Origin of the sequence: Vibrio salinus (assembly GCF_021272385.1) — a bacterium.
Classification (GTDB): Bacteria; Pseudomonadota; Gammaproteobacteria; order Enterobacterales; family Vibrionaceae; genus Vibrio; species Vibrio salinus.
In genome coordinates this window covers 230,686-288,356 of sequence record NZ_JAJSDZ010000005.1, presented here as the reverse complement: position 1 = coordinate 288,356, position 57,671 = coordinate 230,686, and the positions used below count along the sequence as shown (strand labels likewise).

General features: G+C 40.7%; 47 protein-coding genes and 1 pseudogene (2 of these 48 only partly in view). 26 read left to right on the top strand and 22 right to left on the bottom strand.

Translation table 11 applies throughout. The features are described 5' to 3' along the window. The 3 genes from LRQ06_RS01425 to LRQ06_RS01415 form a co-directional block, all read left to right on the top strand. Positions 1–652: the final stretch of a sodium-dependent transporter gene (locus tag LRQ06_RS01425; RefSeq protein WP_232764661.1), read on the top strand. Its footprint begins 692 nt before the window's first position; the window shows 652 of its 1,344 coding nt (coding positions 693–1,344); its start codon lies off the left edge, out of view; the stop codon is at positions 650–652. A 97-nt stretch (positions 653–749) separates the two neighbouring features. Beyond that, positions 750–1,436 (top strand): TIGR01621 family pseudouridine synthase, encoded by a 687-nt coding sequence (locus tag LRQ06_RS01420; protein WP_232764660.1) that lies wholly within the window; start codon positions 750–752, stop codon positions 1,434–1,436. Positions 1,437–1,461: 25 nt separating this feature from the next. Further along, positions 1,462–2,394, top strand: a complete 933-nt coding sequence (locus LRQ06_RS01415; RefSeq protein WP_232764659.1) for a class I SAM-dependent methyltransferase — start codon at positions 1,462–1,464, stop codon at positions 2,392–2,394. Positions 2,395–2,444: 50 nt separating this feature from the next. On the opposite strand, the gene LRQ06_RS01410 is transcribed toward LRQ06_RS01415, so the two are convergent. Continuing rightward, a complete protein-coding gene (locus LRQ06_RS01410) occupies positions 2,445–2,882 on the bottom strand; it encodes an META domain-containing protein (protein WP_232764658.1) in 438 nt (145 codons plus the stop codon). A 108-nt stretch (positions 2,883–2,990) separates the two neighbouring features. On the opposite strand from LRQ06_RS01410, the gene LRQ06_RS01405 reads away from it, so the two are divergent. After that, on the top strand, positions 2,991–3,260 hold the full coding sequence (locus LRQ06_RS01405; RefSeq protein WP_232764657.1) for a DUF1289 domain-containing protein: 270 nt from the start codon (positions 2,991–2,993) through the stop codon (positions 3,258–3,260). Between the two features lie 5 nt (positions 3,261–3,265). On the opposite strand, the gene LRQ06_RS01400 is transcribed toward LRQ06_RS01405, so the two are convergent. Both LRQ06_RS01400 and LRQ06_RS01395 read right to left on the bottom strand, forming a co-directional pair. Continuing rightward, a complete protein-coding gene (locus LRQ06_RS01400) occupies positions 3,266–3,490 on the bottom strand; it encodes a hypothetical protein (protein ID WP_232764656.1) in 225 nt (74 codons plus the stop codon). Positions 3,491–3,691: 201 nt separating this feature from the next. Further along, positions 3,692–5,659, bottom strand: coding sequence for an LTA synthase family protein (locus LRQ06_RS01395; protein ID WP_232764655.1), 1,968 nt, complete (start codon positions 5,657–5,659; stop codon positions 3,692–3,694). A 447-nt stretch (positions 5,660–6,106) separates the two neighbouring features. Here LRQ06_RS01395 and LRQ06_RS01390 point away from each other — a divergent pair, with 447 nt between their 5' ends. Next, positions 6,107–8,269 carry a methyl-accepting chemotaxis protein gene (locus LRQ06_RS01390; protein WP_232764654.1) on the top strand — a complete coding sequence of 721 codons (2,163 nt, stop codon included), beginning with the start codon at positions 6,107–6,109 and terminating at the stop codon, positions 8,267–8,269. An 83-nt stretch (positions 8,270–8,352) separates the two neighbouring features. Here LRQ06_RS01390 and LRQ06_RS01385 read toward each other — a convergent pair whose 3' ends face one another. Beyond that, complete coding sequence (locus tag LRQ06_RS01385) at positions 8,353–9,033, bottom strand: hypothetical protein (RefSeq protein ID WP_232764653.1); 681 nt, start codon at positions 9,031–9,033, stop codon at positions 8,353–8,355. 787 nt (positions 9,034–9,820) lie between these two features. Between LRQ06_RS01385 and LRQ06_RS01380 the strand changes: the two genes are divergently transcribed. Further along, positions 9,821–10,864, top strand: coding sequence for a GGDEF domain-containing protein (locus LRQ06_RS01380; protein WP_232764652.1), 1,044 nt, complete (start codon positions 9,821–9,823; stop codon positions 10,862–10,864). A 28-nt stretch (positions 10,865–10,892) separates the two neighbouring features. Here LRQ06_RS01380 and LRQ06_RS01375 read toward each other — a convergent pair whose 3' ends face one another. Then, positions 10,893–11,132 carry a GNAT family N-acetyltransferase gene (locus tag LRQ06_RS01375; protein ID WP_257794082.1) on the bottom strand — a complete coding sequence of 80 codons (240 nt, stop codon included), beginning with the start codon at positions 11,130–11,132 and terminating at the stop codon, positions 10,893–10,895. Positions 11,133–11,467: 335 nt separating this feature from the next. Between LRQ06_RS01375 and yghU the strand changes: the two genes are divergently transcribed. The 3 genes from yghU (at position 11,468) to LRQ06_RS01360 (ending at position 14,853) form a co-directional block, all read left to right on the top strand. After that, positions 11,468–12,322 (top strand): glutathione-dependent disulfide-bond oxidoreductase, encoded by an 855-nt coding sequence (yghU, locus tag LRQ06_RS01370; RefSeq protein ID WP_232764650.1) that lies wholly within the window; start codon positions 11,468–11,470, stop codon positions 12,320–12,322. A 249-nt stretch (positions 12,323–12,571) separates the two neighbouring features. After that, on the top strand, positions 12,572–12,844 hold the full coding sequence (locus tag LRQ06_RS01365; protein ID WP_232764649.1) for a hypothetical protein: 273 nt from the start codon (positions 12,572–12,574) through the stop codon (positions 12,842–12,844). A gap of 380 nt (positions 12,845–13,224) precedes the next feature. Next, positions 13,225–14,853 carry a methyl-accepting chemotaxis protein gene (locus LRQ06_RS01360; RefSeq protein WP_232764648.1) on the top strand — a complete coding sequence of 543 codons (1,629 nt, stop codon included), beginning with the start codon at positions 13,225–13,227 and terminating at the stop codon, positions 14,851–14,853. 105 nt (positions 14,854–14,958) lie between these two features. Here LRQ06_RS01360 and LRQ06_RS01355 read toward each other — a convergent pair whose 3' ends face one another. Continuing rightward, positions 14,959–15,279: a hypothetical protein gene (locus LRQ06_RS01355; protein ID WP_232764647.1), complete on the bottom strand. Its 321-nt coding sequence runs from the start codon at positions 15,277–15,279 to the stop codon at positions 14,959–14,961. 212 nt (positions 15,280–15,491) lie between these two features. Between LRQ06_RS01355 and LRQ06_RS01350 the strand changes: the two genes are divergently transcribed. Beyond that, positions 15,492–16,493: a substrate-binding domain-containing protein gene (locus LRQ06_RS01350; RefSeq protein WP_232764646.1), complete on the top strand. Its 1,002-nt coding sequence runs from the start codon at positions 15,492–15,494 to the stop codon at positions 16,491–16,493. A 140-nt stretch (positions 16,494–16,633) separates the two neighbouring features. On the opposite strand, the gene LRQ06_RS01345 is transcribed toward LRQ06_RS01350, so the two are convergent. The 3 genes from LRQ06_RS01345 to radD form a co-directional block, all read right to left on the bottom strand. Continuing rightward, a complete protein-coding gene (locus tag LRQ06_RS01345; protein ID WP_232764645.1) occupies positions 16,634–16,984 on the bottom strand; it encodes a hypothetical protein in 351 nt (116 codons plus the stop codon). A gap of 457 nt (positions 16,985–17,441) precedes the next feature. After that, entirely contained in the window at positions 17,442–17,720 is a 279-nt protein-coding gene (gene rplY / locus LRQ06_RS01340; protein ID WP_232764644.1) for a 50S ribosomal protein L25, read from the bottom strand. Between the two features lie 185 nt (positions 17,721–17,905). Next, the gene (radD, locus tag LRQ06_RS01335; protein WP_232764643.1) at positions 17,906–19,645 is read right to left on the bottom strand and encodes a DNA repair helicase RadD; all 1,740 of its coding nucleotides are present in this window, start codon (positions 19,643–19,645) and stop codon (positions 17,906–17,908) included. A gap of 80 nt (positions 19,646–19,725) precedes the next feature. Between radD and rsuA the strand changes: the two genes are divergently transcribed. After that, on the top strand, positions 19,726–20,442 hold the full coding sequence (gene rsuA / locus LRQ06_RS01330; protein WP_232764642.1) for a 16S rRNA pseudouridine(516) synthase RsuA: 717 nt from the start codon (positions 19,726–19,728) through the stop codon (positions 20,440–20,442). Between the two features lie 128 nt (positions 20,443–20,570). Further along, positions 20,571–21,227, top strand: a complete 657-nt coding sequence (locus LRQ06_RS01325) for a DUF2913 family protein (RefSeq protein ID WP_232765448.1) — start codon at positions 20,571–20,573, stop codon at positions 21,225–21,227. 31 nt (positions 21,228–21,258) lie between these two features. Here the strand turns inward: LRQ06_RS01325 and LRQ06_RS01320 are convergent, their stop codons facing one another. Continuing rightward, positions 21,259–22,698, bottom strand: coding sequence for a DUF2867 domain-containing protein (locus LRQ06_RS01320; protein WP_232764641.1), 1,440 nt, complete (start codon positions 22,696–22,698; stop codon positions 21,259–21,261). 232 nt (positions 22,699–22,930) lie between these two features. On the opposite strand from LRQ06_RS01320, the gene LRQ06_RS01315 reads away from it, so the two are divergent. The 6 genes and pseudogenes from LRQ06_RS01315 to nspC all read left to right on the top strand — a co-directional run bounded on the left by LRQ06_RS01315 (position 22,931) and on the right by nspC (position 33,253). Next, positions 22,931–23,602, top strand: a complete 672-nt coding sequence (locus LRQ06_RS01315) for an ABC transporter ATP-binding protein (RefSeq protein WP_232764640.1) — start codon at positions 22,931–22,933, stop codon at positions 23,600–23,602. Further along, a complete protein-coding gene (locus LRQ06_RS01310) occupies positions 23,583–26,039 on the top strand; it encodes an ABC transporter permease (RefSeq protein WP_232764639.1) in 2,457 nt (818 codons plus the stop codon). The genes LRQ06_RS01315 and LRQ06_RS01310 overlap by 20 nt, the downstream gene beginning before the upstream one ends. Positions 26,040–26,180: 141 nt before the next feature. Next, on the top strand, positions 26,181–27,335 hold the full coding sequence (nhaA, locus tag LRQ06_RS01305) for a Na+/H+ antiporter NhaA (RefSeq protein ID WP_232764638.1): 1,155 nt from the start codon (positions 26,181–26,183) through the stop codon (positions 27,333–27,335). Positions 27,336–27,886: 551 nt separating this feature from the next. Next, a pseudogene (locus tag LRQ06_RS01300) lies at positions 27,887–30,752 on the top strand (pyridoxal phosphate-dependent class III aminotransferase). Positions 30,753–30,770: 18 nt separating this feature from the next. After that, on the top strand, positions 30,771–32,015 hold the full coding sequence (locus LRQ06_RS01295; protein ID WP_232764637.1) for a carboxynorspermidine synthase: 1,245 nt from the start codon (positions 30,771–30,773) through the stop codon (positions 32,013–32,015). Between the two features lie 104 nt (positions 32,016–32,119). Then, entirely contained in the window at positions 32,120–33,253 is a 1,134-nt protein-coding gene (gene nspC / locus LRQ06_RS01290; protein ID WP_232764636.1) for a carboxynorspermidine decarboxylase, read from the top strand. Positions 33,254–33,350: 97 nt separating this feature from the next. Here nspC and LRQ06_RS01285 read toward each other — a convergent pair whose 3' ends face one another. Continuing rightward, positions 33,351–34,961 (bottom strand): methyl-accepting chemotaxis protein, encoded by a 1,611-nt coding sequence (locus LRQ06_RS01285; RefSeq protein ID WP_232764635.1) that lies wholly within the window; start codon positions 34,959–34,961, stop codon positions 33,351–33,353. 197 nt (positions 34,962–35,158) lie between these two features. After that, positions 35,159–35,674 carry a glycine cleavage system transcriptional repressor gene (locus LRQ06_RS01280; RefSeq protein ID WP_232764634.1) on the bottom strand — a complete coding sequence of 172 codons (516 nt, stop codon included), beginning with the start codon at positions 35,672–35,674 and terminating at the stop codon, positions 35,159–35,161. A gap of 221 nt (positions 35,675–35,895) precedes the next feature. On the opposite strand from LRQ06_RS01280, the gene LRQ06_RS01275 reads away from it, so the two are divergent. Beyond that, complete coding sequence (locus tag LRQ06_RS01275; RefSeq protein WP_232764633.1) at positions 35,896–37,134, top strand: CinA family nicotinamide mononucleotide deamidase-related protein; 1,239 nt, start codon at positions 35,896–35,898, stop codon at positions 37,132–37,134. A 186-nt stretch (positions 37,135–37,320) separates the two neighbouring features. Continuing rightward, on the top strand, positions 37,321–37,584 hold the full coding sequence (locus LRQ06_RS01270) for a hypothetical protein (RefSeq protein ID WP_232764632.1): 264 nt from the start codon (positions 37,321–37,323) through the stop codon (positions 37,582–37,584). Between the two features lie 17 nt (positions 37,585–37,601). Here the strand turns inward: LRQ06_RS01270 and yfaE are convergent, their stop codons facing one another. From yfaE to ubiG, 4 genes are all read right to left on the bottom strand, one after another. Then, positions 37,602–37,880 carry a class I ribonucleotide reductase maintenance protein YfaE gene (gene yfaE, locus LRQ06_RS01265; RefSeq protein ID WP_232764631.1) on the bottom strand — a complete coding sequence of 93 codons (279 nt, stop codon included), beginning with the start codon at positions 37,878–37,880 and terminating at the stop codon, positions 37,602–37,604. Further along, positions 37,880–39,013 carry a class Ia ribonucleoside-diphosphate reductase subunit beta gene (gene nrdB, locus LRQ06_RS01260; RefSeq protein ID WP_232764630.1) on the bottom strand — a complete coding sequence of 378 codons (1,134 nt, stop codon included), beginning with the start codon at positions 39,011–39,013 and terminating at the stop codon, positions 37,880–37,882. Before nrdB ends, yfaE begins: the two co-directional genes overlap by 1 nt. 88 nt (positions 39,014–39,101) lie before the next feature. Next, complete coding sequence (gene nrdA / locus LRQ06_RS01255; protein ID WP_232764629.1) at positions 39,102–41,384, bottom strand: class 1a ribonucleoside-diphosphate reductase subunit alpha; 2,283 nt, start codon at positions 41,382–41,384, stop codon at positions 39,102–39,104. A gap of 432 nt (positions 41,385–41,816) precedes the next feature. After that, positions 41,817–42,530, bottom strand: a complete 714-nt coding sequence (gene ubiG / locus LRQ06_RS01250; protein ID WP_232764628.1) for a bifunctional 2-polyprenyl-6-hydroxyphenol methylase/3-demethylubiquinol 3-O-methyltransferase UbiG — start codon at positions 42,528–42,530, stop codon at positions 41,817–41,819. A gap of 565 nt (positions 42,531–43,095) precedes the next feature. On the opposite strand from ubiG, the gene gyrA reads away from it, so the two are divergent. The 3 genes from gyrA (at position 43,096) to LRQ06_RS01235 (ending at position 47,530) form a co-directional block, all read left to right on the top strand. Beyond that, positions 43,096–45,726, top strand: coding sequence for a DNA topoisomerase (ATP-hydrolyzing) subunit A (gyrA, locus tag LRQ06_RS01245; protein ID WP_232764627.1), 2,631 nt, complete (start codon positions 43,096–43,098; stop codon positions 45,724–45,726). Positions 45,727–46,039: 313 nt separating this feature from the next. Next, positions 46,040–46,636 carry a GTP cyclohydrolase II gene (locus LRQ06_RS01240; RefSeq protein WP_232764626.1) on the top strand — a complete coding sequence of 199 codons (597 nt, stop codon included), beginning with the start codon at positions 46,040–46,042 and terminating at the stop codon, positions 46,634–46,636. 237 nt (positions 46,637–46,873) lie between these two features. Beyond that, on the top strand, positions 46,874–47,530 hold the full coding sequence (locus LRQ06_RS01235; RefSeq protein WP_232764625.1) for an MBL fold metallo-hydrolase: 657 nt from the start codon (positions 46,874–46,876) through the stop codon (positions 47,528–47,530). Positions 47,531–47,547: 17 nt separating this feature from the next. Here LRQ06_RS01235 and LRQ06_RS01230 read toward each other — a convergent pair whose 3' ends face one another. After that, entirely contained in the window at positions 47,548–48,213 is a 666-nt protein-coding gene (locus tag LRQ06_RS01230) for a DUF2982 domain-containing protein (RefSeq protein ID WP_232764624.1), read from the bottom strand. A 212-nt stretch (positions 48,214–48,425) separates the two neighbouring features. Between LRQ06_RS01230 and LRQ06_RS01225 the strand changes: the two genes are divergently transcribed. Next, positions 48,426–48,800, top strand: coding sequence for a MarR family transcriptional regulator (locus LRQ06_RS01225; protein ID WP_232764623.1), 375 nt, complete (start codon positions 48,426–48,428; stop codon positions 48,798–48,800). Positions 48,801–48,875: 75 nt separating this feature from the next. Here the strand turns inward: LRQ06_RS01225 and LRQ06_RS01220 are convergent, their stop codons facing one another. Continuing rightward, complete coding sequence (locus LRQ06_RS01220) at positions 48,876–49,352, bottom strand: MarR family winged helix-turn-helix transcriptional regulator (RefSeq protein WP_232765447.1); 477 nt, start codon at positions 49,350–49,352, stop codon at positions 48,876–48,878. Positions 49,353–49,727: 375 nt separating this feature from the next. On the opposite strand from LRQ06_RS01220, the gene LRQ06_RS01215 reads away from it, so the two are divergent. Both LRQ06_RS01215 and LRQ06_RS01210 read left to right on the top strand, forming a co-directional pair. Beyond that, entirely contained in the window at positions 49,728–51,302 is a 1,575-nt protein-coding gene (locus LRQ06_RS01215) for a BCCT family transporter (protein ID WP_232764622.1), read from the top strand. A 229-nt stretch (positions 51,303–51,531) separates the two neighbouring features. After that, positions 51,532–53,415 carry a methyl-accepting chemotaxis protein gene (locus LRQ06_RS01210; RefSeq protein ID WP_232764621.1) on the top strand — a complete coding sequence of 628 codons (1,884 nt, stop codon included), beginning with the start codon at positions 51,532–51,534 and terminating at the stop codon, positions 53,413–53,415. Between the two features lie 46 nt (positions 53,416–53,461). On the opposite strand, the gene LRQ06_RS01205 is transcribed toward LRQ06_RS01210, so the two are convergent. The 4 genes from LRQ06_RS01205 to LRQ06_RS01190 all read right to left on the bottom strand — a co-directional run. Further along, the gene (locus LRQ06_RS01205; protein WP_232764620.1) at positions 53,462–54,184 is read right to left on the bottom strand and encodes a 3'-5' exonuclease; all 723 of its coding nucleotides are present in this window, start codon (positions 54,182–54,184) and stop codon (positions 53,462–53,464) included. Beyond that, entirely contained in the window at positions 54,184–56,073 is a 1,890-nt protein-coding gene (locus LRQ06_RS01200) for a DUF294 nucleotidyltransferase-like domain-containing protein (protein WP_232764619.1), read from the bottom strand. The genes LRQ06_RS01205 and LRQ06_RS01200 overlap by 1 nt, the downstream gene beginning before the upstream one ends. 115 nt (positions 56,074–56,188) lie before the next feature. After that, entirely contained in the window at positions 56,189–56,674 is a 486-nt protein-coding gene (locus LRQ06_RS01195; RefSeq protein WP_232764618.1) for a GNAT family N-acetyltransferase, read from the bottom strand. Between the two features lie 232 nt (positions 56,675–56,906). Beyond that, positions 56,907–57,671 carry the 3' portion of an MFS transporter gene (locus tag LRQ06_RS01190; protein ID WP_232764617.1) on the bottom strand. The gene runs 453 nt beyond the window's last position, so only the last 765 of its 1,218 coding nucleotides appear in the window; its start codon lies beyond the right edge, outside the window — the gene reads right to left on this strand; it ends in the stop codon at positions 56,907–56,909.

Genomic DNA, 57,671 nt, shown 5'->3' with positions numbered 1-57,671 from the left:
GATGATGGTTTACGGCTCATATCTTAAAAAAGATGTGAACCTGCCAAAAACGGCAGCGCAGGTTGCAACGATTGATACGGGTGTTGCTTTTTGTGCGGGACTTTTGATTTTGCCGGCAATGTTTGTTGCTAAAAATCACGGTGTTGAGATTTTTACGAAAACCGGTGAATTAAAAAGTTCAGCTGATCTTGTGTTTACCGTATTGCCATCCATGTTTGAAACGATGGGCGGGATTGGCATAGCACTTAGTTTCTGTTTCTTTGTTTTGATGGTTATTGCTGCTTTAACTTCTTCAATTTCAATGTTGGAAGTTCCGGTTGCAGCAGCTCAGGATGAATTAAAATGGGAGCGCCATGTTGCAACCTGGGTTATAGGCGGTTTGATTCTGATTGCCAGTGTTATTATCTCCTTACATTTTGGCACATTATTCGGCATTGTTGTGGATGCAACAACGGTTTATATGCAGCCATTACTTGGTGCGGTTTGGGCTGTCGTTGTTGGCTGGATATGGAAACGGAATAAATTACTCGAAGAGCTGAAGCAGGGCAATCCAGAAATTGAATCATCATTGTTTTGGCGAATCTGGCCATGGTATGTGAAGTTTATCTGTCCGGTTGCCATTCTCATGGTATTCGCTTATCCACATTTTTAATTCTTCAATTATTCAATGGCCCGTTCGGGCCATTCTTATTTTCATAGCCATTCATTATAAGAACAATTATAATCGCGCTCCGTTTTAAGGAGTGAGCATGTTTGAGATTGTATATACTCATCAGGATTTTATTATTATTAATAAGTTTTCTGGCGTTTCTGTTCATAAAGACGATAGTGATATTGCTCTTGTAAGCGAAGTGAGTAAACGTGTTGATGGGAAACCGCTTTTTCTGGTTCACCGGCTGGATAAAATGACGTCCGGTTTGTTAATTCTGGCCAGAAGTTCTGAAGCTGCCGCGAAATTTGGTTCTTTGTTTGAGAATCACTTAGTTCAGAAATTCTATTTAGCACTTAGCGATAAAAAGCCAAGAAAAAAACAGGGGCTTATTTCCGGTGATATGGCCCGCTCCAGACGCTCCGCCTGGAAGCTATTGCCTTCAGATAAAAATCCGGCGTTTACTCAGTTCTTTTCCCGGTCAGCCTCTCCCGGAGAACGTTTGTTTTTGTGTAAACCCCTTACCGGTAAAACGCATCAAATTCGAGTGTCGTTAAAGTCAATTGGTGCCCCAATTATAGGTGATCCGATTTACAACTCTCAGTCACAGTCTGACAGAGGTTATTTGCATGCGTACTGTCTATCTTTTGAATTTGAGGGCGAAAACTTTTCTTTTCGCTACATACCCCAAGATGGACGTTGGCAGTCAGTTGAAATATTAAAAATACTGGAAGGTGAGTGGGTTAATCCTGAGGCACTTAACTGGCCTGTCGTTTTTGTAAAATAAAACCAAATTGTATATAGAGATGAATATGAATAAGGATGCGTTGGGCGATTTTATTTCTGAGATTGTTAATCAGTTACCGCATGCATCAGGTGAAGTTCGCCGTTTGTTTCATGGCCGGGGACGTTGGTGGCCAGGGTTAGAGCAGTTAACGGCAGACTGGATTGATAACCAACTTGTTGTTGCTATTTTCAAAGAACAGGATGATAGCTTTCTTCACCGCTTAAAGCAGGCTCTGAATGAGCTGGCGGGTTCAGTAAGTTGGGGAAAAGCATCCGGTAAAGCCATCATTATTCAATACCGGTATCAGAGTAGTTCTCAAACAGAGGTTATAACCGGTGATGTTGAATGGGCTCCGATCGTGACTGAAAACGGTCTTAAATATCAGATGAGTCTGGGTAAGAACCAGAACAGTGGGCTATTTCTTGATATGAGATTAGGACGGGATTGGGTTCAGAAACAGAGCCATCATTGTCGTGTTTTGAATCTATTTTCTTATACCTGTGGATTTTCTGTAGCAGCAATTGAAGGAGGAGCCTCAGTAGTTGTGAATGTCGATATGTCAAAGCCTGCGCTTTCTGTCGGAAGAGAAAACCACCGGCTTAATGGGCATGATTTGTCTAAGGTGAAATTTTTGCCGCATGATATTTTTAAGTCGTGGGGGAAAATAAGGAAAAATGGTCCATATGACCTTATCATTATAGATCCTCCTTCATTCCAAAAAGGCAGCTTCGCGCTAACATCTGATTATAAGAAAATTTTGAAAAGACTTTCTGAATTACTGAGTCGTGACGGTACTGTTTTGGCTTGCGTTAATTCACCGTCTTTAACCAGTCAGTTTCTGATTGAACAAATGGCTGAATACGCTCCTGACGTAAAATTTGTTGCCCGTCTTGATAATCCTGCAGAATTTTCCGATATTGATCCGGAAGCAGCGCTGAAAGTGATGGTTTTCCGTTAATAATACCATTCCCCCTGTTAGCGAAAAGTCACCGACAGGGGGAAATACGCTTAGTTAGTTGCGGTAAATGTCAGGCTTTTTTTGCCAACAGATAAAACCAAGCTATTATCGTTGATATTAATGTAATTCCATTTCTGAATCGCATCAGTAAACGTATTTTCCAGCGCGGTTACATCTTTCTCGCATACTTTGTGGGTTTTATTCAAGTGGTCCAGACGAAATTTGCTTTTTTCTATGTTGGCTTGGGCAAAGAAATGATTGCACCCTGCTGAACCAACAGCCATCATTTTTTTATCAATGACGATATAGGGTATGCTATCACCTTTAGGCAAAGAGACTTTTTCTCCGTTTATCTGAGTCAATGACCATTTCTGGGCTTGCAACTCATTCAGAGAATAACGTGATTTTTGCGATCCTGAAGATGTACATCCAGCGGTAAACAAGGTTACTGCAGAAAGAGACAAAAAGAGTTTTACACCAAACTTCATATAACCAACCTTATACGCTAGAGTGTTATTTGTATTGTTTGAATAATTTGTCGTAAATTTTATATGAGAGAAAAAATAATTCAATTTTAAATCTGAGAATTTATTCTTATGGAACAGTTAGATTTCTTTGATGTGCCGAGTCCTTGTGTTGGAGTTTGTAGTGCTGATGAAAGAGGTTATTGTAAAGGTTGTATGAGAAACCGTCAGGAACGGTTTGGATGGCAACAGTTATCTAATCAGGAAAAATTGAATGTCATAAAATTATGTCGAAGACGTTACCGACGAAGGCAAACAGAAAAAATCAAAAAAACAACGCCGCCTGAAATGAATCCGGCGGCGACTTTGGATTCGGAGGATACTCAACCCGATCTGTTTTAGTGATTTTATTTCCAGCGATTACTTACCCAACCGCCAATTTTTTCATCGAAATGGGTTCCGTTAAAATTTCTTTTCGTCTCTGGTTTTTTATCAGACATAGGTTTTTCAACCAGTAGATGGTGAATATAGTCAGCCATAGGATCGTGTTCACTCGCTTGGGTTGCATTCTGTTGACGGATTGCTGCTTCTTTAATCATTTTCAAACGATATGCTGAACTCGAACGCTTCATATAACCTCCTATTGATAGTAAACGGTATTAAAAATAGGACTGAATATGAACTTGGTCAATATACTTTCGTTAGCACTTTTTTGACGTATTTTTATTATCAATAAGATGGTGCTGAAAAATTACTGGAATAATAAATAAAGCCACATTTGATAACAAATGTGGCTATTTAATTTTATGGGCCGTTTACATCTGACATTGTTTTTAATTTAGATGAGGTTTTTCCTGATAATTTTTAAGTTGTGAATATAAATTATCTTTGTAAACAATGCTTCCCCATAACGAGTATGCCAGAGCTTCATCAACCAGTTTTTTCGGCACTTCTCCTTTACTCAACATTTTTGAGTGCGGATTATAGTTAAATGTCTGAGCCGGTTTCTGTGGCTGGAATACGACGACATGGTGCTTTGCATCCATCCATGCGAACGTTTTATCACGTTGCATAAGCGCTCTTTGTTTTTCTATTGGAATGTCTTTCGTCATATCGTGGCCAATCATCGGAGTATAAGAATCGATTCCAGCCAGAGACAATAATGTTGCCGGCATGTCTAACTGACTTGCAAGACGACTATCCATTCTTGGTTTTATACCGCCTCCGGTAATAATGGCCGGGATATGGAAGTGAGTAACAGGGACAATCTGATCACCATAGGTACGTGCATCATGATCCGCGATAACGAGAAAAACAGTATTATCCCAGTAGTCAGATTGTCTTGCTTTTCTGAAGAATTCGCCCAGTGCATAATCTGAATATTTAACCGCGTTTTCCCTTGTTTCCGCAGGTTCATTGACATGCTTTATCCGGCCTGCCGGGTATTGATATGGCGTATGGTTAGAGGTTGTGAAGACCAGGCTGAAGAAAGGTTTGTTATCTTTCGTGAATTGTGTGAACTGTTTGTCTGCTTTATTAAATAAATCTTCATCACTTGCTCCCCACGAACCGACAAAAATAGGATTTTTAAACGTAGCGGCATCCTGAATATTATTAAAGCCATTGCCTAAGAAGAAACGCTTCATATTATCAAAGTGACTTTCGCCGCCATATATAAATTGAGTGGCGTAACCTTGCTTGGATAGAACATCAGCAATTGTGAAATAATTGGTCTGGCTTTTGCCCAGTTTAACGATAGCCCGGGCCGGTGTCGGTGGAAAACCAGCTGTAACGGCTTCTATCCCGCGGACTGACCGGGTACCTGTAGCGTAAAGATTGGTGAAAGCCCAGCCAGAATGAATTAATTTATCAATGTTTGGTGATAAATCTTTACCGCCCAGAGAGCTAACGAATTGTGCGCCGTGACTTTCTAATAAAAGAATGACGATATTTTTCTTTTTCGTTCCGGATGCGTTATGGAATGCAAGCGTCGGGTATTTATCAGAGATGAATGAGCCGGGTTTAAGCTCACTTTGAGCTCTGATAGTGGAAATGACTTTCTGCTCACTCATCTTTGGATACATGGTCAGCGCACTGCTTTCGCTTTCCATCTGAGTAATGGCAAAAATGACGGAATAAGATGAGTTTAGTGCCAGATCATTAACCAGAGGGTCAGTTGAAAATGCTACCATTGCCGGGTTCATCGGGCGGTGCTCAAGACTGTTCCGAGCTCCCAGTACACCAAGAGCAACCAGCAGAACAGCGATAACCGGCCGGAAGTACCATTTAGGATAATATAGGTTGTTGAACCAGCGGGCGGTTGCTTTCCACAGAAAGACGATGGTGATGACAGAAACAACCAGACCAATAAATAGCTCGAGTTTATAGCCACCCCAAAGCATGGACATGACTTCTTTTGGATAAATTAGGTATTCGACAAAAATACGGTTTGGACGTAAGTCGTATTCCAATATGTATGGAACTGTCGCGACTTCCATATAAACCAGTAACCATCCGCCTAACAAAATCCACATTCTGAAAATATAATGCCAGATTTTCCCAATGATGTGGGGGCCCGATAAAATGGCGTGGAGAAGAGCGGGCAGAACTAGCAGATAGCACAGAGTAGAAATATCAATTCTGAAACCACCAATAAATAATTTAATCCATTCATCTGAACCGTGAAGTCTGCCAGATTGCCAAAGTGCTAAACAGAGCCGGGATGCAGAGAGAAAGATTAAAGAAAGTACTGTGAATTTGATTAAAGGCGTTAAGTAATGATGTCGTTTCATCTTGAACATTTACATTTTCCCAGAGGATTACTTTTTAAGCAGTAGTCGCTAGCTTATATTGAAAAACTTAAGACAGTCTTAAGAATTATGTTACGAACTTTAAACTTGAAGTGACAGATTATACAAGAACTTTTCAGTAACGGAATGTATTAAATTTGTAACATTATTCTGAAGATTTTGAGAGAGCCCGATTCTACATCGCTCAATGTTTTCGGTCTTCCTCCCGCCTGTATTTGTCATAAAAAGCAAAAAGATGTAATCGTTTGCATATAAAATATATCACATGAACATTATTTTTGTTCGTTTACGCTCATATTTGTTGTTGAGAGAATGTATTTAGTGATAACTTGTTAATAAACAACACGTAACATATTTAAGTTTGTTTTATTTGAAGTGTTATACCTGGGTAACAATTTTTATCTGTTAAGTAAGTGAGTAAGTGAGTAAGTGAGTAATATGGGAATAAAATCAATAAGGACGAAAATAGCGCTTGCGGCAGGTGTTTGTCTGGTTGTCACATCAGGCGCTCTTGTTAGTTACAATATCTATTCTTCAACATCATCTATGAAAGTTATTTCTGAACGGGCATCTCAGTTAATTACAGAAGAAACGATAAAAAAACTGGAAGCGACTGCGATTAAATCGGCACAGTCAATAAGTTCAAATATTGATCAGGGTTTAAATGTTGCCAGAACGATAGCAACGAGTACAAAGGCTCTGAAATATTATGATTTATTGAAAGATACTCAAAGCCTGAACAGAGATTCATTTAACAACATTTTAGTTTCGGCATTGAAACAGAACCATGATTTTAACGGTATCTACAGTTGCTGGGAGCCAAATGCGTTTGATGATAATGATGCCAAATTTAAAAATGCAACCGATGGTAGTAATCCCGAAACGGGGCGATTTACACCGTATTGGACCCGAGGTCAGAGTGGGAAAATCAAGGTACAGCCACTTGTTGAATATGAATCGACCGAAAAGAATACAAACGGTATCGTAAAAGGAGCGTGGTATCAGGTTCCCAAACAAACCCGAAAAGAAGCTATCACTGCACCGCTTTCATATGTGGTACAGGGTAAACAGGTTTGGTTAGCAACCGTTTCCGTCCCAATTTTTATCGCAAATCAGTTTTATGGCGTCATCGGTGCAGACTTTAATTTGGATTTTGTTCAGAAACTGGCAGAATCAGTTGCTAACGATATGCATGCCGGACATACCAGAGTGACAATTGTTACTGATCAGGGGCTTATTGTGGCAAATAATAATAAACCGGAGCTGATTGGTCAGTCAATAAACGCAATTTATGGTGATTCAGCATCGAAAGTCACGGATATTATTAGTAAGGGGAAAGTGTATACCCGTGATGATAAAGAGAATAATGTCTACAAAGTTCTTGTACCGATAGACATGGGACAGTCAGGTACAAGGTGGGGAATTACGATTGATGTCAATAAAAATGTTGTATTAGGAAAAGTAAATCAGCTTACCACTGATTTATCCGATGAAAATACAACGAACATTATATATCAGATAATTATTGGCTTGGTTGTTACGGTATTAGCCATTTTGGGGCTGATGTATACTGCCAGCAAAATCTCTAAGCCGATAATGTCTTCCGTTAAGATGGCGCAGACTATTGCAAAAGGTGATTTTAATGATCGTCTTAAGTACCAATCTGAAGATGAAGTCGGTCTTTTATCTGATGCTCTGGACAATATGGCCGATTCGCTGCAGAAAAAAGCGAAAATTGCAGAGCAAATTGCCGAAGGTGATTTGTCTGTTCAGGTAGAGCTGGCTTCTGAGCAGGATCAGTTGGGGGGCTCTTTGGACAAGATGGTGACCGATCTGCACCATTTGGTTTCGCAGATAATGCATCGTTCAGAAGTTATCGGTCAGAATGCGAAGTCTGTTTCTGATTTAAGTCATGATCTTGCCAGTGGGGCCACTCAGTCTGCGTCTTCGGTAACTGAAATCAGTGCTACTATTACGCAAATTGCTGCTCAGGTCCGCCAAAGCTCGGAACATGCTCAGGAGGCAAGTGATTTGTCCGGTGTGAGTCATGAACTGGCACTAAAAGGAAACAATCTCATGTCTGAACTTAATGGTGCAATGTCTGATATTGAAACATCCGGACAGGATATTGGTAATATTATTGGAACTATTGAGAGTATTGCAGAGCAAACAAACTTATTGGCTTTAAATGCGGCAATTGAAGCCGCCCGGGCGGGAGAGCAGGGACGGGGATTCGCTGTTGTTGCAGATGAAGTCAGAAAACTGGCAGCTCGTAGTGCAGAAGCCGTCCAGGAAACGGCGAGGTTAATTGAGACTTCGGCATCCAAAACTCAGCGGGGCATCCTTTTAACCGGCGATACATCGCAGGCGCTTGCTGAGATTGTCGATAATGTCAGTCAGGTTTCATCTCTGATGACTGAGATCGCTCAGGCCGCGACAGAGCAATCAACAGGTACAGATCAGGTTTCAGAAGGAATCAACCAGATTGATGAAGTTACGCATCACAACAGCAGTAATTCAGAGCAGTGTGCAAATGCGGCGGCTGAGTTGACAGAGCATTCGCATGAATTGAGTTCGCTGGTTGGGCGGTTTAAGTTATAGAAAAAAGCGTTACCCCAAAATCAGGGGTAACACTCTATTTGTATCCGTCTTAGTGAGATGAGTGGAGAAATAAAAAAGTGAATTTAATCTTTCTCAGAGCGGTATCGTAAAGCTCCAAGTAATAATAAACCGCACAAGAAAACAGAAATTGAACCCGGTTCAGGCACGGAGGTAACGTCTAACAGCAATGTAGTGCGGTATGATTGTGATCCGGAAAAAATAAATGCAGTACCAGCAGCATCGTAGTAACCGCCAACTGCCCATAATTCCGTTAAAGAGTTCAGTGCCTGATTTAGTGATTCAACAGCAATGTCATTCAATGAAATACTGTATTCAATGTAATTGTCAGTATTACTAAAAATCGTACTGCTGTATTCTATTCCACCTGAGAGGTCGTTGAACGCTTCCAGTCCACCTGTCCCCGATATGAGTTTGGAAATATCTGTTGTGACATTTGTTGTGTGATAAGTTCCAGGGGTGCGTGTTGAGGCTGTATTGATGATAAGTGTGGCAGATGTAATTAAATGGTTATCAGAGATGTCAGACAAATCGAAAGCAAACCAATTACTGTAATCGTCACCACGAAGTGGTCCGGCGATGTAATTAGCATAACTTGATCCTGATGCGCCGTTAGACTCACCTTCAGAGTTGTACCATCCTCTGTTTACTGAAGATAGGCTTATGTATGATGCGTTGGAGAAAAAAGAAGCAAAACTTAAGAATATTCCCAGAGCAATTATCACAAAATTAGATTGTTTTTTCATTGAATTTTCTATATATCTACAGATATCTGTTACTGATAGATATGCAAATATTATTCCCGTTTTAAGCTGTTGAATAAAAAGAATTTATTCTCTCAAAGATCTAATGTGTACAATTTAGGGTTAATTTGTGTAAAAAATTCTGACACCAGCTTATTTTCTAGGGTTTCTTAACTGTTTATATTTTATTTAATTATTTTATATCAATAAGATAGAAAGATTTTTTTGATGTAAAAAAGGTTGACAGTTTAATGGTAAAAGGAAAATTTCGCAGAGAAGGAACTTGGCTGAAAGCATTATTTTCATAAACATTGGTATTTATTTGTGAAAATAATGCTGAAAAATTGATTTTTAGGTTGTATTTTCAGTGTGTTTATCATCGGTAATAAAGTCTGAGTTTAAATTTGTGTAAAATATCCTGACATCTACTCGATATTGGCTTTTAAGCAGCAGATATTGCTTCTTTTATTGCCGATGCTAATCCGTTGGGATTATGGTCTGAGGATTGTGAATTTAGTGAGAATATATTGTTTATGATTTTAGCGAAATATTGTTCTCGATAGTATTGATAATGAGAAATGTATTTGAGTTATTTCTGCCTTATTAGATAAATAACCGTTCCGTTATTCATATTATTCGGTTAATTCTGAATGCTTTTTCATCATGTTTCTTTTGCAGTCTCAGGATTTAGACGGTAGCATATTCGATTAAATTTCATGCATTGGATTTAATCGTTTCATTTGCTATGTCGATAAATACTAGGCCAGAGTCACTTTCCCGAATTCCGCCGATGAAAACAAAGACATTTCTCTGGCTGTTGAGATTCGCATTTGTCTGTTTTGCCTTAATTTGGGGAATTGACTATTACTGCGGGATCATTGTTTCTTTTGATGCGGTATCATATCCACTCTGTATGACGGCCTTTTTTTGTATCTATTTATTGGCCAGACGACAGTGGGTACAGGAGGAATATCTTCACTTGTGTGCTTATATTGTTGTCGCGGGTTTTCTGACGGCATCCAGTATCTGGCATCATATGGTTCCGGTATCTAAGTTTTCTAATTCGGCTCAATGGCTGGGACTGAATTATGTGATGGCATATTTATTTCTGAGCGTAAGAAGAGCAACCGTCATAACAACCATTGTATTACCGATAACGTTAATCGGCCATTTTTTGGCCGTTAAAGAACATAATAACTTAGAGGATAGTCTGGGAATTATTCTGAATATCGGGGTGGCACATATGGTTTATATTGTACTGCTTTGGACGGTTCTTAAAATGCGCATCCGCGATGCTCAGACAGAAGAGCGCTTACGTTTTCTTGAGCATTATTCCTTGATTGATCCTCTGACCCACATTCTAAACCGGCGGGGTATCGAAAATATTTTTCACCGTCTGAAAACTCAGTCTCCCCACCGCTTTGCAATGATTTTAATTGATATCGACCATTTTAAAGCGATTAATGATCAATTTGGTCATACTGCTGGCGATGCTGTATTGAAAGGGATTGTTCAGACAATTCAGAAATATATGTTGGATGAAGATGAAATAGGGAGATGGGGAGGTGAAGAGTTTCTTCTTACTACCGTTGGTCAGACACGCCGACAGGTTTTCGAGTTTTCTGAGAGATTAAGAAATGCAGTTCGGAGCGAACGGTATGTTGATGGTTGTAATGTTACGATTAGTATCGGGATTGGATATTCAGACCAAACCCGAGATATGAATGAGCTTTTTCTTATTGCGGATAAAAATTTGTATGTGGCTAAGCAGAGAGGACGGAATCAGGTCGCAGCTTCTGCATGTTCGTCTGAATGTGAATTAGATAATGCGTAAATATAATCATCCACATACTGATTATTAATCACAGAATTTTGTTTGAGATACCCTTCTCTTTTACAAATCCTTGCTTTTTTAACAGATGATATGAGCTGATGTTTTCTGTTGAACACGTGGCGGCGATGACCTTGTTTAGTGATAATTCATTAAAGGCATATTCTGTTATGGCACATAAAGATTCTGATGCGTACCCTTTACCCTGAGAGTGTTCTGCTAATAAGTAATCAGCTTCAGCTATTTTTTTATCATAATTGATCATTTTCAGACCAATAATGCCTGGCCGTTTTTTCTGAATATGGTCTGCCTATGTACTGCATGATGTTGGAATTTGTATACAGTTCTTTAAATACTGTCCAGTTATATGATTTCATCGGTTTCAAAGTTATTCTTGTACTTTGAATTTCCACTTTTCCTCCTCATTGTTATTTTAAGAGTCATCAAATAGATTAGAACAACTTTTTAAATCTATAACTAATATTTTATAAATATAACCGATTATTCTAAATAAGAGATGTTAACTGAAAAATTTGGCCATAATATTGATAGTGACGTATGGCTCAACAGAACAAAAATATCACCAATAACAAGTAAGGATTCAGCATGGCAAATACATATATTCCACCAAAAGTCTGGACTATGGATGAAGAAAACGGCGGCCAGTGGGCGAGTATAAACCGCCCAGATTCCGGGGCAAGGTATGAACAGGAATTGCAAGTCGGTCAACATCCAATTCAACTCTATTCAATGGGAACGCCGAACGGACAAAAAGTGACTATTATGCTGGAAGAACTGCTGGCAAAAGGCGTTAAGGAAGCAGAGTATGATGCGTTTTTAATTAAAATTTCTGAGAGTGATCAGTTTGGTTCCGGCTTTGTCTCAATTAATCCAAATTCCAAGATCCCTGCTATGGTTGATCGTACCGGTGATGAAGATATCAACGTTTTTGAATCAGGGAATATACTGTTTTACCTTGCAGAAAAATTTGGGTATTTTCTTCCTCAGGATATTGTAGCAAGGACACAGGTAATGAACTGGCTGTTTTGGCTGCAGGGTTCTGCACCTTTTTTGGGTGGTGGTTTTGGTCATTTCTTTGCGTATGCTCCGGAAAAATATGAATATCCGATCAACCGTTTTGCAATGGAAGCAAAACGACAGCTGGACGTGCTGGATAAGCAACTGGCAAAACATACTTATATTGCCGGTGAGGAATACAGTATTGCTGACATTGCAATCTGGCCGTGGTATGGCAGTCTGGCTCTGGATAACTCCTATGAAAATGCTGGTGAGTTTCTCGATGTAAATAGCTATAAGCACCTGCAGCGTTGGGCAAGTAGTATTGCGGAACGTCCGGCTGTCCAGCGTGGGAAAATCGTCAACCGTACGATGGGCGAAGTTTGGGTTGAAGAGCGGCATAGTGCGGCTGATATTGATGCTGTTTTGAATCAAGATTCCTGAATCTTTCTTTAGCATCATTTTGATAGAGCCGGGCTGCTGAAATTGCAATTCTTTGGTATTAAGCCGAAAAATGGTTTGCCCGGTCACTTCTGTTATAGATAACTCATTAATACGATGCGAATTTTAAATGCTCCTTCCACTTTTTTAGACAGATGCCATATTTTAATGAATAAAATTGCCATGAGAATTCTTGTTATTTTTATTCAACTATAATCATAAGGCTGTTTTAATAAACAGAAGGGAGAATATATGGCAAATCAATTTTCTGGTGGCTGGAGTCCTTTTCATGAACTGTCCGATGAAGAAAAGGATGTTTTTATCCATGGAATGGAGGGATTTGTTGGTATAAGTTATCAGCCTTTGGTTGTTGCTACACAGGTTGTCGCAGGCTGTAATTATGCTTTTTTCTGTAATGCTGAGCTTGAATCGCCGGGAGCGGCTCCTTATCCAGCAATGGTTCATATGTTCAGGGATCTGAAAGGTAATGTTGGAATTACGGACATTAAATCACTGGCTTACTAAAGGAACAGTGTTTAGTTACATGAACTATTGAATTCTGGGGCTGTCATGAAATTTTTATGTGATAATTATTGTCAATTTTAGTATCGATATTATTTTTCATTAACATGTCTACAATAATCAATCAAACTTATTATAGTTATATGTAATAAGTATCTTATTATAAAGTATTATGTTACCGGTTTTATTATGTGTTTGACAGTTAATATGAATGAGAATTGTTTAATCTGGAAACATATATATGAGTGGAAATATAATTAAATTTATATAAAATTAGATTTATATTAACATATTGTATATGATGAATTTACTATTCATAGAATAAATATATTTGCTGAAATATACTATCTTTAACTTAACGATGTACAAAAAGGAGCAAAAAAATGCTCTCAGTAGTTAAAAGAAGTATTCGAGCAAAATTGTCATTAGCAATAAGCATTGTGACCGTTTTGGTTTTGATTGTTTATATTGCTTCAAACTCTTTAACGGTAAAGCTGAATCATGGAATTGAATCGTTTGGTCTCCGTTATCTACCGGCAATCTCAGCTATTTTGAATGCAGATAGGGACCTTTATCAGGCGCACGTTGCTCAGCTTAAATATCTGAAGTCGCCATCACCTAACCATCTGAAAGAGTTTGAAGAAAATGCACAGCAAGCTTTCGATCGAATGAATAAATATCGGAACTTGATGAAAGCATTTTCTGACGTTCAGTCAGAGCTTTCTTCTTTTGATCAGCGTTTTATTAACTGGAAAGATGATTCTGAGCATTTTTTTAGCTTAGTCGATCAGGGAAAAACCAATGAAGCGAATTCATTATTATCAAACGGAATAGAAAGTAAATTTTCTTCATTACGAGATCTGTATGATTTAGCTGGCGAATATCTTGATTCTCATTCCGATAAAGTGATGGCTAATACAGATATGCAAATTCAGCGACATGAACTTTGGCTGACGATTTTTATTGTTTGCTCTCTGGCTATCGGTGGGTTGATTACTTTTTTTGTACCGAAGAATTTAGTGGCTGATATTAACGAATTATCAAATAGGATTCAGGAAATAAATAGCGGGGATGGAGATTTGACTCAGCGTATTAATACTAAAAAAACAGATGAACTTGGTAAGCTGGCATCCACATTTGATGATTTTGTTAGTACATTACAATTATTAATAAGAGAGATTAGTGAAAGCACTCAATCACTAACTGATAATTCCAATAACTTAAAATTCAGTTGCGAAAGTAGTCAACAAATTAATTCTAAACAAGGATATAACCTTGAAATGGTCGCCACGGCGGTAAATGAATTTAGTTGCTCAGTTAAAGAAGTTGCACAACATACATCAAGTGCCTCTCAGGTGACCAATGAGACGGTGAATATGACGTCTGAAGGTGTCGAGATCATTCAACAGTCGGTTACCCATATTGGCACATTGTCAGATTCAATACATCATGCAAACCAGTCTATTGAAAGTTTGGCAGAGGATGCGAGTAATATTGTATCGGTACTGGATGTGATACGAAATATTGCTGAACAAACTAATTTACTTGCATTGAATGCTGCTATCGAGGCTGCAAGGGCTGGTGAGCAAGGAAGAGGATTTGCTGTGGTTGCTGATGAAGTTCGTTCATTGGCAAGTAAAACACAAAAATCTACAGAAGAAATCCAGCAAATGATAGATCAGCTTCAAGTCGGTGTGAGAAAAGCAGTAGATTCTATTAAGGACGGTTCTGAAAAAGTTCAGATGAATGTTGCTCTGACAAATCAAACTAAATCAATGTTTGAAAACATTCGAAGCTCGACTGAGCAAATTAATGATATGGCAACGCAGATTGCGGCAGCTACTGAAGAACAGAGTAGCACTTCAGAAGAAATTAATTCTAATTTAGTTGAGTTGAACGATAATAATAGAAAGAATCAGGAGCTTTCAGATAATATATATAAAATTACACAAGATGTTGATTTATCAACATGCAAATTATTTGAAGACGTGAGTAAATTTAAGGTCAAATAACAACTCGTCTTAAGTAAGGCAGTCACATATTTTGTGTGACTGCCTGGAATGAGATATGTTCAGTATAATCAAACAGATCGCAAACATTAAGTTGGCGGTTATTTGCTATGATTTACTACATTCTATATAGCCTTCAACTCTGCAAAAGTAAGGAGCATTACCTTCAGTTTCTACATTATAATCCTGTTTTTTTGCTCCCTGAGCTGTCTTGCCAAAGCCTTTACACCATATTCTTGCATAACTTATCGCATTTTTTACCATGTTCTCTGAGATATTTATCCCCGTGCTGTTGTCACTGCATTTTCCCGCTTCATAATGACTGTAAAATTTACTATATGCAGAAAAAGCAGAAAAAGCAGAAAAAGAATAGCTACCTGATAAAATGGCTATACAAGAGGCGAATATGATTTTTTTGTTTTTCTTCATATAATTGAGATTCCATTAGCTTGACTTTAAATTTATGAGATGGATTGTATACATAAATTCGTGATATTTGTACAAAATATTGGTCTGATCAGTTGGAAATTTTAGATGGTTATAGTTGTTTGTGTTGCGGCCTTGAATACCTGACTTTTTTGATGATAGCTAAAGGATTTTGAATTCTGTTTAAAATTAAAGCGTAAAAAACGATATCGGTAGTGTTAGATTGGTCTGGTTACTTAACAGTTTGTCCCATACTTAACGGAGAAGAGCTGAATTATATTTGCAGCTATACTAAAAACATGAGTTCTAGTGTGAAAATTTTCATGGGTATCAACAAAATTATTATCATCTTTTCTCTCTTAAATTTATTTTTTGTATCTTTTCCTGCAAAAGCAAGGCAGTGTTTAGCATTAGTATTATCTGGTAGCGCTTCAAGACCATTCTGGTCAAAAGTTGTTGATGGTGCGACTCAAGCTGGAAATGAACTGGGTTATGATATACATGTCCGAGGAACCATTAACGACAATGATAGTTCCGGACAAATGCATATCCTCCAGTATTTTATAAGAAAATATCAATGCAATGGTGTCGTTATTGCGCCATCAGGTTCAGCCATTAATAAATACGTCTCTCAATTGAAAAAACAAAATATCCCTACGGTATATATTGATAGGGATACTGGAGGAGAAAGAATAGCCACAGTTAAAACAGATAATTATGCGGCTGGTAAACTAGCTGCGCAAAAAATGTCAGAAGCTTTAGGTGGACATGGTAAAGTCGTTTTATTCCGTTTAAAAGAAGGGGTTGCTTCAACGGATGCAAGAGAGTCTGGCTTTGTCGATGAGGCTAAAAAAAAAGGGATAGATATCGTAGCTGACCCATATATTGGAACACGAGTTGGCGAAGCTAGAAATCGTGTAAAATCTACGCTTTTACAGTTAAATGAAATGGATGGGATTTTCACTCCTAACGACACAACAACTGTAGGAACTATTTTGGTTAAAGATTCAATTAATATACATAAAGGCGTTGTTCATATTGGTTTTGATGATTCTCCTATTATTGTAAAAAGTTTTAAAGAAGAAAAACTGCAGGGATATATCACCCAATCGCCTTATCAAATGGGTTATCAAGGAGTATATGTTGTTCATAAGGCAATTAAAGGGAAATTGACTAAAGAAAAAATTAATACCTCGGTAATTTATATCGGTAAGTAGCGCATGAGCCATTCGAATTGTGGCACTTTTGCCCGTATTAAAACGTCTATAACACGGCTTCTATCCAAGATTTTGCTAGAAAATACGGCTCAAGGTCAGCGTTATTACTATTACTCTAGCACTTAATTCTAGACCCAATATTATTTATCGTATTCAGCCACACAAAGTAAAGCAGCCTGATAACGACACATTTGAATTTCTGCTCCACTGCAATATATAGCAAATTTTTGCTTGCAATGATCGCAAACTATGTATCCAACATCTGAAGAGTGTCCGCATACAGGTTCTTTTTCTACAGAAAAGAAACGGTTCATCTCACTCACTTCTTGCTTGGAAAGATCATTGGTCTGCCTAAGTAATTCAAGAGTTATTTCTTCGACAGAGTTTTGGCATTTAGAGCATGTAAATTTAATTTTACCCATACCCATAGAGGTACCATCATAATAAACATCAGGATTTTCTCTATTATCAACAATTATTTTTCCAAACATGATATTTCCTTAAAAATCAATAATGTTATTAAAATGAGCAAGCACATTTCAAGTAATCTATTTTAATTTCGAAGCTAATACTGGGCTCAAAATCAAACTCCTACAAGCACATATCCAAAATAATAACTAGGTAATATCATTTAATTCCGGCACTATTATCACCAATCCACTGCTTTAATGGTTTTAGGTTAATAAAGAAAATATCCTTATTGGTTTTTACTTTCCCAAATGCCATTCCTGCTAATTCACACGGAAATGACACGACTAAATTAGTCAGGTATTATTTTTTCATTTTAACTTATTGAAATATAAAAACAAAATTGAAAATTTCTTAAAATTAAGGCGCAAAAAAACCGATGTTGGTAGCATCGGTTTTCTATGAATCTTTATCGGTTGGTAAGGCCGAATTTATATGCAAAAGGTTGGATTTAAACCCAACTAATTTCTGGTAAGGAAATTAGATGCGAATGAAGTCCATGTGCACTACTTTTGGTTTGAATGCATGACGTTGAACGTCTTGTGGCTTAACCTTAACTTCTTTGCCGTCAATTACCAGTGTAATTGCTTCGTAGAACTCAGGTTTGTCCATTTGGTTGATGATAGCATCGTGATCCAACGCGATTGATACCGGTGCTTCAGTTCCACCATAAACGATTGCTGGGAATTGACCAGCCAGACGCAGGCGGCGGCTCGCACCTTTACCCAGGTCAGTACGTAATACTGTTTCAAATTTCATAGTATTTACTCTCAAATTAGTAAATGGGATATTACAGCCAACAATGCGACCTTGTTGACTATCTACGCTTATTACCATAAACGAATCATTGGTAAAGCGAGCGCGGATACTACCATCCTATTGGTGTCAGAGCAATATTTTATCGGTGAACTTATCCATTTTGTATTAAAAAGGGCAGATTGAGGTTAAATGTTTAACTCATCGCTGAATATTTTGTCTCTGATTGTCCAGAATCGTCCTTTTCTGGAGGCGATAATGTATTTAGGCAGACGAAATCGGTGCTGGTTATCAACGACTTTTCCCGGGGAAAGGGCACTGAACGGCCGGTGTTTGTCCGCTAAATGAATTTGCACAAAGTACTGCATAAAACGGGCTTTCTGGGTTTTAGTCCGTAGATTCCAGTATTCACTGACCATTGAACCGCTGTTACTTTCGTAACTGACTTTGAGTTGGTTGGCGCCACGTTCTGTTTTTGTGGTTGAAAAATGCATATCAACGCACTCAAAAACCAGTGAATCTTTAAGATTCAGGGCTTCTTTTAATTTTTTATCCGGGTCAACCAGTGTGGCGTCACACAGATGACAAACTCTGGCGGCGATATCATTCTCTGCACCACATTCGCGACAATATTTGGCCCGGAACCGGTAGTTGCAGTGCTCTTTTTCGCCGGTTTCCTCATCGGTAAAAAAGCCCTGGCATTTGCGTCCGAAGTGTTCGAGCAAATAGCCATTGCTATCGACTTTACCCCAAAATGAATTATTAAAGCCGCAGGCCGGGCAGGGGACGGTAATGAGTTCGCAGTCGGAATCCGGCTTTGGCTCGCTCATTTCCGGTTGGAACAAATCGTACTGGTTGCCGGCATAGTCGAGAACCAGACAATCTTTTTTCCCGGGAGACAGGCGAAGTCCGCGGCCGACAATTTGTTGGTATAAACTGACGGAGGCCGTCGGGCGCAATATGGCAATAAGATCCACATGTGGAGCGTCAAATCCGGTCGTAAGAACCGAGACATTCACTAAAAATTTGATGTCTTTATTTTTAAAGGAATCAATGATGAGATCCCTTTCTGTTACCGGAGTGCTGCCGGTAATGATTGCGGACACCTCATCCGGAAGTAACTGATAAATTTCCTCTGCATGGCGCACGGTTGCAGCAAAAATCATCACGCCTTGCCGGTTTGTGGCCGTTTCAGAGATTTGCTTAACAATCTGTGGTGTTGCCCGGTCATTTTTTGAAATGACCAGATTCAGTTCTGACTCTTTATACACACCGGTCCGGGACGGAGAAATCTGGGAAAAGTCATAGCTTAACACCGGCGCATCAATGATGTTTGCCGGGGTTAAAAAATGATCGTCGAGTAAATACTGAATCGGAAGTTCGTATATGCACTCGTAGAAAAAACGGGGGTCTTCTGAGCGAACGATTCCTTTGGAATGATATTGGTAGATCCATCCAATGCCTAAACGGTATGGAGTGGCCGTCAGTCCGAGAATTTTGATCCCCGGATTGATATCAACCAGGTGCTGAATGACTTTTTGATACCGGGTTTCTTTATTTTCAGGGACACGATGGCACTCATCGATGATCAGGAGAGAAAATTGATTCTTGAATTGTTCGAGATTATTGGCAACGGACTGAATGGACGCAAAAATCACTTGTTCTTCCGTTTCTTTTCTTCCTAAACCGGCTGAAAATATACTCGCGCTCAGCCCGTAACCTTCATACTTTGCGTGATTTTGTTCAACCAGCTCTTTAACATGAGCCAACACCAATACCCGGCCTTTGGCCAGTCGGGCAAGTTCGGCAATGACCAGACTTTTCCCGGCCCCCGTCGGCAAGACCACCACGGCGGGTTTAGACGAATGCCGGAAAAAATGGATCACCGCTTTGACGGCATCGGATTGATAAGGTCGTAAAATATACATTGAAAATAAAAAGCGTTAAATAACTCAACTAATCATTGATGGCTGCGTATAATACCCGACTCAACAGCATAGAGGTATCCATGAGACTCGATAAATACATTTGTGACAGCTTAGGCTTAACACGCAAAGAAGCAACTAAAATCATAAAAAGCGGTGATGTGACAGTTGATGGAGACATTCAGAAAAGCGGCGCGTTTAAAGTTCGTGAACAGGCCTGTGTGGAATGGCAGGAAAGGGAATTGGTTAAACCCGGCCCTAACTACATTATGCTGAATAAACCGGAAGGGTTTGTGTGTTCGCAGGAAGATGATTTTAACCATACGGTGTATGTGCTTTTTGATGAACCGAATGCGTACAAATGGCACTTTGCCGGTCGGTTGGATGTTGATACGACCGGACTGGTATTGATGACCGATGATGGCCAGTGGTCTCACCGGATTACGTCGCCAAAGCATAAGTGTGACAAAGTTTACCGGGTTGTGTTAGCGGATCCGATGGGTCACGATTACGTGGAAAAATTTGCTGAAGGGATCCAGTTACGAAACGAAAAAGAGCTGACAAAACCTGCGTATTTAGAGGTGTTGTCAGAAAAAGAAGCGTTACTGACGATTCATGAAGGCAAGTACCATCAGGTTAAGCGCATGTTTGCGGCTTTGGGTAACAAAGTGATTAGTTTGCACCGGGAACGTATTGGTCCGATTGTGTTGGACCCGGAACTGGAGCCGGGTGAGTACCGGTATTTAAGTGACAATGAAATTTCATCGGTTTTTATACCCAAACGACCTGAAGATGCATGATTCAGCGCCAGCCGAAAGGGGCAGTTCAGGAAGGTGAATGAAGGCATGTCAACACCTGTCAAATTCGCATAATGTAAGCCGTTATTATGGACACGGTTTTATTTTTGGATGGCATAAAGGTAACCATATTGACTCAATATTATTGTGAAATTCAGACGTTGGTAAATCAGGCCCTGAATGATATGGCGCAGCAGCACCGTATGGGGAAACTGGTTAATTCTCCGGTATCGAATAATCATTACCTGGTGCGCTGGATAACGAAGTCTTTAAAACAACATACCTTTTCACGTGTTGTGAATGACGATTTAATTCGCTGGCAGAAAGCAGGCCGTTCAAAGGGAACGGCGGCCGCATTGCCCATCTTGTTTCAGCGTATTTCCTCGTTGTATCAGAGCCATTTTGTGTGTGAGAAAGAGATCACCGATAAACAAATCGAGGCGTTTCTGGATCAGCTGGAATCGCTGGACTGGGAAGTGTCCACATCGGAACCGATAACCGGTCAGGGGAAAGTGCAGTTGTTCACGGAACGACCCGATTCGGTTGCGTTGTGTGCCACGCAATGTGAATCCTGTTTTGATGGCGAAGTGCTGGTCGAACCCATGAGCTGGTTTGTCCGGGGAAATCACCGCCAGTTTATTTCTCTGGCATGGAAGGCCGGGTTGCTTGTTCATAAGAAAACCGATTATAAATCGTCGGTTAAATATCATGGCGAGTATTGGATTTTTCCACAAAATAAAGGGGAATTTCTGGCTGAAATTCCCGATGATTTTTCGGTAGACAGCTAAGTCTCGTCTTGTTTTCGGCGAAATCAGAATGTCAGGAACGCGGATGGGTTTCGGCTTCTGCGCAGATTTTTCTGACCATACCTTTAAAAATAAACAGATGTGCGGGCATCATGGCAAACCAGTATAAAAGGCCTTTAAAGCCTTTGGGGTGCCACCATGCTCTGATATCCAGTTTCCGTTGGTTACCTAAATCGGTGATTCGGAACTCTAAGCGGCCTAACCCCGGGGCGGTCAGACCAAATAATAAAGAAAGGAAGGTGTGGTTGTCACAACGAATCACTTTCCATGAATCGATGTAATCGCCAACCTTGAGATCTGGGCCCGGAGGGCTGCATCTGACGGGGCATTTTCGGGTAAACAGCGTGTCTATCCATTCACGAATCCGCCATAAAATATTAGCGAAATAATAGCCTTTCTCAACACTTCCCAGTTGTTTCAGAACCTGCCAGAGTTGTTCTGGTGTCGCTGACGTGAGATACGTTGCCCCTGCATTTTTTGGGTAATAACCGTACCCCGGTTGCCAGCGGGTAAATGCATTCGGATCATATCCCCAGACGTCGCTGAGTAAAAACCGGCCTTCTTTGGCCAGAGTCTTTTCCACCGACTGACGGTAATTCAGCAGGGGTTGCGGAAATATCGCCTCGATTCTGTCCGTGTGGGCAATGTAATCATGCTCCAGACCTGACAATAATGCCTGACCGATATTTTTAGGGACAGAAGTGATCACGGATAACCAGTAAGAGGCCATCTTCGGTGTTAACCAGCGGGTTGGATATAAGTGATGTGGTTTGTTTGCCAACTCGCTGATTATTTTCAGTTGTTTCCGGTAACTGAGAATTTCCGGACCGCCGATTTCATAAATCTGGTGCTCTGACGGCGTATGTTCCGTCAGTTGGATCAGATAGTGATTCAGATTCTCAAGAGCAATGGGGTTGGCTTTTGAGTTCACCCATACCGGGGCGATGAGCAACGGAAGGTTGTAGACCATGTCGCGCATGATTTCAAACGCTGCAGAGCCCGGGCCGATAATCACACCGGCTCTGAGTTCCGTGATGGGAAAATGAAGCTGGCGTAAAATTTCACCGGTTTTTACTCTTGCTTTAATATGCTGAGATGCGCCGCTTATAGGTTGTATGGCACTCAGATAAATTAGGTGTTTTATATTCCTGGCATTTTTCAGTACTTCGACCGTATTTTGAGCAAGCATGACTTCATAATCGATGAATGTTGAATTATGTGCCATGCCATGAACGAGAAAATAGACGAGTTCATGATCATCGATAACTCTATCTAGGGACGATTTATCCTCCAGATTCACGTATTTTATGGTTAAATCAGGATGAGAAGACAGTCTGCTGGTGAGCAGGTCTACGTTGCGCCCTGTCGCGGTGACGTTGTAACCTTTGTTAAGCAGAACGGGAACCAGTTGAGAGCCGATATACCCTGAAGCGCCGAGAACTAATATTTTCATTGTTGTTATACCGGGGTTTAGAGGCTGAAAAATAACAGTAAACGCTTGTTGTTATAAATACAAGCGGCCAAAACAAGTCTTGGATTGCTCTATATCGCTGTGCTTTTTTGTATTCACATTGACTTTACTATCGATTATCATGAAATATCGGTTTTATATTGAGTGAAAATCCTTTCTATAACCGTCTTTTTGGTGTAGATTCCCTGTGCTGTTTGTTGGTTGAGAGAGTTTAATGTTACAGTTGTCGAACCTTTGCAAGGGGTATGTTGATGGTGGTGAATTCCACTCGGTGTTGCAGGGAACTGAACTGACATTAAATCGCGGAGAGCAGCTTGCTTTAATGGGAGAAAGTGGTTCCGGAAAAAGTACTTTACTCAATTTGATTGCCGGACTGGATAAAGCCGATTCCGGCGAAATCTGGTTCCCCAACTTTCCCATGCACAAAGCGTCAGAGCATAACCGAGCTGCTTTTCGCCGACATTATATTGGTCATGTTTTTCAACAATTCAACCTGCTTCCTACCCTGAATTTAGCCGATAACATTCGTTTTTGCCGTCAGTTACGTGGATTACCTGAGGACAGCGGACTATGGCGACAGATTATTTCTGCGCTGGATTTGATGAATCTGTTGGGTCGGTATCCTGAAGAAGTTTCTGGAGGACAGCAGCAAAGAGCGGCGATTGCCCGCGCTCTTTATATGGAGCCCAAATTATTATTGGCTGATGAGCCGACGGGTAGCCTTGATGAACGAAATGCCGCCGCAGTAATGAGGCTGCTAACCACACTGACAAAACAGCTGAATTGTTCACTCCTTCTGGTAACGCACAGTGAAAAGGTCGCCAGTCATATGGAAGGGTGTGTGAAACTTCAGGGAGGGGCTTTACATGTCGTGGCCCGTAGTTAAAGCATTACTGGGTCACTACCGGCGTTATCCTTTCCAGTTTGTTTTAGTCTGGTTAGGTCTGACGTTAGGTGTTTCTCTTCTTACCGGTGTTATCGCCATTAATCACCATATTCTTAAAAGTTATCAACATGGTGAGAAATTATTTGCAAATCCACTTCCCTATCATATTTTGTCAAAGGATCTGAATTCTGAGCTCCCGTATTCAGCTTATGAAAACATAGTAAAGCAAGGCTTTACTCAATGTTTGCCGTTAGAAAGTGCTAATTTACAAGCTAAAGATGGTCAGGAATTTACGTTGATCGGGGTGAAGCCAACCCTTAATCATTCTGGTCTGACGATTTCATCATTATCTCATGAGCAATTAGGGGCAGGACAGTCTGTTCGGAGTGTTTTAATTAGTGTTGATTTTGCCAACCAACTCGGACTTTATGACGGACAGTTTATCCCGTTAGCAACCGGGGGGAAAATTGGACCGATTGTGGTTGATAAATATAACGTTGTCTATGGCAATCGTGTCCTTACATTATTCAGTAATACGCAGCTTATTAAAGATTCGACGGATCTGACGGTGATTACATGTAGTGAGATGCCATTTGAAGACATTCAGCGTTTGAAGGCATCTTTACCAGCAGACATGATGCTAGTTCGTAACCATCGGTCTAATTTTGGTTCATATGCTAAAGCACTTCATATGAATCTTACGGCAATGGGCATGCTGGCCTTTTTAGTAGGGCTGTTTATTTTTTATCAGGCAATGTCTTTGTCTTTTGTCCAGCGTCAGCCTCTTGTTGGAATGCTTAGGCAGGCTGGAGTCTCCGGGGTCGATCTGGCAAAAGCATTAACAATCGAACTTATTGTTTTTATCGCGATATCCTGGCTTTGTGGAAATATATTAGGTTATCTGCTTTCCATGTATTTAGCCCCTCATTTTTACATTAGTTTGGATGATGTAACAGAAGGCAGTGTTTTTGGGTTTGTTGACTGGCACTGGACCTGGTGTTTTTACAGCTTTCTGTTATCCGTTATTGGGGCAGGATGCTCTTGCGTCTGGCCGTTATTCCGATTGTTGAAATCAAGACCAATCCGGTTGACTGCCCGTTTATCTCTGGTTCGGTTTGCTGGTTCTGAATTTTCAATTCAGGCCGTTGTAGCTGTCTTTTTACTCATTATTATCGTGATTCTTTTCCAATATCAGATGACACCAGTTTTTGCGTTGATTATTTTAGGGTTGATTTTGATTTCGGTAGGCTTGATGGCACCTTACATTATATGGAAAGCATTTGATTTTTTCTCTTATCGTTTGAAAAATGTCAAATTACGTTGGTTTTTTGCTGATGCGGCAACGAGTATGAGCTATCGTGGTATTGCCACTATGGCTTTTTTGATTGCCCTTGCGGCAAATGTCGGAGTGGAAACGCTCACAGGTAGCTTTAGGCTCACCACCGGAGATTGGCTCGAACAAAGGTTGTCTGCAGACTTATACCTTTATGGTACACCTGATCATTATGAGCAGATGTATTCGTGGTTGAAAAAACAACCTGAAGTGAAAAACGTTTGGCAGCGCTGGGAACATGATTTAACCACATCCAGCGGTCTGATGCAGGTTGTAAGTGTTGGTAATAGCAATCCAGAACGAAAAAGCCAGACAGTTAAGGTTGCCATCCCTGATTACTGGCGCTCTCTTCATAGTGGTAAAAGCGTTATGATCAGTGAGTCTACGGCAATGAAGCTACACTTGAGACCGGGTGATTTTATGAATCTTCCCAAGCCAATGACCGGAAAATGGCTTGTTGCCGGTATTTATTATGATTATGGTAATCCTTTTTATCAGGTGATAGTACCAACCCGGGTCTGGAAAGATTATTTCGGTCGTCATGGTGATGTTATTTTATCGTTACAGGTAGCCGGGCATTCAGAAGTGTCTCTGCAGGCGTTAAATAAGAAACTAACTGATGAGTTCCATCTTGATTCTGAGCGAGTTTATAGGGCAAGCAGAATTCGTCGTCTGGTTCTGGATACCTTTGATCGAACGTTTTCTGCTGCTCAGGCTTTGGGAACCATCACACTGGTGATTGCCGTTGTTGGAATTTTTTTTGCTACCATTGCCGGTGAAGTGACGCGACAGAGACACTTTGCACTTTTGCGTTGTTTTGGTGTCTCCAACAAAGAACTGATTATGATTGGTGGTATTCAGTTATTTATATTCGGTATTATTTCTCTGATAGTTGCACTCCCATTAGGTATTACTTTATCTCAAATAGTAATCAATACATTGGTTAAAGAAACGTTTGGCTGGTCTGTTGAATTACATCTGGCTTACGGTGAATACGCGAAAACTGTTATTTACTCGTTATTAGCGTTGGTTCTGGCCGGTGTTATCCCTCTTATCAAACTGTTAGCGCGAGCTCCAATACAGTATTTCCGCGACGCATTATAACTATTTCTGTTTATAAGCTATTCTTAATACTTCGGAATAACCGAATTATTATATCTACACAACCGATTTTTATATCTTTTCTCATCTGGATAAACTTTGACATTGTTTTGTTAATTAGGTGTTAATAGGGGGATTGACTGTATGGTAAAAATTGCCCGGGTCTTTTTTAAACTGGAATCAGCCGGGGGAATCCTGCTGATCATTGCTACGATCTCTGCCATGCTGACTGCGAATTCAGGTATCGCTGAGTCATATCATACTGTATTACATAGTTATATCGGTGGAATGTCAGTATCTCACTGGGTCAATGATGGTTTAATGGCTATTTTCTTTCTTCTTATAGGATTGGAAGTTAAGAGGGAAATGGTTGATGGGGCATTGAAATCAAGAAGAGAAGCTATTTTCCCGGCTATTGCAGCATTAGGCGGAATGATCGCACCGGCTATGGTGTACATTGCGTTTAATTTAAATAATCCGGTTGCATTAGGTGGTTGGGCTATACCTGCTGCAACGGACATTGCTTTTGCTATGGGGATATTAGCTCTGTTAGGTAACCGGGTTCCTCTCAGCCTTAAATTATTCCTGCTTGCCCTTGCTATTATTGATGATTTGGGTGTTATCATCATCATTGCCTTATTTTATAGTAATGAACTGTCCATGTGGGCGATCTCAGTGGGATTGGCAATGACGGCACTTTTAGTTATTTTTAATGTAAAAAATGTCACCAGTTTACCCGCGTACCTTATCGTCGGAACTATTCTCTGGATTGCTGTTCTTAAGTCCGGAGTACATGCAACCCTGGCTGGGGTGATCATTGGGTTTGTTATTCCTATGAAGGGGAAGAAAGGCCAGTATTCTCCATTGAAACGTTTGGAGCATACACTCCATCCTTACGTTTCCTACTTTATTTTACCGTTGTTTGCTTTTGTCAATGCAGGTATTTCGTTAGACGGAATTTCACTGGCTACGTTTGCAAATCCAATCCCATTAGGAATTGCTCTGGGGTTGTTTATCGGTAAACCACTGGGTGTATTCAGCTTTAGCTGGCTGGCTGTGAAAATGAAAATAGCACCATTACCAAAAGGCACGAGTTTTGCCGATATTTTTGCTGTTGCTGTCTTATGTGGAATCGGGTTTACGATGTCAATATTTATATCTTCTCTTGCTTTTGAAGGGTTGGAAGGGAGCTACGATGCATTTTCGAGGCTAGGTATTTTATTAGGTTCGACAGCAGCAGCCATAGTGGGTTATTTCATGCTGAATAAAAGTTTGCCAAAGAATAATAAAACGGTGTAAGCAGAGGCTGATATTCAGGTTAGATTCACAGCCCGGGTTATAGCCGGGCTGTAAAAGATGAGTGAATACATTACTATAGAAATATCGTACGTTTTGTAATGTTGAGTTCATCAATAAGGGCAATAAAAAAGATTGCATTGCAAAGTATTTTTATGATAATTTCGCCCTCAATCTCGGAGGTTATGATTTTATCTGGGGGAAACGCGTAGTGGGCATTCAAGCTGATTGCTTTTGCTGCGTAGGGTAGGTACCGGTAAATCCTTTTATTGGTAGACGGGATACTGTTGTCGTGGGAGCGACTTAAAATGGGAAACCCAACGTTGAATACACATATTTCACCATCATTAATCAGCTTTTTATTACCAGAATGTCCTGTATTGCAAGACAGTAGCATTACCGAACCTTGATACTGGCAAACTATTCTCTTCGTCATTCCAAATGACAAATAATGTTGCCGCTTTTATGACATTAAAAGTGGATGTTTTGCTGTTTCCTACTTTAATCAAATATCAATAAAGTAGGGTTGTTTATCTATTTTAAGGGCAGAAAAAATGAGCGTAGCCTTTGAAGTTAGCGATGCTGCTAACACTATTTTTTCAAATCAAATTCCACAGGTTGATGGTCTTTATGATTTAACACCAGATGAAGAACTGCTTGCACAAGAGCAAAACGAATCTGCTGTACGTTCTTATCCACGTCGCTTGCCGATTGCTATTAAACAGGCATATGGCTTATTAGTGGAAGACACTCGCGGACAAGTCTTTTTAGACTGTCTTGCTGGCGCGGGTACTTTGTTACTTGGTTATAACCATGCTGAAATTAATCAGGCCTTAAAAGACCACCTTGATTCAGGGCTACCTTATCAGACATTAGATATAACGACTCCGGTGAAAAATCGTTATATCAAACAAGTTAAACAGTTTTTGCCACAAGAGTTAGCAGAGCAGAGTGTTATTCAGTTCTGTGGCCCGTCAGGCGCAGACGCAGTAGAAGCGGCGATCAAACTTGCGAAACAGACTACCGGGCGTAATTCTATGTTTGCGTTCCGAGGCGCCTACCATGGTATGACCAACGGCACGATGGGCATGATGGGTAACACAGGAACAAAGTCGCGCCGTACTGGTTTAATGTCAGATGTGCATTTTATGCCTTTCCCATACAACATCCGTTGTCCGTTTGGGCTTGGTGGTGATAAAGGTGCGAAAGCGGGCATTCGTTTTATTGAGCGCATGTTGTGTGATGATGAATCAGGTGTGATGAAACCGGCTGCTATCATTGTTGAACCAGTACAGGGAGAAGGTGGGGTAATTCCAGCCCCTGCTTTCTGGTTGAAAGAGCTGCGTCGTATTTGTGATGAGCATGATATCCTACTGATTTTTGATGAAATTCAGTGTGGTGTTGGTAAAACTGGTTACAACTTTGCATTTGAAGAAGCCGGTATTATTCCGGATATTCTATGCTTGTCTAAAGCGATTGGTGGCGGTTTACCTATGTCTATCCTTGTTGTTAATAAGAAATATGACACATGGAAGCCAGGAGAACATACCGGGACTTTTCGGGGTAATCAGTTAGCAATGGTCTCCGGTGCAAAAGCGTTGGAAATTGTTGAACGAGACAATTTGGTTGAACATGCGAATGTTGCCGGTCAGTATTTACGGATGGGTCTGGAAAAAATCCAGGAACGCCTAAGCTGTATTGCAGAAGTTCGTGGTAAAGGTTTAATGCTGGGGGTTGAAATCAGAAAACCATCTGGTGAGCTTAATAAATTTGGTGAGCCTGCTTCTGATGGTGAACTGACGCTGAAAATTCAGCGGGCGGCACTTGAAAGAGGTCTGATCGTTGAAAAAGGTGGTCGTGACGGTTCTGTGATTCGTTTTCTACCACCACTGATTATTTCTTTTGAACAGATTGATTTTGCTTTACGCGTATTAGAAGAAGCAATTGTAGCTGCTGGTGGTGTAGATGCAGAGTAACAACTGGAAACAGCATTTTATTCATACTGGTTCTGAAGGCGCAGACACATTTTCAGAAGTAATGAAACACACTGTGAGCCAAATAACGGCGATGTTTGCTCAGGTTCAGGCCCCGTATTCAGGACTTGAACCGACTCAGTTAGAGCAATCAATCAGTAATGTTGATCTGGACAGCACTTCTTCGTTAACGGATGTTATTTCAAATACCGTTAATTTAATCGCTAAAAATTCGATTATTGTGCAACACCCTAATTGCATTGCTCACTTACATACACCACCGCTTTTATCTTCAGTAACCGCTGAATTAATTATCGGTGCATTAAATCAGTCTATGGATTCCTGGGATCAGGCATCTGCTGCGACTTACGTTGAACAGCACGTTGTTAACTGGATGTGTAAAAAATTCGGTTTAGGTGTGCATAGTGATGGGATCATTACCAGTGGTGGCACACAAAGCAACCAGATGGGGTTATTGCTGGCCCGTGACTGGATCGCGGATAAAATTTCTGGTCATTCTATTCAGAAGTTGGGTCTTCCTGAATACGCATCTAAACTTCGTATTGTTTGTTCTGAAAATGCGCATTTCACCGTGCATAAATCTGCATCCTGGATGGGACTGGGCGAGAAAGCCGTATTGAGTGTCCCTGCCCATGAAAATGGAACGATGGATGTTACTCAGATTACACGTGTAATTGAAGAATCAAAAGCGCGTGGTGAAATCCCATTTGCTATTGTTGGTACGGCTGGTACGACAGACCACGGCGCCATCGATGATCTCAACGTTGTTGCGGATATTGCAAAACAATACGAACTTTGGATGCATGTCGACAGTGCTTACGGTGGTGCTTTAATTTTAAGTAGCCATAAAGATCGTCTGTCAGGTATTGAACGAGCTCGTTCAGTTTCAGTGGACTTCCATAAGTTGTTTTATCAAACAATCAGCTGTGGTGCACTGTTAGTGAACGATAAAGCTAACTTCAAATATTTGCTTCATCATGCAGATTATCTGAACCGTGAGCACGATACATTGCCTAATTTGGTAGATAAGTCGATTGCAACAACTAAACGTTTTGATGCGTTAAAAGTTTATATGACAATGCAAAGTGTTGGTGCTGATGAATTAGGCCGTATGTACGATCATCTGATTGAGCAGACACAGCAGGTTGCTCAATGTATCAATGAAAACGAAACGTTTGAATTATTGGCGCAGCCTTGTTTATCAACAGTGCTGTTCCGTGTCGTGAAGTCTTCAGGCTATGATTTAGATATACTGAATCAGAAATTAAGAATGGAGGCTTTAACCCGTGGTGTCGCGGTATTAGGTGAAACTGTAATTGCTGGTAAAACAGCTCTTAAGTTTACCATCCTAAATCCATGTTTGACGATGTCAGACTTTGATACTTTATTATCACAACTAGAAAGTCTGGCAACGGAGCTGGGCTAAGAGGGGTAACAGGAAATAATGTCAATCCTACAAATTGGTGCAGGTGGTGTTGGTTGGGTTGCTGCACATAAAGCAGCTCAAAATAATGACATTCTGGGTGATATAACGATTGCATCTCGCACGATTTCAAAATGCGAGAAAATCATTGAGTCAATTAAAGGTCGCAATAACCTGAAAGACTCTACCAAGAAGCTCGAAGCACGTGCAGTTAATGCCGATGACGTAGATGCGTTAGTAGCTTTGATCAACGAAGTTAAGCCTGACCTTGTTATCAACGTAGGTCCTCCATGGGTTAACATGAATATCATGGAGGCCTGCTATCAGGCGAAAGTTTCATATCTTGATACTTCTGTTGCCGTTGACCTCTGTTCTGAAGGTCAGCTTGTACCTCAGGCTTATGACTGGCAATGGGGATACAGAGAGAAATTTAAAGAAGCAGGTATCACCGGAATTCTTGGAGCAGGTTTTGATCCGGGTGTTGTGAGCATATTTGCGGCTTATGCCGTTAAGCATCTTTTTGATGAAATTGATTCTATTGATGTCATGGATGTGAATGCAGGTGATCATGGTAAGAAGTTTGCGACCAACTTCGATCCGGAAACTAACATGCTGGAAATTCAGGGTGATTCCTTCTATTGGGAAGAGGGAGAATGGAAACAGGTTAGCTGTCATACCCGTATGCAGGAATTTGATTTTCCATTAGTGGGTAAACACAAGGTTTACTCAATGGCTCATGATGAAGTTCGCTCATTAAAAGAGTTTATTCCGGCTAAACGTATCGAATTCTGGATGGGTTTTGGTGACCGTTATCTGAACTATTTCAACTGCATGAAAGACATCGGTTTGCTCAGTCCGGATCCAATTACCTTACCGGATGGCCGGGAAGTACAGCCTCTGCATGTTCTTAAAGCATTATTGCCTGACCCAACATCACTGGCTCCGGGGTACACAGGTAAAACCTGTATCGGTACATGGGTTCAGGGCAAAAAAGAGGGCAAAGAGCGCAGTGTCTTTATCTACAATAATGCTGACCATGAAGTGGCTTATGAAGATGTTGAGCATCAGGCTATTGCATACACGACGGGTGTGCCGGCAATTACCGCTGCACTGCAATATTTCAAAGGCAAATGGGCCGAAGCGGGTGTATTCAATATGGAGCAGCTGGATCCTGACCCGTTCCTGGAAACGATGCCTTCTATCGGCCTGGGATGGGACTATGAAGAGCTTGAACCCGGACAACCCGAAATTCAAATTCTGAAGTAGTATAAACAACCATCCTTAAAAGAAATAAAACAGTTGTAAGCCGGATGAATGGTTTACAACTGTTTTTCTTATTCATCTTTTAGTGACGAAAAGAGCCGTTAAGTATGAAAAAATTTGACTTAAAAACCCCATATTTCATGATTGATGAAGCCAGTCTGATTCGAAATCTTGAAATTGCCAAACATCTGAAAGAATTATCAGGAGTTAAGTTGGTTCTTGCTCTTAAATGTTTTTCTACATGGGGTGTTTTTGACATTATTAAGCCTTATTTGGATGGCACGACCAGTTCTGGCCCATACGAAGTCAAACTTGGGCATGAAACCTTTGGAGGTGAAACGCATGCTTACAGCGTGGGCTACAGTGAAGACGACGTGAAAGAAGTCGCAGATATCTGCGATAAAATGATTTTCAACTCACAATCACAGTTAATGGCATATCGTCACCTGATTGAAGGTAAAGCGTCAATCGGTTTGCGTCTGAATCCAGGTGTCAGTTACGCCGGTCAGGATTTAGCTAACCCGGCGAGAAAATTTTCACGTTTGGGGGTTCAGGCGGACAACATTGATGAGTCGGTTTTTGATAGTATCGATGGCGTCATGTTCCACATGAACTGTGAAAATAAAGACGTGGACTCTTTTGTCCATTTGTTGGATGCGATATCCGAGCGCTTTGGTGCTTATCTGGATAAATTGGATTGGGTTAGTTTAGGGGGCGGGGTTTTCTTTACCTGGCCAGGTTATGACGTCGAGAAACTGGCCATCGCGTTAAAAACGTTTTCCGAAAAGCACTGTGTGCAGCTTTATCTTGAGCCGGGTGAAGCCATCATTACCAAAACAACGGATTTGGTTGTGACAGTAGTGGACATCGTTGAAAACGAAATGAGAACAGCTATTGTTGATTCGGCAACGGAAGCACACCGTTTAGATACCCTGATTTATAATGAGCCGGCATCGGTTTTTGAAGCCAGTGGAAATGGTGAATATGAATATGTGATTGGTTCATGCTCTTGCCTGGCCGGAGATCAGTTCTGTGTGGCTAAGTTTGACAAGCCATTGGAGATAGGCCAGAAGCTGCATATTTTAGACAGCGCAGGTTATACCATGGTAAAACTGAACTGGTTTAATGGTCTCAAGATGCCGTCTGTGTATTGTCAGAGAAAAAATGGTGATGTACAGAAGCTCAACGAATTTGGTTATCAGGACTTTAAGCGTTCTCTCTCTTTGTGGTCTGTTCATTAACGTTTCAAATGTTTTTGGAATCGTTCACTATAAACAATAAAATGCCCTTCCTTCCGGTCGGGCATTGATAACGATTTTCAGTGATGCACAATATTGATCAGAGTTTAAACTCTGACAGTTTGTCATTCAGTTGTCTGGACATATCTGCCAGATTTTCACTTTCTTCTGCAAGATGAGTTGCTGCCTGGGACATCTCCAGTGCTGAGTCATTAATACCGGAGACATTACGGTTCATTTCTTCTGCCACCATACTTTGTTCTTCAGCAGCGGTTGCAATTTGTGCGGATTTATCGCTGACGTGCTGGATATGATCAACAATAGAACCCAGATCGGTTCCACAACTTTCCGCGCACTGTACACTTTCATAAGCAAGATCCTGAGAACGTTGCATCGTGTCTGCGGAACTCACAGCCAGTTGTTGAAGCTGAGTAATGGTACTTTGTATTTCTTCCGTTGACTGGCTGGTTCGGCTGGCCAGGTTACGAACTTCATCTGCCACAACAGCAAACCCCCGACCTTGTTCACCGGCTCTGGCTGCCTCAATCGCGGCATTTAAGGCAAGCAAATTGGTCTGTTCTGAAATCCCGCTAATCACATTCGTAACATCGCTGATTTGCATCACGCCTTCTTTTAGTTTGTTGACCTGATCAACGGCGATTTCAAGTTCTTTGGAGAGAGCCTTGATACTGTCAACACTTGATGCCACATCCTGATTTCCGGTTCCAACCTGATTGGTCGCTTCAAGTGTGTCCTGAGCGGTTGATTCGGCATGATCAGCTACTTCAGAAACGGTTGCACTCATTTCATTCATAGCTGTAGCCAGTTGGTTTAGCTGGTCGCGCTGAGAAGTGACAGCCTGACTAGTTTCTTCCGCGGATGCGGCAATCCGGTTCGCGGCGGTTGATAATGAATTGGCGGAATGAGACGATTCATGCAGTGCTTCTCTTACTGAAGAAATACTTTGATTGATATGCTCTGCAACGCTTCCTATGTCATCTTTTCCATGAATAAAAATTGAAGCGGTTAAATCGCCTTTAGATATTTTGTTCATTGCTTCATTAATGGAACTAAGAGGACGGGTAACCGCTTTTGTTATGAAATATCCGAGAAAGACCATAATGACAACTATTGCCAGTGTCGCCAGCCCCATCTTAATACTTTGAGAGGTCATTTCATCATTGATATCTTGTAGTAATATTCCGGTTCCCAGTACCCATCCCCAGGATGGTACGCTTTTTACGAATGACATTTTTTGGGATACATTACCTTTAGGATCCGTCCAATCATAAATAACGGTACCTCCTTTTGGCTGTTGGCCCGTTTTAATGATTTTAAACCAGATATATCCGGGCGAATTTTTATCCGTACTTCCAACTTGATTACCCACTCGTTTGGCACTAAGACCATGAGCAAGAATAATTCGGTTCGAGTTTACTGCAAAGAGATAACCATCTCCATCGTAGTGGGTGGCTTCGATCAGTTCTTTTGCCTTTTCTTTTGCTTTTTCCTCTGGATAATGTTTCTTTATATATTCAATTTGACTCAAAGTTGCATCAATAACAGAATTTAATCTCATTTCTTTTTCATAAAGCAGATTCTTTTTTAATGCAGCTTCTGATATCAGTAATAAGACAATAAAACCAATAACGGAGATTATAATTAAACTGCTCAGCTTTGTGCTGACTTTCATATTACTTAGCATCAACATGACGTTTCACCATATTTATTAATACGTGTTCGTTTTTTCTTATAACTTTTAAGATGTTTCCAATGAGCAATAATTTACAATCGGCTCATTGAATTGATATTTCTATTAGAAATTCACTATTATTGCAACTAATAACGTTCTATTTAGTTAATCGCTATTCTTTTTTGAAGCAATAATTCTGATGGCGTTAAATGATATTAAGTTTCTATTATTACTTTTGTGTCTTCACTCAGTGATTCCAGTTCATTAACCACATCAGTTATCGACATATTCTCTGGTAACTTTATAGTTAAGTTAGCTGAAAATAAATTGGTATTAATACCATTTTCACCTGATATGAAAATTCTCTGACAATTCATATCGATAACCCGTATTCTCTGGTTATCAAGTAAGTGAGTAATTTCATTTACGATACCAAATCGATCGGAGGCGTCGAAGCGCAGGTGATATACATCCTGATGCGTTATAGATAGTGTTTTACCGTCGACAAATTCGACAGTGATTTCTTTTTTTGATGTAAATACATTTTTTATTTTCTGAACATTTTCTTTTGGAGACTGGACTTTAATAAGTGCAGCAACCTGCTCATCAATAAAATTAACTTTGCTGACAAGCCATTGTCCTCCATTATCATGAGTGACTGCAGCAAAGCGCTTGATATCTTTTGGTATGGCTTTCCCAATAAAACTTACGATGAAGGTTTCCACTGTCATATGAGGCCTTTTATTAATACTTTTTCCTCTGATTAGTTTAGTTTTGATGTCTTTCTCTTCCCCGGTGCTTTATCTTTTTTGTTAAACTGATCTTGTATTGTGTAAACCCAACGGAAAAATATGAGACATATTTAAGGTTTTGGTTTCTATCACCGATAAAAGCGTTATGATTGAACTTACTTTATGAAATGTCTGTCGGGATAATTGTTACAGGAAAAATTATGTTAAAGGTCGTGATGTTAAGTACGGGAGAAGAAGTTCTCCATGGCGATATCGTTGATACAAATGCGGCATGGCTTTCCCGTTTGTTTTTTGAAGAAGGTTATGAGTTAACTAAGCGTTCTACTGTCGGAGATAACCCGGCACGACTCAAAGAAGAACTAATGATGCTTTCTCTTAATTCTGATGTCGTTATTGTCAATGGTGGACTTGGACCAACAACGGATGATCTGACAACAGAGGTAGTAGCAGACTTGGCTGAAAAGAACCTGGTTCTGTCCGATTACTGGGTTCAGCAGATGACGGAGTTTTTTGCCAAGCGAGGTAAAAAGCTTAGTGATGTTAACTTAAAGCAGGCCCGTTTACCTGAGGGAGCAGAATTGCTGGATAATCCTATCGGGACGGCATGTGGATTTAAACTGAAAATAAATGATTGTGATTTTTACTTTACTCCCGGTGTCCCCAGTGAGTTTAAGATGATGGTAAAACAGCAGATTTTGCCTGATTTACGCAAATGTTTTCCAGAGCACACAGGATTGGATTGCCATAAAATTTACACATTGGGTAGCTCTGAATCTGAATTGGCTGAATTATTGGATCCGGTGCCACTTCCAGATGATTATACGATTGGTTACCGCTCATACATTCCCTTTATTGAAATTAAGTTATTCGGGCCACGAGGGGATGATGAGATTGCGTTTAAAGTCATAGAAGCAATCTATAAGAGAGTGTCTAAGTGGACAGTGAGTATTGATAAAACCATGCTAAGTCAGTTGAGTGAAGGTCTGAATGAGAAAAAACAAACCTATGCTCTGGCAGAAGAGGGAACATCCGGCTGGTTAGCCAATCATTTTTCAAATGATGACGTGGTTTTGTCGTATATGGGAAGTAGTTGGGTATTAGGACCGAATGTGTCTCAAAATATTGCTAATGAAGACCCACTGGCTGCTACTTTGGCTTTAGCCGGTGCGACAAAAGCAAAGAGCCAGACAAATTTGGCTTTAGTCACCGGCCGGATTGATCATAATCAGTTCTGTATGGCGCTGTCCACTCCTGAAGGTGAATGGGGGCAGATACTGGAATGCCGGCGAAATATGACCCGTGAAGATCTTAAAACAGTAATAGGCACGATCGCTATGGATATGTTTCTGAGATATCTGTCCGGAAAGCCGGTTTTCGGGCAGTATAGCATTGCTTCTGAAGTGAAAAAGCTGCATTTGCCGGGAAATGTTCTAAGTTAATTCTTATAACTAATTGATTATTAATCATATAATATTATTTCTGTTTTTTGTATGATATATGAGAAATTAGTCTAATCGCTAACTCTATGATTCGGAATTGATCTCTGTTTTTCTCATTATAGTGATGATCCATTTTGTCATTTTCACGCTAATATAAGACTCTATGGACATGGTGGCAGGAGGCGAATGATGGAAACACAGTCTAAGATTCTTGTTTGGTACAAAGTGGCGACTCAAAAAATTGTGTTGGGAGAAGCACGTTTTCCCAGAAAAAAAGAGCTAACTTCGTTATGGATAAATACGCCTACGGAGCCTGCTGTTTTTGGTCATCCGGGTTATGGAATTTCGTTAATTGGTGATGACGGCCGGGAAATTGCGGATAAAGCAATTTCAATGATAACAGCGGATATGCTGCTGATTGATGATAATCAGGCTAGGGTAACTTCCTAGCCTGTTATTAAGAGGAGCTATGCACGCTTTACTTTTTGTCGATAATGAACCGATTCCAGCTCAATATCCCCTTTAGCACGGCAAATACATGGCAGGACTTCATTCTCTTGTGTATAAGCCATAGCAAAACCAACATATTCAACCTCACCGGAAACAAGCTTGCACTTACAGGCTCCACAGAGTCCGTCCCTGCAGTGATATTCTGCTTCTAACCCGGCATTTTCCATCGTCTCAAGTATTGTGTTTGATGGATTGGATTCAATTGAAACAATACGGTTGATTTTTATCTGGGGCATTAGAGTTCGAAATCCTCAAAGTCATCAGAATTGACTTCGTTATCAATCTGGCCAACCAGATAAGAGCTGATTTCAGCTTCCTGTGGCGCCACCTGAACATTGTCAGAAGATAACCATGCGTTTATCCATGGAATTGGGTTACTTGTTGAATCCGGATAAGCTGGCGCCAGTCCAACCGCTTCCATCCGGATGTTAGTGATATACTCAACATACTGACATAAAATATCTTTGTTCAGACCAATCATCGATCCGTCTTTAAATAGATAGTCCGCCCAGTCTTTTTCCTGTTCTGCCGCTTCTTTAAACAGATCAAAACATTCTTGTTTGCATTCTTCGGCTATCTGTATAAATGAAAAATCGTCCTGACCATTGCGAAGAAGATTGATCATATGCTGAGTACCGGTCAGGTGGAGCGCTTCATCCCGGGCTATCAGTTTAATAATTTTGGCATTACCTTCCATTAATTCTCGTTCAGCGAAAGCAAATGAACAGGCGAAGCTGACGTAAAAACGAATGGCTTCCAGCGCGTTAACCGACATCAGGCACAAGTAAAGCTGTTTTTTAAGCTGATTGAAATTAACGTCAACGATTTCGCCGTTAATTTCATGTTTCCCTTCGCCATAGCGATGATAATCATTGGTCAGTTTGATCAGATTATCGTAATAATGAGCGATGTCTTTTGCGCGCTTGATAATGTGCTCATTTTCAACGATATCGTCAAATACCGTTGCCGGGTCATTAACGATGTTTCTGATGATGTGTGTGTACGAGCGTGAGTGAATGGTTTCAGAGAAAGACCAGGTTTCTATCCAGGTTTCCAGCTCAGGTAACGAGACCAATGGCAGCAAAGCCACATTCGGGCTGCGGCCCTGAATCGAATCCAGTAGTGTCTGATATTTTAAATTTGAGATGAAAATATGTTTTTCATGTTCCGGTAATTTTTTATAGTCAATACGGTCACTCGATACGTCGACTTCTTCAGGGCGCCAGAAGAAAGAAAGCTGCTTCTCAATGAGTTTTTCAAAGATTTCGTATTTCTGTTGATCATATCTGGCAACGTTTACCGGCTGCCCTAAAAACATGGGCTCTTTTAACTGATCATTTTTTGTCTGAGTAAATGTACTGTAAGCCATAATCGCCTCAATTTCATTTTCCTTCCTGTCCATACTGCCTGAGAACAGAAAGGAAGCGTTATTTCAAAAATTCTGTAAACAGGTAGTTCTAAATTTTACATGCACCACTTGCGCAATCTTCTTCAACTACCGTTATGCCTTTATTCTGGTCATCTTTTGCACCATCCCGGGTATTATGGTAGTACAAGGTTTTCACACCATATTTATAAGCAGTGAGTAGATCTTTTAATAACAATTTCATTGGTACGCGACCGGACTCAAAGTTTGAAGGGTCATAGTTCGTATTGGCCGAGATCGATTGGTCAATAAATTTCTGCATAATGCCTGTCAAGTGCAGATAACCATCGTTGTTTTTAATATCCCACAGTAATTCGTAGTTTTCCTTAAGTTCGGTAAACTCCGGCACCACCTGTTTCAGAATGCCATCTTTCGATGCTTTTACGGAAACATAGCCCCGTGGCGGTTCAATGCCATTGGTCGCATTCGAGATTTGTGAAGAGGTTTCTGAAGGCATCAACGCGGTTAATGTTGAGTTACGCAATCCATATTCCATAATATCTTTGCGCAATTGATCCCAGTCGTAATGAAGCGGCTCATCACAGATCAGATCGATGTCCTTTTTGTAAGTATCGATTGGCATCAGCCCTTTCGCATAATTTGTCTCGTGGAATAATGGACAGCGGCCTTGTTCTTTTGCCAGATTCATTGACGCTTTTAACAGGTAATATTGCATGGCTTCGAAAGTTTGGTGTGTCAGCCCTGTTGCGCTTCCATCTGAATATTTCACACCGTGCTTCGCCAGATAGTAGGCGTAGTTTATGACACCGACACCAAGAGTACGTCGATTCATTGTCGACTTACGCGCGGCAGGCAGAGGGTAATCCTGATAATCCAGCAGAGCATCCAGAGCACGCACAATTAAATCCGATAATTCTTCAAAATCATCCAGGGATTGAATGGCACCAAGGTTAAAGGCTGAAAGAGTACACAAAGCAATCTCGCCCTGATCGTCTTCAACATTTGAAAGTGGTTTGGTGGGCAGTGCAATTTCCAGGCAGAGGTTAGACTGACGGACCGGTGCGACAGAAGCATCAAAGGGACTGTGCGTATTACAGTGGTCGACGTTCTGAATATAGATACGTCCGGTTGATGCCCTTTCCTGCATAAGAAGAGAGAAGAGGTCAATGGCTTTTACCGTCTCTTTTCTTATTGAAGGATCATTTTCATACTGTTCGTACAGGCGTTCGAACTTTTCCTGATCGTCGAAGAACGCTTCATAGAGCCCGGGCACATCCGATGGAGAAAATAACGAGATATCGCCACCCTTCACAAGGCGTGAATACATCGTTTTGTTTAACTGAACGCCATAGTCCATATGCCGGACACGGTTTTCTTCGACGCCACGGTTATTTTTCAGTACCAGTAAGGACTGAGCTTCTTTATGCCAGATAGGATAGAATACCGTAGCGGCACCACCACGAACCCCGCCCTGAGAACAACATTTCACGGCTGTCTGGAAGTATTTATAGAAGGGAATGCATCCGGTATGGAAAGCTTCACCATTGCGAATTTCAGAACCCAATGCCCGAATATGACCGGCGTTGATTCCGATCCCTGCTCTTTGGGAAACATAACGGACGATGGCGCTGGCCGTTGCGTTGATGGAATCCAAGCTGTCGCCACATTCAATCAGAACACATGAGCTGAACTGACGGGTAGGGGTACGGACGCCTGACATAATGGGTGTCGGAAGCGAGATCTTAAAGGTCGACGTCGCATCATAAAAACGTTTGATGTAGCTCAGACGGGTGTCTTTCGGGTATTTGGCAAACAGACAGGCAGCAACCAACAGATACAGGAACTGAGCACTTTCATAAATTTGCCCTGAGACCCGGTTTTGAACGAAATATTTTCCTTCCAGCTGTTTTACCGCCGCGTACGAGAAATTTAAGTCCCTGGTGTGATCGATGTAGGTATCCAGTTCAGTCCACTCGGACTCGGAATAGTCTTCCATCAGATGTTTATCGTACTTGCCCATTTCGACCAGGTTTTTTACATGATCATAAAGTGCCGGTGGTTCGTATTGACCATAGGCTTTTTTTCGTAAATGGAAAATGGCTAGACGAGCGGCCAGATACTGATAATCAGGGGATTCTTCAGAAATTAAATCTGCAGCAGATTTAATGATGGTCTCGTGGATATCACTCGTTGTAATGCCATTATAAAACTGAATGTGTGAGCGTAATTCCACTTGAGAGACAGAAACATTGGTCAGACCTTCTGCGGCCCAGGTAACGACCCGGTGAATCTTTTCAAGATCAATGGTTTCTGTTCGTCCATCCCGCTTCGTGACGGTTAGCTGTTGGTTCATGTTTGTTAATTTCCCTTAATAAGACTGATTTTAGCCGGCCATCATTATTATTTTTTCAGAGAGGTGCGGCTTTTGATTAATACTACATATTGAAGGGTAAACACAATATGTAGGGGTTGAAACAAATTTGAGTTACAAGATAGAGCGGATTTTATATTTATGCAAGTTACAAACAGGGGACAGGTTGTGGATAAGTATAAATTTGAAAAAATTCTGTTAGTACCTGCTTACTGATGATGAAAGACCGTATAAAGAAGAGAGAAATTATGGAATCATAGATTGACTGAATGATAGCCATTGATGAAAAAAAACCGCTTGATCTTTTACTGATTTTGAGAGTGATTTAAGAAAGAGGAGGTTGTTGATTCGTATGCACAAAGCTTGTTCATTTTAGATGGATTTTGCCCATAAGGAGGGCAAAATCTATAATAGTCAGTTTATGCTTTGTGTATGAACAATGTAATTGACGTCAACATTATTTCCTAACCGGTAAGAGTCAGTTAGCGGATTGTAATGTAGCCCGGTAATTCCCTGTTCCGTCAAGCGGGTTTGATCGATCATTTTCAGTAATTCAGATGGCTTAATAAATTTACTGTGATCATGAGTTCCTGCAGGAACTATCTTCATCAGGTATTCTGCTCCAATAATGGCGAACAGGTACGATTTAATATTTCGGTTTAGCGTGGAAAAGAAAACATGCCCGCCGGGTTTGACCAGTTTTGAGCAGGAAACGATGATAGATAGCGGGTCGGGGACGTGCTCCAACATTTCCATACAGGTTACGACATCATAAGTATGTGGATTTTTTGCCGCGTGTTCTTCAACGGTTTCCCGTATATATTTTACATTCACTCCTGATTCTAAGGCATGTAGCCGGGCAACTTCTAATGGTTCATTACCCATGTCCAGTCCGGTTACTTTTGCTTCGGTTTTAGCCATAGATTCAGTCAGAATCCCGCCGCCGCAACCTACATCCAGAACTTTTTTGTTGAACAGACCATTCGTTTTTTCACAGACATAATTCAGTCGCAGAGGGTTGATCTGATGCAGAGGTTTGAACTCACCGTTTAAATCCCACCAACGTGAAGCTAATTCTTCAAATTTCTTTATTTCGTCAGGATCGACGTTCATTAATGTGTCTGTCATTCTGATTTCTCTACCCGTAAGGCTCTCTTAATTTCTAAATGTGACTTTTATTCCATACCCAAGCGACCTGAAGATGCGGTGTTCAGTGAGATTTGTCCGGGCTTGAAACAAGGCACTGATTTGAAAACATAGTCATTCTACGTTGAGAATCAGTAACGCTGTAGCAAGCCCGTACAAACTCACCCGCAGGGCATCAGCCGAAACGCACATTTCTGCGTCAGGTGAATTTGACAGGTGTTTACATGCCGGCATTCACCTTCCTTGAACTGCACGTTTCGGCTGGTGCTGAATCATGCATCTTCAGGTTGCTTGGGTATAGAAAGTCACAGAGACCAGCATTCTTTGTAGAGTATTATACCCGGAACGTGGTATTACACCACTGAAGTTATTAGGGGATATATGAAACAACTCAACACTGAACGTTTTGTAATCAGTTAGTTCGGTACGTGAGGGAGGACACGGTAAAAGGTCTCTTAAAGGTGTCCCCCATAACCAAATTCTGTGTTATATTTTCATACCTTATACGTATCAATATACGATCAAACTATAGAGGGATAATTGCTCTATGAGCGATCTAGCTAAAGAGATCACGCCCGTAAACATAGAAGAAGAGCTACGGGGTTCGTACCTTGACTATGCGATGTCTGTCATCGTGGGTCGTGCGCTTCCTGATGTGCGTGATGGTCTAAAACCGGTACACCGTCGTGTTTTATTTGCGATGAATGTATTGGGAAATGATTGGAATAAAGCTTATAAAAAATCTGCCCGTGTGGTAGGTGACGTTATTGGTAAATATCACCCACACGGTGATAGTGCGGTATACGATACTATTGTTCGTATGGCTCAGCCATTCTCACTGCGTTACACGTTGGTTGATGGCCAGGGAAACTTTGGCTCTATCGATGGTGATTCTGCTGCTGCAATGCGTTATACCGAAGTTCGTATGGCAAAAATTGCACATGAACTTTTGGCAGATTTGGATAAAGAAACAGTAGATTATGTACCTAACTATGATGGTACAGAGCAAATTCCGGCCGTTTTACCGACTAAAATTCCTAACCTGTTGGTAAATGGGTCGTCTGGTATTGCGGTTGGTATGGCAACAAATATACCACCACATAATCTGGGTGAAGTGATCGATGGATGTTTAGCTTACATTGATAATGAACATATTACGATTGATGAGCTACTTGAATTTATTCCCGGTCCTGATTTCCCGACTGCGGCACTTATCAGTGGTCGGAAAGGTATTATCGATGCTTATAAAACAGGACGCGGTAAAGTATACATGCGTTCTAAAGCTGATATCGAAGCTGATAAGCATGGTCGTGAGACCATCATTGTTACGGAAATTCCATATCAGGTTAATAAAGCTCGCTTAATTGAAAAGATTGCTGAGCTCGTTAAAGATAAAAAAGTTGATGGTATCAGTGCATTACGTGACGAGTCTGATAAAGATGGTATGCGTATTGTTATTGAGTGTAAGCGGGATGCGGTTGGTGAAGTTGTTCTGAATAATTTGTATGCTTTGACTCAGCTACAGACGACTTTCGGTATCAACATGGTGGCGTTGGATAACGGTCAGCCAAAACTGTTTAACCTGAAAGAGATGCTTAAGTGCTTCGTTGACCACCGTCGCGAAGTGGTAACTCGTCGTACTATTTTCGAGTTACGTAAAGCAAGAGATCGTGCACATATTCTTGAAGGCTTGGCTCTTGCGCTGGCTAATATCGATGAAGTTATCGAACTGATCCGTAATGCTCAGACTGCTGCTGATGCTAAACAAGGTTTGTTAGCTCGTGGTTGGGAACTTGGCAGTGTTGCCGGCATGTTAGAACGTGCTGGTGATGATGGTGCAGCTCGTCCTGACTGGTTATCTCCTGAATTCGGTGTTCGTGATGGTTTGTACTATCTGACAGAACAGCAGGCGCAGGCTATTCTTGATCTTCGCTTGCATCGTCTGACTGGTCTGGAGCACGAAAAAATTCTTGATGAATACAAAGCGCTGTTAGATGAAGTCGCTGAATTGATTCATATTCTGTCCAGTACTGAGCGTTTGATGGAAGTGATTCGTGAAGAGCTGGAAGAGGTTCGTACCGGTTTTGGTGATGCCCGTAGAACGGAAATTACCGCTGCAAGTCATGATATAGATTTGGAAGAACTGATCGCAAGAGAAGATGTGGTTGTAACGTTGTCTCACGAAGGCTATGTTAAATATCAGATCCTGAGTGACTATGAATCTCAGCGCCGGGGTGGTAAAGGTAAGAGCGCAACGAAGATGAAAGACGAAGATTTCATTGAGCGTCTGCTTGTTGCTAATACCCATGACAATATTTTGTGTTTCTCTACCCGGGGCAAAACTTATCGTCTGAAGGTCTATCAATTGCCTCATGCCACCCGTACTGCCCGTGGTAAGCCAATTGTTAATATACTTCCTCTTGAGGAAAATGAGAGAATTACTGCGATACTGCCGGTAACAGAGTACTCCGAAGATAAATTTATCTTTATGGCAACGGCTGACGGTACGGTTAAGAAAACGTCACTTGATCAGTTCGCAAATGTGCGTTCAAATGGTTTGATTGCTGTAAATCTTCGTGATGACGATACTTTGATTGGCGTAGATATCACCGATGGTGACAGTAATATCATGCTGTTCTCGAAAGAGGGCAAAGTGGTACGCTTTAATGAGAATCACGTTAGAGCGATGGGTCGTACTGCAGCAGGTGTCCGTGGTATGAAGTTGGCTAACGGAGATCAGGTTGTTTCACTTATCGTTCCTCAAAGTGAAGGTGATATATTAACCGTGACTCAGAATGGTTACGGTAAACGAACCTCTTTAGCTGAGTATCCGGAAAAAGGCCGTGCAACTCAGGGTGTGGTTTCAATTAAGGTCTCTGAACGAAATGGCCAGGTTGTCGGAGCTGTTCAGGTTATTGATGGTGATGAATTTATGATGATCACCGATGCCGGAACATTAGTCAGAACACGGGCATCAGAAGTCAGTCAGGTTGGACGTAATACTCAGGGTGTTACTTTAATCAAAACTGCCGATGATGAAAACGTGGTTGGTCTGCAGCGTATTGAAGAAGTAGAGGAAACAGATGAAGTTGCGGAGGAAGTTGAAAATGCTTCCGTTGCAGATAATGTTTCTGAAGAAAATCCGGGTGCTGATGAAGCTGATAATTCGGAAGAGTAATTAAGTAGGCATCGATAGGATAGTCATACTTTTTCAAGATGAAAGCCGAAGTCTTTGACTTCGGCTTTTTATTTACCGTTATTGTTGCTAATTGTCTCCGAATTTTTTGTCTTATCAGAAGGTTAAAAAATAATGTTTTTCTGTTGCCGTTTTTAAGAATTGTTATATTATAACAATTTGTAATTTCAGAATTGATTACATAATACATTACTCGTTGTACAATGGGCCGATTCGGTGTATTAAACACATCAAATGATAGATGATCACAGCTATCTGATAATTTAAAAGTAATTGAAAGTAAGTGAGAAGCAATATGGCGGAAGTACGGGCCAGAGTCGAATTGAAAGTCGGCGCTAAGAGCAATATAGATGCGGAAATATTATCTTTTCGAGGTTTGAAAACCGATAAGGAGCATGTTGCGATAATTTTTAAATCGGCTGATAAGACTCAACCTGTTCCACTGGTAAGGATGCATTCTGAATGTTTGACGGGAGACGTTTTTCATTCATCAAGATGTGATTGTGGGGAACAATTAGAAGAAACCATTGAAAAAATGGGACATGAAGGTGGCATTATCCTGTATTTACGTCAGGAAGGACGAGGTATTGGGTTGTACAACAAGATAGATGCTTACCAACTTCAGAGTCAGGGGTTAGATACCTATCAGGCGAATAATAAGCTTGGTTTTGCTGATGATTTGAGAGACTTTTATGAAGCTTCTCAAATGCTGTCTGCATTGAGTGTCGATAAAATACGACTTATTACGAATAACCCGAAGAAAGTAAAAGAACTCAAGTCATACGGCATTAATATTGAAGAAGTCGTCAATACGGCGGCTCATATTAAGCATGGCAACGAAAACTATTTGAAAGCGAAGGTTTCTCATGGACACCACAGCCTGAAGTTATAGTACCCAATTATTTATCGGGGAAATAAAAGGCTCCGGAAGAGCTTTATCGTTTCTGGCAGAAAATTTATCAGAATATTCGGAAATCATTATATGATTTCCGTTTTTATAGCTAACATTCCTAAGTTTGCGATTTGGTTAAAATATTAATGGTTGAATCGGCAAATAAACTGAATGGCTTGTCATAAAATGAGAGCAATGTCATAGTGTCAGTATCCGATTTAAATCAAAAGGTGAGTCATGTCTCTTAAATATCAGGTAGTGCCAGTGACATCTTTTTCACAGAATTGCTCTGTGGTTTGGTGTGATCAAACTATGGAAGGTGCTGTTATTGATCCCGGTGGTGATGTAAAACAGCTCAAAATGGTGATTGATGAATTAAATGTTCATGTAAAGCAAATTATTCTGACTCATGGACATTTAGATCATGTAGGTGGCACACAGGAATTATCCGCTATTCTTGGAGATGTAAAGGTTATTGGGCCGCATAAAGACGATGATTTTTGGTTAAAGGGTCTGGAAGAACAAAGTCAGATGTTTGGATTTAAGCCAACAGCTTCATTTGAACCTGATTTATGGTTAAATGAAGGTGATGTTGTTTCTGTTGGAGAAGAATTATTACAGGTTATACATACACCTGGTCATACTCCGGGACACATTACACTTTTTAGTGATGGTCAAAAACTGGCGTTTGTCGGTGATGTGTTATTTAGTGGTAGTATTGGCAGAACGGATTTTCCCAAAGGTGATTTTGATACACTAATCAGCTCTATCAAAAATAAGTTGTGGCCATTAGGTAATGATGTCACTTTTATTCCAGGTCATGGGCCGGAATCGACTTTTGGTAAAGAAAGAATGAGTAATCCATTTGTCGCTGATGAGATGCCTTTATACTAGTTTCTGTATGTTTTTTATCACTCCCGATCCGCCGCAGCTAAATAGCGGCGGCTGAGACCGACAAAGTCTTCTCCGGTCCTGTCCAGGTCGCTGGTTGAAATAAATATATCGTAGCCATTATATGCTCTCTGGTACTGCATTCTGTTTGCTAGCATAGCGAGAAGTCCTTTATATTGCTTACCATGCTCATCTTTGAATACAGAAGAATCTAATACAATATCTTCGAATTGAATTGCACTGTTATTTTGTTTCATTCCAAGGTACAGCAATCCCCTTTGAGATAGCAATAATTCACTTATGATTCTGGGACAAATACTCTCCAGAAAAGGGGAATAGTGTTTTAGCCGGATGCCAATCCATGGGAGTGGCTGATACCATCCATAGTAATTGTATGTACATATGTCGATTCGGCTAATATTACTCCATTTTATTACCCATCCCCCCTTAAACAGATGCTGTTGGAAATGAGTTGATGTCATCGTGAAACGAACCTGACTTTTGATAATTAACCAGTAGGTAAATAGCCCGAATGAGCTAAATAACGCGGCAAAGATGATAGCAAGTGTCAATGTTGCTGCTGACATGACAACAATTAGACTTATTATAATATAAAGCAGGAAAACAAGCTGAATTCTCCGGCTTTTAGGATCAAAATCGAAATTACTTATGTGTGTTGTTTTCATCGTAAAACAAATCCGCTATCTACCTGTCTATCAATATAACTTAGTTTATCTGTCTTGGCTAAATTGGTTGTTTTTTTGTTCTCTCCTTGACCTGTTCGACCTTTTTTGCTGCATTTTTGTGTGACAGGCTACAAATTAGTCCGGAAATTTGTTATAAAACGCGCTTTGAATTTTTAACACTGCGCTTAAGCAGTGAAACGGAGAAACATTCGATGAGACTTGCTCATAAGCGTAAAGTACAGGCAAAATTACAAAAGCGTATTAAGGCATTAAGCGTTAATCTGGCAGGTTCAGCACCTAAACAGAAACCAGCTTCTCAATCTGTTGCAAAGAAAGCGAAAGTTGTAGAAGTTGCGCCAAAAGCAGTATCAAAAGATGTAGCGTTAACTCCTAAACAGCAGCAGGTATTCGATATTGTTGCTCGTTTTGCTGATGGTATCAATCCAAAATCTATTGGTTTAGAAGCAGGTCAGGAAGATTCTAAAGCCGCATCATGGGCTACAGGAGCACTGAAAAAATTGCTGGAAGAGAATTTAATAGAAAAAATTCAGGTATCTGGTAATAAAGTTCTGTATAAAGCACTTTAATCACTTTTAATAAAAAACCTCCGAATGGAGGTTTTTTATGGTCTGATGGATTTGAAATATAAGAACTGAATCGTCCTACTCAGATTTTGTGATACTTCCCAGTTCCAGAACAGGAGCAACATCATAATTATCGGCATTCATCATCCCGGACAGACGTTGTACACAGGATAAGATAAGGCTTTGCTCCCAATCCTCTAATTGCTGAAATTGCGTGACAAATTCTTCCTGCAGAGGTTGTGGTGCTTTACTGAGTAACTCTTCACCAGCATCGGTCAGGTGCGCATGAACCTTTCTTTTGTCATTGACGCTTCTGACTCTGATTACATAGCCGTTTCTTTCAAGCCGATCGAGAATTGTAGTTGCGGTTGCCTGGCTCATGTTTGTATTAGAAGAAAGCTCACGAATGGTCACTTCACCTAACTCTTTGATCGATCGCATTAAGATAAGTTGCGGTCCTGTCAGTCCGGCAACTTTGCTCAGTCTTTTGGAGTGTAAATCAATTGCTCTGATTATCTGGCGGATTGACACCAGCACTTCTTCAAATTTTTCCAAAACTAGTTTCCAAGCCATAATTCATTTCTTAATACGCGGACATTACCGCACTTAAACAAAGAATGAAAGTATTGATGTCATACTTTTATTGAAGTAAATCAGCAGATAGATTTGAGATATATTAGTTTAATAATTTGAACACAAAATAATATAAATCATCATAAAGTTATTTTTTTACCTACCATGATTCATTAATGGGTTAATGAACATAAAATTATGATATTTATGCACCTAAATTAGACTTTTTAAGACAATTTGTGTAAATTTAGCGTGGACTTATTAATACGTGCTCTAAATAAAACCATCATTAATAAAACGTTAATGGGCAGAGAACACGATATTAGGAATTTTAACCTAATCAAACAGAGAGGGGACATGACCAAAGGTATTGATAAATACAGTATTGATAATACTGATTACACCGTTGGCCAAGATAATATTCAGAAATGGGGGTTTGATATTCATAACCCTGTGTTTGGAATAAGCGCTGGTCTGATTTTATTGTTTCTTGTTGCTACATTGGTGAGTGATCCTGAAACAGCAAAATCAACACTTGATGGTATTAAGTGGAAAATCATTGGTAGTTTTGACTGGTTGTTTATCTGGGCGGGAAATATTTTTGTTATTTTTTGCTTAGCTCTGATTGTATCACCGTTTGGAAAGATTCGTCTTGGTGGTAAAGAAGCAACTGCGGATTATTCATTTATGTCCTGGTTGGCAATGTTGTTTGCTGCTGGTATGGGAATCGGTTTAATGTTCTGGAGCGTTGCTGAGCCCGTGGCATACCTAACCGGATGGTATAAAACGCCTCTTGGTGTCACACCAAACACACCAGAGGCGGCTAAGCTGGCATTAGGAGCAACCATGTACCACTGGGGACTGCACCCTTGGGCAATTTATGGTGTGGTTGCATTATCATTGGCATTTTTCTGCTATAACAAAGGGTTGCCACTTTCGATTCGTTCTATTTTTTACCCTATTTTAGGTGATCGTGCCTGGGGATGGCCAGGACACGTTGTTGATATTTTGGCTGTTGTTGCAACATTATTCGGCTTGGCGACTTCGTTAGGAATGGGAGCTCAGCAGGCTGCCAGTGGTATTCATCATGTGTTCGGTATTGATGCAAGTTTGTCGTTGCAAATGTATGTCATTATCGGTGTGACTTTTCTTGCGATTGTTTCGGTTGTTCGTGGTATTGACGGTGGGGTTAAAGTGATCTCAAACATTAATATGATCATTGCATTTGTTTTGCTCATATTGGTTGCCTTTATCGGATTCCACGTCACTTTCGGCTCCATTCCAACAACGTTGATGTCTTATGTCGAAAATATTATCGCTCTGAGTAATCCTCACGGTCGTACTGATGAAGCATGGTTTCAGGGATGGACAGTATTCTACTGGGCATGGTGGATTTCCTGGTCTCCATTTGTCGGAATGTTTATTGCCCGGGTATCAAAAGGACGGACCGTAAGGGAGTTTTTAGTTGCAGTCTTGATTGTGCCGACTATTGTCACTTTGGTTTGGATGTCTGTATTTGGTGGCATGGCTATTGATCAGGTGGTCAACAAAGTTGGTGAACTGGGAGCAAAGGGTTTAACGGACGTTTCTCTGGCTATGTTCCAAATGTTTGATGTTATTCCTTATGGTAAAGTGCTTTCGTTGATTGGTGTCGTGCTTGTTTTGGTATTTTTTATTACTTCATCTGATTCCGGTTCATTAGTAATTGATAGCATTACTGCCGGTGGTAAGGTGGATGCACCCATTCCTCAACGGATTTTCTGGGCATCGATTGAAGGCGCAATTGCAATGGCATTACTATGGGTTGGTGGTACTCAGGCCGTTCAGGCATTACAGGCCGGTGCAATTTCAACAGCACTGCCATTTACGGTTATTTTACTGTTAATGTGCGTGAGTTTACTTAAAGGTATGAGTACGGAAGAATTCCGTTGAGCATCATGTAGCGATTCACAGAAGCCAGCATTTTTGCTGGTTTTTTTGTTTACAGTATTTAATAAATTTGTCAAAAAAATGCCAAGCCACTATTTTAGTCAATAAATTGACAAACTCCTTAATAATCATGTCGTTATATTAATAAATTTATTGTTGTTCGTGCATATAAATAAGAAAATGGTTAACATTATGCCGATTGAAACAGAACCTGTATGGACAACATTTACAAATGAGATTAACTCTGAAACAGAAGCTAACCGGAGCCAGTTTAACCGCCGTTATTATCATGGCAGGTGCATTGACCTGGTTATCAATTGAGCGCATATATGAGCAAACCCAAAAGTCGATGTTTAACCGTGTAGAAACACTAACGTCAACAGCATCGAAAGGCATTTCTGATTGGGTTACTATCCGGAAATCGATCACCTCTTCTTTTGAACAGAATTCGGATGAAAATAATCCTGTACCGTTTCTTAAACAGGGACGTATTGCGGGGGGATTCGATGAACTATATTACGGCACGGTGACAGGAAAGATGTTCAGATCTCATCCTGCAAGAAACCGAGCGGGTTATGATCCCCGGGAAAGGCCATGGTATCGGGATGCGGTTTCTGCCGGGAAAATGATTTTGACTACTGCATACAAAGATGCAGTAACAAATGAATTACTGATTACAATTGCTGAGCCTGTACTTAATCATGGGCAATTAAACGGTGTGGTTGGTGCTGATGTTTTGATAAAACAGCTGGTAGATGGTGTATTGTCTTTTGATGCGGGGGAAAATGCCCGTACCATGTTGATTGATACTCAGGATGGTAAGTGGTTAGCTCACCCAGATAAATCTTTAATTCTTAAACCGGTGTCTGCGGTGTCATCAAAATTATCCATGGATTCAATTAGTAAGGCAGCCAAAGATAAAATGTTGGTACCTGTCGAATTAAATGGGCATCAAAAGCTGTATTATTTTCACTTGATACCCGGTACACCGTGGATATTTGCAGTCGAACTAGATCGTAAAACAGAACTGGCTTCAGCTCATTCATTACTTTGGAAATTGATTTTAATGGCGACAGTGATTACGGCTATCGTATTAGTTGCTGTATCCTGGCTTGTGAGTTTCTTAGTAAAAGACCTGAGACGAGTGACCAAAGCTCTGGAAGAAATTGCATCCGGTGAGGCAGATTTGACTCAGAGATTAGAAATACACACTGATGATGAGGTTGGGCGGCTTGCTTACAGTTTTAACCAATTTGTGAATAATATGCATCAGATGGTGATGAATCTGGGAAATGTATCAGCTCAACTTTCTAAGCAGTCTTCTCATACAGCACAGCAATCTGAAAAAAATAGTCATCGTATTCATCATCAACAGGATGAGGTGAATATGGTAGCAACTGCCATCAATGAAATGGCAGCAGCGACGCATGAAATTGCAGGTAATGCGGAACATACTGCAACAAATTCGAATGATGCGGTTGCAGCCTGTTCGGATGGCGCTGGTCAGGTCCGGCAAACGCAGTATTCCATTGAAAATCTTGCAAAAGAAGTGGAAGTGGCAACGGGAGTGATAGAAGAACTTGAAGGTCATGGCCATACTATCAGCACCATTCTTTCCACTATTCAGGGAATAGCAGACCAAACTAATCTTCTGGCACTTAATGCTGCTATCGAGGCGGCAAGAGCTGGTGAACAAGGTCGAGGTTTTGCTGTCGTTGCGGATGAAGTAAGGGTATTAAGTCAGCGTACTCATGCATCTACTCAGGAAATTCAGGAGATGATAGAGACTCTACAGTCAACAACGGGCAAGGCTGTGTCTATTATGACGAATAGTGGTTCACTGGCTGTGAAAAGTGTCGATGATGCTAATAAAGCTTCTGAGTCTTTAGAGCACATACGAAGTGTTGTTTCTTCTATCAGCGATATGGCAACTCAAATTGCTTCTGCTGCAGAAGAACAGGCATCAGTAACTTCTGAAATTACCAGAAATAGCCAGAGTATCAGAGATGTGTCTAACGAACTGGCGTCTGAAGCACTGGATGCATCAGAACAGGCTGCTCAGCTGTTTTCTTTATCTAATGAGCTGGAGTCAGAAGTGAAACGCTTTAAAGTCTGATTAAGGGAAAGGGAGCTATGGAGCTCCTTTTCTTTTTTAGGATATGTTAAAGCCAAAAGTGGCTGATGGGCTGTGTGGGATGGTAGTAATGGGATATTTGAGCCTGTAGTAATTCTGCTGTGGCGATGGCATCGGTTAAAGCGTGATGCGGAGGGTAGTTAGGTAAACCATATCGACGTCGGCTCAGTGCCAGACGAGTTGATATTTTTTTAGTAGAATTAAACAGATTGAAAAAAACGCGTTGATTTTTTTTCAGAACTCTTTGTTCAATTTTCATGGTATCAATCAGAGGAAATTCTATTCCCTCATCTAATCTCGATTTAAATGCCTTATCTAAAAAAAAACGCTCGATATCAAGAAAATGAACGACCATGATCTTATGGGTCATCATTTCCAGTAATTCCGGTAAGACAGTGATTAAATCAGGGGCGTTTTCAATATCGCTATGGGTGATACCGTGGATAACAATGGATTCTTCAGCCAGTTTCCTTTTCGGTTTTACTATCCACTCTTTAGCCCGGTTTAGACAAATACGGTTTAAAGTAAATGGAACAGCCCCAATGCTAATGATTTCATCTTTATTGCTGTTAAGACCGGTGGTTTCGAGATCAATCGCCAGAAACTCAATATCTCCAATCGGGGTTGCTGGATCAGGAAGACCGTAATGATAGTATTTTTTTAACAGAGGATGTTCTGCCCGCTCTTCTCTGGTTTGAAACTTATTTGGCCAGTCTATACTAGGCGGGGTAAATAATTTTAAAAAGCTCATCAGCTCAGTACCTTATTGCCCTGATAGCGATATTTCAGAAAATTTTGTGCATTACTGAGGACCTGAAAGGCATCTTTGAGATTTCGTCTTTCAAAATCGGATAAATTTTCGGGTTCGACATTGTTATCCGGTTCGACACCATTTTCGACATCATAAGCCTGATGACGGATGCGAACCATAGAGATGAATTCCATTGCATCTCTTAAATCTTCCCCTCTGCCTTTGGGAAGAATGCCCGCCTCGATAATATCATCTAGTCTTTCAAACGAATTTTTAGCTCTTGAGCCGACAGCCAAAGCATGCACCCGGATAACATCAGCCAGAGGTGCGGTACCTCTTCGTTTTAAATTCATCGAGTTATTATGGCGGCCATCTTTTTCCATCACAAAATTCTTAAAGAAACCCAAAGGAGGCGTTCTGTTTAAGGCGTTTCTGGCAAGACAGGCCAGAAACCGATTGTTCTTTTTAGCCCGGCGGATAATAAAACTATTAAGGTGTTCGGCCCATTTTACCCGTCCGTACACGCCGTCAATGTCGAAAAAAATTGAAGAATTAAGAAGGGCTTTAGGATTCGGGTTATCAATCCAGTCGGCAAAACATTCTTCCCACTCCTTTCTTGTCATTCGCCACATCGGATTGGTTGCCATAATATTACCGCTACAATAATTATAACCACACCGGGCCAGAGCATCGCAAACATAGGTTGCCAGAGCAGCAAAATATTCACTATGTTTTTTTTCATCGTAGTCATCGTCCAAAATGATAGCATTATCCTGATCCGTGACCAGCAATTGTTCATCTCGTCCCATCGACCCCATGGCAACAAAACAATATGGTACCGGTGCCGGGCCAAGCTCTGTTTCCGCCAGTTCGATGATCCGTTGTTTGAAGCTGCGGCCAATGACTGACATAGCTGTACCTATCATATGGGAATTTGCATCTTCGTTTACCATACGGACAAAACTATCGCCTACCTGTTTTGATGTCGTTTCTAATTCATCAACACTATTCTGATGATAGATATTATTTACCAGCAGTAAGGAGCTTTGAGATTCGTAACGAACAATATCCGATGTTTCTATGATGCCAATTGGTTTTCCTTCTTTTACGATTGGTAAGTGGTTGACTTTATAGCGTAACATTGCCAGAACGGCTTCGTACACGTACGCATTGTGGTCCAGAGAAATCAGCTCTGTTGTCATGACCTCAGTAATATTTTTATCTCTGCTCAATCCGGTGGCTAAAACTCTGGTACACAGGTCACGGTCGGTAATAATACCAACCAGAAGATTATTATCATCGTCATCTAGGCCTGTTGTTGTATCATCAAGAACCAGTAATGCCGAGTAGTTTTCTTCAGCCATTTTCTGTGCCGCTTCCTGAATGGTTGTGGAAATATTTATCCACGGTGTATTACCTGTCAGCAGCTTTTTCAATTTAGAAGTGGTCAGGTCATTTTGTTGTTCCGTAACGGAAACGGCTTGCCTTAAACGAGCTTTATCATCGACCTCTACAAATTCGGCAAAAGCATCATTCCTGGCATAAAGTTCCTGAAAATAGGGTTCCGGTAAACAGTAGACAAGCGTATCTTCAATGGCTTTTACCGGGAAAACGACTTTATTGTTGGTGAGTAATCCCATTTGACCAAACAGATCGCCTTCGGAAAGACGATTATATAATTCTCCTTTACGACGATAGACTTCGACTGAGCCACTGCGAATGATATACAGATCATTAATCTCACCGCCAAATGGAATGATATTGGAATCGCTTCTGAAATAAGAAATTTCAATCTTAGCGGTAAGATCGTCAATTTCTTCTTCAGGCATTTCAGAGAAAGGAGGAAACTGTATCAGAAATTGTTTTATATCGAGCAGTTCTGGTTGCATGGGCCAATTTATGCCTGTTATCTGTGTTTTATGAGAACAGGCGTTACAATAACAAAATATCCTCTGACGTTCATTAGTGCTTTTTATGCCATTTTTATCAGAAACGGGGGATACATCAGAATGTCAGGAGCATATCAAACCATTTAGCGCCACCGTGAGCAGATTCTGATTCACCTAAACACACAACCCCGGATTTTTCATAGAAATGAATCAAGTGGTGCTTGCAGGTAAGAAAGACACCATGAAGTTTCTTTTCTCTGGCTTCAAGGATAAAGTGGTCTAGCAGCAATCTTGCCAGACCTTGTCTTTGAGATGATGGTTCGATAGCCAGTCCAAATACTGTCTGAAATACACCTTCGGGATTATGCAGAGAGGCATTTTCAAACAGCTCATCAGGCAGGGCTGGTTGGTGATACCGGCATCCGTTGATGTGCCCGACAACTTTTCCATCAAGTTCGATGACGTAGAAACATTCCGGGAATTGCTCGAACCTGGCCCGGAAAGAAGCCAGAGAGGCGGCTTCGGCTTTGGGAAAACACAAAGATTCAATAGTGGCTATGGGTAAAATGTCGTTTTCTTCTGCTGGGCGGATGGATTTCATTGTGGTATCAGTTAGTGAATATTGTTTCTAGAACAATAACACAAATCTGGAGAGGTTATCTGGCTATCAGGTTTATTTATCTGTAACGATTATCCGGTTTGGTTGACGGATCGGTATGACAGGGGAAACGGATGGGTAAAGTGACGATGCTCAGGTATTTTTAAAGTCTGAGTTTATAATAAGTCATCGGTAAATATCAGTGCCTGAAATAATATTCAGGCACTGTTTGTCATCAGGCTTCCTGATCCACAATCTGTAATTCTTTTTCAGTAGTATTACGTTTGGACAGGCTTAATATATAAAGAATAACCATAGCCGTCATAACCCAGCCGGATAATGTAAATAATCTGGCATAACCGGTATGTACAGCAATCATTCCGTAAACAATAGCTCCACATCCATTACCAATATCCAGCATATTATAAAATGTTGCACTTGCTGCACTGCTTTTATCTTCAGGTACGCTATTTAATATTTGAGTCTGAAGCGCAGGAAATAATGCACCCAATCCGAATCCGTATGAAATAGAGCAGATTAAGAATCCCATCTGAGTTCTGACATAATAAAGAGCAAAGAAAGCAATAAGGAATAATAATATTCCCGGAATAATAACAAAAGCAGCCCCTTTTTTATCGTAGATTCGTCCAGAGAATACTCGTGAAACACAAACACAGACTGTGGAGACTAAGAAGAAATATCCGGCATTCCCTATACCAGCATCTTTTGCAAAAACAGAAATAAAGTTTAATACGCTGCCATATCCTATTCCAAATAAAAGGGTTAGAAAAGCTGGGAACCGGGCACCTTTAACCGCAAATTGATCAACGAAAGATACTTTTTGACCTTCAATCAGTTTGGGGAATGTGTAGTGTTTACTAAAACGACAAAAATAAGTCCAAATTAGAGCAATGACCTGACAGCCAACAGCAAAATAGAAAACAGCTAAGAAGCTAAAATCTGTTGCGAGCCACAAGCCAAAAGCTGGCGCTATAGCCAT

What these genes read in the sequence shown, in the direction of transcription:
- LRQ06_RS01420 (WP_232764660.1), top strand. Translation starts at nt 750, where the DNA reads ATGTTTGAGATTGTATATACTCATCAGGATTTTATTATTATTAATAAG.
- LRQ06_RS01415 (WP_232764659.1), top strand. Translation starts at nt 1,462, where the DNA reads ATGAATAAGGATGCGTTGGGCGATTTTATTTCTGAGATTGTTAATCAG.
- LRQ06_RS01410 (WP_232764658.1), bottom strand. Translation starts at nt 2,882, where the DNA reads ATGAAGTTTGGTGTAAAACTCTTTTTGTCTCTTTCTGCAGTAACCTTG.
- LRQ06_RS01405 (WP_232764657.1), top strand. Translation starts at nt 2,991, where the DNA reads ATGGAACAGTTAGATTTCTTTGATGTGCCGAGTCCTTGTGTTGGAGTT.
- LRQ06_RS01400 (WP_232764656.1), bottom strand. Translation starts at nt 3,490, where the DNA reads ATGAAGCGTTCGAGTTCAGCATATCGTTTGAAAATGATTAAAGAAGCA.
- LRQ06_RS01395 (WP_232764655.1), bottom strand. Translation starts at nt 5,659, where the DNA reads ATGTTCAAGATGAAACGACATCATTACTTAACGCCTTTAATCAAATTC.
- LRQ06_RS01390 (WP_232764654.1), top strand. Translation starts at nt 6,107, where the DNA reads ATGGGAATAAAATCAATAAGGACGAAAATAGCGCTTGCGGCAGGTGTT.
- LRQ06_RS01385 (WP_232764653.1), bottom strand. Translation starts at nt 9,033, where the DNA reads ATGAAAAAACAATCTAATTTTGTGATAATTGCTCTGGGAATATTCTTA.
- LRQ06_RS01380 (WP_232764652.1), top strand. Translation starts at nt 9,821, where the DNA reads ATGAAAACAAAGACATTTCTCTGGCTGTTGAGATTCGCATTTGTCTGT.
- yghU (WP_232764650.1), top strand. Translation starts at nt 11,468, where the DNA reads ATGGCAAATACATATATTCCACCAAAAGTCTGGACTATGGATGAAGAA.
- LRQ06_RS01365 (WP_232764649.1), top strand. Translation starts at nt 12,572, where the DNA reads ATGGCAAATCAATTTTCTGGTGGCTGGAGTCCTTTTCATGAACTGTCC.
- LRQ06_RS01360 (WP_232764648.1), top strand. Translation starts at nt 13,225, where the DNA reads ATGCTCTCAGTAGTTAAAAGAAGTATTCGAGCAAAATTGTCATTAGCA.
- LRQ06_RS01355 (WP_232764647.1), bottom strand. Translation starts at nt 15,279, where the DNA reads ATGAAGAAAAACAAAAAAATCATATTCGCCTCTTGTATAGCCATTTTA.
- LRQ06_RS01345 (WP_232764645.1), bottom strand. Translation starts at nt 16,984, where the DNA reads ATGTTTGGAAAAATAATTGTTGATAATAGAGAAAATCCTGATGTTTAT.
- rplY (WP_232764644.1), bottom strand. Translation starts at nt 17,720, where the DNA reads ATGAAATTTGAAACAGTATTACGTACTGACCTGGGTAAAGGTGCGAGC.
- radD (WP_232764643.1), bottom strand. Translation starts at nt 19,645, where the DNA reads ATGTATATTTTACGACCTTATCAATCCGATGCCGTCAAAGCGGTGATC.
- rsuA (WP_232764642.1), top strand. Translation starts at nt 19,726, where the DNA reads ATGAGACTCGATAAATACATTTGTGACAGCTTAGGCTTAACACGCAAA.
- LRQ06_RS01320 (WP_232764641.1), bottom strand. Translation starts at nt 22,698, where the DNA reads ATGAAAATATTAGTTCTCGGCGCTTCAGGGTATATCGGCTCTCAACTG.
- LRQ06_RS01315 (WP_232764640.1), top strand. Translation starts at nt 22,931, where the DNA reads ATGTTACAGTTGTCGAACCTTTGCAAGGGGTATGTTGATGGTGGTGAA.
- LRQ06_RS01310 (WP_232764639.1), top strand. Translation starts at nt 23,583, where the DNA reads ATGTCGTGGCCCGTAGTTAAAGCATTACTGGGTCACTACCGGCGTTAT.
- nhaA (WP_232764638.1), top strand. Translation starts at nt 26,181, where the DNA reads ATGGTAAAAATTGCCCGGGTCTTTTTTAAACTGGAATCAGCCGGGGGA.
- LRQ06_RS01295 (WP_232764637.1), top strand. Translation starts at nt 30,771, where the DNA reads ATGTCAATCCTACAAATTGGTGCAGGTGGTGTTGGTTGGGTTGCTGCA.
- nspC (WP_232764636.1), top strand. Translation starts at nt 32,120, where the DNA reads ATGAAAAAATTTGACTTAAAAACCCCATATTTCATGATTGATGAAGCC.
- LRQ06_RS01285 (WP_232764635.1), bottom strand. Translation starts at nt 34,961, where the DNA reads ATGTTGATGCTAAGTAATATGAAAGTCAGCACAAAGCTGAGCAGTTTA.
- LRQ06_RS01280 (WP_232764634.1), bottom strand. Translation starts at nt 35,674, where the DNA reads ATGACAGTGGAAACCTTCATCGTAAGTTTTATTGGGAAAGCCATACCA.
- LRQ06_RS01275 (WP_232764633.1), top strand. Translation starts at nt 35,896, where the DNA reads ATGTTAAAGGTCGTGATGTTAAGTACGGGAGAAGAAGTTCTCCATGGC.
- LRQ06_RS01270 (WP_232764632.1), top strand. Translation starts at nt 37,321, where the DNA reads ATGATGGAAACACAGTCTAAGATTCTTGTTTGGTACAAAGTGGCGACT.
- yfaE (WP_232764631.1), bottom strand. Translation starts at nt 37,880, where the DNA reads ATGCCCCAGATAAAAATCAACCGTATTGTTTCAATTGAATCCAATCCA.
- nrdB (WP_232764630.1), bottom strand. Translation starts at nt 39,013, where the DNA reads ATGGCTTACAGTACATTTACTCAGACAAAAAATGATCAGTTAAAAGAG.
- nrdA (WP_232764629.1), bottom strand. Translation starts at nt 41,384, where the DNA reads ATGAACCAACAGCTAACCGTCACGAAGCGGGATGGACGAACAGAAACC.
- ubiG (WP_232764628.1), bottom strand. Translation starts at nt 42,530, where the DNA reads ATGACAGACACATTAATGAACGTCGATCCTGACGAAATAAAGAAATTT.
- gyrA (WP_232764627.1), top strand. Translation starts at nt 43,096, where the DNA reads ATGAGCGATCTAGCTAAAGAGATCACGCCCGTAAACATAGAAGAAGAG.
- LRQ06_RS01240 (WP_232764626.1), top strand. Translation starts at nt 46,040, where the DNA reads ATGGCGGAAGTACGGGCCAGAGTCGAATTGAAAGTCGGCGCTAAGAGC.
- LRQ06_RS01235 (WP_232764625.1), top strand. Translation starts at nt 46,874, where the DNA reads ATGTCTCTTAAATATCAGGTAGTGCCAGTGACATCTTTTTCACAGAAT.
- LRQ06_RS01230 (WP_232764624.1), bottom strand. Translation starts at nt 48,213, where the DNA reads ATGAAAACAACACACATAAGTAATTTCGATTTTGATCCTAAAAGCCGG.
- LRQ06_RS01225 (WP_232764623.1), top strand. Translation starts at nt 48,426, where the DNA reads ATGAGACTTGCTCATAAGCGTAAAGTACAGGCAAAATTACAAAAGCGT.
- LRQ06_RS01215 (WP_232764622.1), top strand. Translation starts at nt 49,728, where the DNA reads ATGACCAAAGGTATTGATAAATACAGTATTGATAATACTGATTACACC.
- LRQ06_RS01210 (WP_232764621.1), top strand. Translation starts at nt 51,532, where the DNA reads ATGAGATTAACTCTGAAACAGAAGCTAACCGGAGCCAGTTTAACCGCC.
- LRQ06_RS01205 (WP_232764620.1), bottom strand. Translation starts at nt 54,184, where the DNA reads ATGAGCTTTTTAAAATTATTTACCCCGCCTAGTATAGACTGGCCAAAT.
- LRQ06_RS01200 (WP_232764619.1), bottom strand. Translation starts at nt 56,073, where the DNA reads ATGCAACCAGAACTGCTCGATATAAAACAATTTCTGATACAGTTTCCT.
- LRQ06_RS01195 (WP_232764618.1), bottom strand. Translation starts at nt 56,674, where the DNA reads ATGAAATCCATCCGCCCAGCAGAAGAAAACGACATTTTACCCATAGCC.